General features: G+C 35.5%; 44 protein-coding genes, 2 tRNA genes, 1 riboswitch and 1 other annotated feature (1 of these 48 only partly in view). Of the genes, 26 read left to right on the top strand and 20 right to left on the bottom strand.

All coding sequences use genetic code 11. The features are described from left to right. Positions 1-373: 373 nt before the first annotated feature. Positions 374-611, top strand: a binding site (T-box leader). Between the two features lie 186 nt (positions 612-797). Together H0I41_RS00265 and H0I41_RS00270 are read left to right on the top strand one after the other, a co-directional pair. Then, on the top strand, positions 798-1016 hold the full coding sequence (locus H0I41_RS00265) for a hypothetical protein (protein ID WP_135014517.1): 219 nt from the start codon (positions 798-800) through the stop codon (positions 1014-1016). 174 nt (positions 1017-1190) lie between these two features. Then, positions 1191-1454 (top strand): hypothetical protein, encoded by a 264-nt coding sequence (locus H0I41_RS00270; protein ID WP_135014519.1) that lies wholly within the window; start codon positions 1191-1193, stop codon positions 1452-1454. Positions 1455-1897: 443 nt separating this feature from the next. On the opposite strand, the gene H0I41_RS00275 is transcribed toward H0I41_RS00270, so the two are convergent. After that, positions 1898-2131 carry a DUF3923 family protein gene (locus tag H0I41_RS00275; protein WP_004898384.1) on the bottom strand — a complete coding sequence of 78 codons (234 nt, stop codon included), beginning with the start codon at positions 2129-2131 and terminating at the stop codon, positions 1898-1900. Positions 2132-2262: 131 nt separating this feature from the next. Here H0I41_RS00275 and H0I41_RS00280 point away from each other — a divergent pair, with 131 nt between their 5' ends. Both H0I41_RS00280 and H0I41_RS00285 read left to right on the top strand, forming a co-directional pair. Continuing rightward, positions 2263-3312, top strand: a complete 1050-nt coding sequence (locus H0I41_RS00280) for an AI-2E family transporter (protein ID WP_053106866.1) — start codon at positions 2263-2265, stop codon at positions 3310-3312. Between the two features lie 210 nt (positions 3313-3522). Beyond that, the gene (locus H0I41_RS00285; RefSeq protein ID WP_135014521.1) at positions 3523-4857 is read left to right on the top strand and encodes a dihydrolipoyl dehydrogenase family protein; all 1335 of its coding nucleotides are present in this window, start codon (positions 3523-3525) and stop codon (positions 4855-4857) included. A 43-nt stretch (positions 4858-4900) separates the two neighbouring features. Here the strand turns inward: H0I41_RS00285 and guaB are convergent, their stop codons facing one another. The 3 genes from guaB to H0I41_RS00300 all read right to left on the bottom strand — a co-directional run bounded on the left by guaB (position 4901) and on the right by H0I41_RS00300 (position 7794). Beyond that, on the bottom strand, positions 4901-6055 hold the full coding sequence (gene guaB / locus H0I41_RS00290; protein ID WP_135014522.1) for an IMP dehydrogenase: 1155 nt from the start codon (positions 6053-6055) through the stop codon (positions 4901-4903). A 73-nt stretch (positions 6056-6128) separates the two neighbouring features. Then, a complete protein-coding gene (locus H0I41_RS00295; RefSeq protein WP_011161284.1) occupies positions 6129-6704 on the bottom strand; it encodes an SGNH/GDSL hydrolase family protein in 576 nt (191 codons plus the stop codon). A gap of 76 nt (positions 6705-6780) precedes the next feature. After that, complete coding sequence (locus H0I41_RS00300; protein ID WP_135014523.1) at positions 6781-7794, bottom strand: D-2-hydroxyacid dehydrogenase; 1014 nt, start codon at positions 7792-7794, stop codon at positions 6781-6783. Between the two features lie 257 nt (positions 7795-8051). Here H0I41_RS00300 and H0I41_RS00305 point away from each other — a divergent pair, with 257 nt between their 5' ends. From H0I41_RS00305 to H0I41_RS00350, 10 genes are all read left to right on the top strand, one after another. After that, positions 8052-10664, top strand: a complete 2613-nt coding sequence (locus H0I41_RS00305) for a mucin-binding protein (protein WP_011161286.1) — start codon at positions 8052-8054, stop codon at positions 10662-10664. 616 nt (positions 10665-11280) lie between these two features. Next, a complete protein-coding gene (locus H0I41_RS00310; RefSeq protein ID WP_182094555.1) occupies positions 11281-20175 on the top strand; it encodes a mucin-binding protein in 8895 nt (2964 codons plus the stop codon). Positions 20176-20339: 164 nt separating this feature from the next. Beyond that, positions 20340-23282, top strand: a complete 2943-nt coding sequence (locus tag H0I41_RS00315) for a mucin-binding protein (RefSeq protein WP_135014526.1) — start codon at positions 20340-20342, stop codon at positions 23280-23282. Between the two features lie 122 nt (positions 23283-23404). Continuing rightward, a complete protein-coding gene (locus tag H0I41_RS00320; RefSeq protein WP_474198270.1) occupies positions 23405-24865 on the top strand; it encodes an APC family permease in 1461 nt (486 codons plus the stop codon). A gap of 152 nt (positions 24866-25017) precedes the next feature. Further along, on the top strand, positions 25018-25944 hold the full coding sequence (locus H0I41_RS00325; protein ID WP_135014527.1) for a LysR family transcriptional regulator: 927 nt from the start codon (positions 25018-25020) through the stop codon (positions 25942-25944). 131 nt (positions 25945-26075) lie between these two features. Then, entirely contained in the window at positions 26076-27926 is a 1851-nt protein-coding gene (locus H0I41_RS00330) for a flavocytochrome c (RefSeq protein WP_135014528.1), read from the top strand. Positions 27927-28016: 90 nt separating this feature from the next. Next, positions 28017-29381, top strand: coding sequence for a branched-chain amino acid transport system II carrier protein (brnQ, locus tag H0I41_RS00335; RefSeq protein ID WP_135014529.1), 1365 nt, complete (start codon positions 28017-28019; stop codon positions 29379-29381). A 62-nt stretch (positions 29382-29443) separates the two neighbouring features. Further along, entirely contained in the window at positions 29444-30166 is a 723-nt protein-coding gene (ubiE, locus tag H0I41_RS00340) for a bifunctional demethylmenaquinone methyltransferase/2-methoxy-6-polyprenyl-1,4-benzoquinol methylase UbiE (RefSeq protein WP_053106813.1), read from the top strand. Between the two features lie 32 nt (positions 30167-30198). Further along, positions 30199-31113, top strand: coding sequence for a prolyl aminopeptidase (locus H0I41_RS00345; protein ID WP_011161294.1), 915 nt, complete (start codon positions 30199-30201; stop codon positions 31111-31113). A gap of 118 nt (positions 31114-31231) precedes the next feature. Further along, positions 31232-31843 (top strand): PepSY domain-containing protein, encoded by a 612-nt coding sequence (locus H0I41_RS00350; protein WP_011161295.1) that lies wholly within the window; start codon positions 31232-31234, stop codon positions 31841-31843. Positions 31844-31992: 149 nt separating this feature from the next. Here the strand turns inward: H0I41_RS00350 and bsh are convergent, their stop codons facing one another. From bsh to H0I41_RS00395, 9 genes are all read right to left on the bottom strand, one after another. Further along, positions 31993-32943 carry a choloylglycine hydrolase gene (gene bsh / locus H0I41_RS00355; RefSeq protein WP_135014530.1) on the bottom strand — a complete coding sequence of 317 codons (951 nt, stop codon included), beginning with the start codon at positions 32941-32943 and terminating at the stop codon, positions 31993-31995. A gap of 15 nt (positions 32944-32958) precedes the next feature. Further along, the gene (locus H0I41_RS00360) at positions 32959-34314 is read right to left on the bottom strand and encodes a conjugated bile salt MFS transporter (RefSeq protein ID WP_086874551.1); all 1356 of its coding nucleotides are present in this window, start codon (positions 34312-34314) and stop codon (positions 32959-32961) included. A gap of 23 nt (positions 34315-34337) precedes the next feature. Next, the gene (locus H0I41_RS00365; RefSeq protein WP_086874552.1) at positions 34338-35696 is read right to left on the bottom strand and encodes a conjugated bile salt MFS transporter; all 1359 of its coding nucleotides are present in this window, start codon (positions 35694-35696) and stop codon (positions 34338-34340) included. A 301-nt stretch (positions 35697-35997) separates the two neighbouring features. After that, positions 35998-36858, bottom strand: a complete 861-nt coding sequence (locus H0I41_RS00370; protein ID WP_011161298.1) for a lysophospholipid acyltransferase family protein — start codon at positions 36856-36858, stop codon at positions 35998-36000. Next, positions 36855-37805 (bottom strand): glycosyltransferase family 8 protein, encoded by a 951-nt coding sequence (locus H0I41_RS00375; RefSeq protein WP_004896235.1) that lies wholly within the window; start codon positions 37803-37805, stop codon positions 36855-36857. The genes H0I41_RS00370 and H0I41_RS00375 overlap by 4 nt, the downstream gene beginning before the upstream one ends. A 12-nt stretch (positions 37806-37817) precedes the next feature. Beyond that, the gene (locus H0I41_RS00380; protein ID WP_135014532.1) at positions 37818-38768 is read right to left on the bottom strand and encodes a glycosyltransferase family 8 protein; all 951 of its coding nucleotides are present in this window, start codon (positions 38766-38768) and stop codon (positions 37818-37820) included. Positions 38769-38793: 25 nt separating this feature from the next. Beyond that, a complete protein-coding gene (locus H0I41_RS00385; RefSeq protein WP_004896233.1) occupies positions 38794-39618 on the bottom strand; it encodes a glycosyltransferase family 8 protein in 825 nt (274 codons plus the stop codon). Position 39619: 1 nt separating this feature from the next. Then, positions 39620-40396, bottom strand: coding sequence for a 1-acyl-sn-glycerol-3-phosphate acyltransferase (locus H0I41_RS00390; RefSeq protein ID WP_034525303.1), 777 nt, complete (start codon positions 40394-40396; stop codon positions 39620-39622). A 67-nt stretch (positions 40397-40463) separates the two neighbouring features. Next, positions 40464-40536 (bottom strand) — tRNA-Lys (locus H0I41_RS00395). Positions 40537-40760: 224 nt separating this feature from the next. Between H0I41_RS00395 and H0I41_RS00400 the strand changes: the two genes are divergently transcribed. Beyond that, complete coding sequence (locus H0I41_RS00400) at positions 40761-42038, top strand: ISL3-like element ISLjo2 family transposase (RefSeq protein ID WP_182094552.1); 1278 nt, start codon at positions 40761-40763, stop codon at positions 42036-42038. 105 nt (positions 42039-42143) lie between these two features. Here H0I41_RS00400 and H0I41_RS00405 read toward each other — a convergent pair. Beyond that, positions 42144-42216 (bottom strand) — tRNA-Lys (locus H0I41_RS00405). Between the two features lie 126 nt (positions 42217-42342). Between H0I41_RS00405 and yycF the strand changes: the two genes are divergently transcribed. The 7 genes from yycF to rlmH all read left to right on the top strand — a co-directional run bounded on the left by yycF (position 42343) and on the right by rlmH (position 50173). Beyond that, the gene (gene yycF, locus H0I41_RS00410; protein ID WP_135014108.1) at positions 42343-43050 is read left to right on the top strand and encodes a response regulator YycF; all 708 of its coding nucleotides are present in this window, start codon (positions 42343-42345) and stop codon (positions 43048-43050) included. Positions 43051-43096: 46 nt separating this feature from the next. Beyond that, positions 43097-44947 (top strand): cell wall metabolism sensor histidine kinase WalK, encoded by a 1851-nt coding sequence (gene walK, locus H0I41_RS00415; protein ID WP_011161302.1) that lies wholly within the window; start codon positions 43097-43099, stop codon positions 44945-44947. Further along, positions 44937-46265 carry a two-component system activity regulator YycH gene (gene yycH / locus H0I41_RS00420; protein ID WP_135014107.1) on the top strand — a complete coding sequence of 443 codons (1329 nt, stop codon included), beginning with the start codon at positions 44937-44939 and terminating at the stop codon, positions 46263-46265. The genes walK and yycH overlap by 11 nt, the downstream gene beginning before the upstream one ends. Further along, the gene (locus tag H0I41_RS00425; protein WP_086874555.1) at positions 46255-47076 is read left to right on the top strand and encodes a two-component system regulatory protein YycI; all 822 of its coding nucleotides are present in this window, start codon (positions 46255-46257) and stop codon (positions 47074-47076) included. The genes yycH and H0I41_RS00425 overlap by 11 nt, the downstream gene beginning before the upstream one ends. Before the next feature lie 5 nt (positions 47077-47081). Continuing rightward, positions 47082-47879 carry an MBL fold metallo-hydrolase gene (locus H0I41_RS00430; protein ID WP_086874556.1) on the top strand — a complete coding sequence of 266 codons (798 nt, stop codon included), beginning with the start codon at positions 47082-47084 and terminating at the stop codon, positions 47877-47879. Between the two features lie 83 nt (positions 47880-47962). Next, entirely contained in the window at positions 47963-49183 is a 1221-nt protein-coding gene (locus tag H0I41_RS00435) for a S1C family serine protease (protein WP_053106806.1), read from the top strand. A 510-nt stretch (positions 49184-49693) separates the two neighbouring features. Beyond that, positions 49694-50173 carry a 23S rRNA (pseudouridine(1915)-N(3))-methyltransferase RlmH gene (rlmH, locus tag H0I41_RS00440; RefSeq protein ID WP_004896221.1) on the top strand — a complete coding sequence of 160 codons (480 nt, stop codon included), beginning with the start codon at positions 49694-49696 and terminating at the stop codon, positions 50171-50173. On the opposite strand, the gene H0I41_RS00445 is transcribed toward rlmH, so the two are convergent. Genes H0I41_RS00445 through H0I41_RS00455 form a run of 3 tightly spaced genes read right to left on the bottom strand, consistent with a single transcriptional unit; the run spans position 50174 to position 52723 of the window. Continuing rightward, entirely contained in the window at positions 50174-50827 is a 654-nt protein-coding gene (locus H0I41_RS00445) for an energy-coupling factor transporter transmembrane component T family protein (protein WP_135014106.1), read from the bottom strand. A gap of 11 nt (positions 50828-50838) precedes the next feature. Beyond that, entirely contained in the window at positions 50839-52185 is a 1347-nt protein-coding gene (locus H0I41_RS00450) for an ATP-binding cassette domain-containing protein (protein ID WP_086874558.1), read from the bottom strand. Next, the gene (locus H0I41_RS00455) at positions 52160-52723 is read right to left on the bottom strand and encodes an ECF transporter S component (RefSeq protein ID WP_011161310.1); all 564 of its coding nucleotides are present in this window, start codon (positions 52721-52723) and stop codon (positions 52160-52162) included. Before H0I41_RS00455 ends, H0I41_RS00450 begins: the two co-directional genes overlap by 26 nt. 50 nt (positions 52724-52773) lie before the next feature. Beyond that, a riboswitch (TPP riboswitch) is annotated at positions 52774-52864 on the bottom strand. A gap of 95 nt (positions 52865-52959) precedes the next feature. Here H0I41_RS00455 and H0I41_RS00460 point away from each other — a divergent pair. Continuing rightward, on the top strand, positions 52960-53886 hold the full coding sequence (locus tag H0I41_RS00460) for an AraC family transcriptional regulator (protein WP_086874560.1): 927 nt from the start codon (positions 52960-52962) through the stop codon (positions 53884-53886). A 34-nt stretch (positions 53887-53920) separates the two neighbouring features. On the opposite strand, the gene htpX is transcribed toward H0I41_RS00460, so the two are convergent. The 3 genes from htpX to H0I41_RS00475 form a co-directional block, all read right to left on the bottom strand. Then, positions 53921-54811: a zinc metalloprotease HtpX gene (gene htpX / locus H0I41_RS00465; RefSeq protein WP_135014105.1), complete on the bottom strand. Its 891-nt coding sequence runs from the start codon at positions 54809-54811 to the stop codon at positions 53921-53923. Positions 54812-54819: 8 nt separating this feature from the next. Next, complete coding sequence (locus H0I41_RS00470) at positions 54820-55377, bottom strand: LemA family protein (RefSeq protein ID WP_011161313.1); 558 nt, start codon at positions 55375-55377, stop codon at positions 54820-54822. A gap of 115 nt (positions 55378-55492) precedes the next feature. Then, positions 55493-56599, bottom strand: a complete 1107-nt coding sequence (locus H0I41_RS00475) for an SLC13 family permease (protein WP_086874562.1) — start codon at positions 56597-56599, stop codon at positions 55493-55495. A gap of 175 nt (positions 56600-56774) precedes the next feature. On the opposite strand from H0I41_RS00475, the gene H0I41_RS00480 reads away from it, so the two are divergent. The 3 genes from H0I41_RS00480 to H0I41_RS00490 all read left to right on the top strand — a co-directional run. Continuing rightward, a complete protein-coding gene (locus tag H0I41_RS00480; RefSeq protein WP_011161315.1) occupies positions 56775-57185 on the top strand; it encodes an iron-sulfur cluster biosynthesis family protein in 411 nt (136 codons plus the stop codon). Between the two features lie 78 nt (positions 57186-57263). Next, a complete protein-coding gene (locus H0I41_RS00485; protein WP_003649666.1) occupies positions 57264-57404 on the top strand; it encodes a hypothetical protein in 141 nt (46 codons plus the stop codon). A 175-nt stretch (positions 57405-57579) separates the two neighbouring features. Continuing rightward, positions 57580-57671 carry the 5' end (the start) of a hypothetical protein gene (locus H0I41_RS00490; RefSeq protein WP_086874563.1) on the top strand. It continues 769 nt past the right edge of the window, so only the first 92 of its 861 coding nucleotides appear in the window; its start codon is at positions 57580-57582; its stop codon lies off the right edge, out of view.

Here is a 57671-nt window from a genome sequence, read left to right on the forward strand (position 1 = left end):
AAAAGTGACTTCTGATTGTTTTGCTCACGAAGCATTAACGCTTAATTTCGTGGATCAATCGAGTGACTGAATCAACGAGTCGTGAAGCTTGGTACAATATTAAACCAATAGCAATTAAAGTAAATGCGTCAAGCAAGGCGTACAATTCCTTAAAGAGAACTTGATTAGGCTACGTTGCTAGCGCGCATATATTTGTCAAAAAACGTCTTGTGGGTGGTCGTTGAACCACCTTTTTTATTGCAAAATTTTCAGGTTTCCCGTATCACAATATATTATATTAAAATAATAAAATTTATAATTTAACTAATAAATAATTAAAATTATTGTTGACTTTTAATTTTTATCACTGTAATATTATGTTCAATAAAAAATAACAACAGCTTTGATAAGGAAAGTAAGTTTTACTGAAGTCCTACAGAGAGTTTCTGGTTGGTGCGAAGAAACAACGAAGGTTTAGCTGAAAATCACCTTTGAGCAGAAATTACGAATTGAGTAGTTTCAGGGCACGCCCTTTATAGCGTCGACGTATCGCTCTTTTTGAGCCGCACGTGCAACGAGGCTGGAGCTATGCTCAGCGAACATAGGTGGTACAGCGCATAAGCGCCCTATTAGATCAAAATAATTGGTCTGGTAGGGCGCTTTTTTCTTTAACAAGGCTATTAAGTATAGGAATAATTGGGAGAAAATTATTATGAAAAAGTTTATCAAGAGGTGGAGTATACAGTACAAATGCTTTTTCACCTGATAGATTTGGAAAGTGTATATTAAATAAAATGGACCTAGGAGAATTAAAAAATTTGGCCAAAATAATTTTTAAACCTGCAACTGTGAGATATTTAAAATCTCATGCATGGAAGAAAGCATCAGCAATGATGGTAAATGCAATTGTGCAGTATGCACCTAAGAAAGTTGCTAGTTTGGCTGTTAAAAAGTTTGCAAATCTTACACTGCCTGGAGTTGGTTGGGCATCAGTAGCATGGTGGGGGGCTCAATGTGGTTGGGATGAATTCCATTAAAAAGTTTTTAAAATGGATATTTGGATTATTACTAATTAATTTTGCAGGACTAATACTAATTACACTTTATTCGGCTTATTACAGCTTTGGTACTATGATTTTTGGAGTTCATACCGAAGCCGCCATAAAGGATTTTTGGAATACTGAAATCTTATGAAAATACGAGAAACTATTATGAAAAAAGGTATTGTTACAACTCTTTTTTATAAATATGATGTAACAACAACTTTTGTGTTATTAGCCATATTAAATCTTGGGTCACCGTGGGGAAATATTTCTTTTCGTGTGGTTATGGTTCTAATGAACATTGTTGTTGGAGCTAGTATGGAATATTTAGTTAATAGGTTTTCTTCAACAAGACGCCCATTGTTTAAAGGGATGGTAGCTTTAATTTTACTTTTTATAAATATAATTTGGATTTTAGTTACGGTCATCTAGTCAAATGATGGTGAATTATGAAAAAGCTACTACTAGTTTTTGAAATAGTATTAGGATTAATTCCTTTTCTTCCTATACTTTTAGCTACTATTTTCAAAACGAATATCCATACTTCAATTATAAATGTGACAATGCAGTGGCCACTGTGGGTTAAGCTTCCGCTTTTACTCATTTGTATTTTGTTATATCTGTATTTTTGGCACACAATTTTTAAAGAAATTAAAAAGGTTCTACTATAATTGAAAGATATATGTAATTCTCTAAAGCGTAGCGCTTGGCTATTCCGAGACGACACGGAAGACGGCTTTAGCTGCCTGGAGCGTCGAGGATAGACTTGCCCGAAGCGGATGGGAGTTAGAGAGCAAAACAAAAAGCAGTTTTTGAAGTTAACCCCTGGAGTTGGACATGAATTTGGGCGTCACTACATTGAAGCATCTTCTTTTTTAAATCTTATTATCATGATGCTTCTTTTTATCAAAATTGTGAAGCCAGATACCCCATGCGGCTTGAAATTCGATAATTAGCACGCTAGTAGAGATGAGCACTAAGAGAATTAAGGCATAACTAGCTGTTTCACCTAATTCAGAGGTATCAAAACCATATGTAAAGAGTTTACCGCCTCCATACATAATCAAAATTATCCAATAAATGTTTGCTAGCCACCACAATTTTCTCATTTAGATACCGATTTCATTCACTATATATAGCTATTATAGCATTCTTATAGGTAATTAAAAGTTTACTGCAAAGCTCTTAGGAAAAAGATAAGTGTATAATTAAGTAAAAAATAGAGAGGCAAGTGAACTAAATGGGACAAGCGTGGGATAAATTTAAAGAAAATACAACTGTACATCGTCTTGTGACTCTGTGTTTAATTATTCTCGTTTTATATGCAGCTCGCTCGATGATGAACACCATCTTGCTAACGTTTATTTTTACATATTTAATTGTGCATTTAATTCGGTTTACTCAAAAGAAAATTCCTAGCTTACCCGCGCAGGTAATTGTAGTTCTTGCTTATCTCTTAGTAATTGCGATTATTTACTTTGCGATTACGATCTATGTGCCAATTTTAATTAAGCAAATTATAAAAATGAGTCATTCTCTGATCAAATTCTATCAATCAGATGATATGAACTGGGTATCACGCTACTTAAGTCATTACATTAGCAATAGTGAAATTACAACACAGGCAAAACATGGTGTAACTATTCTAGTTCATGCTTTAACTAATTTTGGAACATTAACTATAGCGTTCTTTATGTCGCTGATCATGAGCTTTTTCTATACGATTGAGCTTAATTCAATGGCTGAATTCTCTCATACTTTTTTGCAGAGTCGTCACTTATCCTGGCTATTTGAAGATGTTGCATATTTTGGCAATAAGTTTGTTAATACTTTTGGTGTTGTCTTAGAAGCGCAATTTTTTATTGCTTTATGTAATACTGCGATGACGATGATCTGTTTAATTATTATGAGAATGCCGCAAATTATAGCTCTAGGATTGATGGTATTTATTCTTAGCTTAATCCCAGTTGCTGGAGTTATTATTTCTTTAATTCCCCTAAGTTTAGTTGCTTATTCAGTTGAGGGTCTGCGGTATGTAATCTATATCTTTATTGTGATTATGATTATTCATGCCATTGAGGCCTATATTTTGAATCCAAAGTTTATGTCAAGTAAAACTGAATTGCCAATCTTTTATACCTTTGTTGTTTTACTAGTCGGGGAACACTTTTTGGGAACCTGGGGCCTAATTGTTGGTGTCCCGATCTTTACCTTCTTACTAGATATCCTCGGGGTAAAATCAGTTAAAAAGAAAAAGCCACAAATTTTGAAAATTGAAGATAAAAAATAAAGCAGCTGTAAAGGCTGCTTTTTGTGTATTGTAAATATGATTGTAGGATATATGAGATTATGAATGGAGTTTGGTTATTCACAATACACTATTAATTACGCAAATAATTGTCTTTTTTGTTTTTTTTATAAAAATCCCGAGTACTTATGATAGCGGTCTCATGTAACTTTTTGATAAACTGAAAATGAAAGAAAGATATGAGGCGACGTTATGAAAAAATATGATTATATAATTTTAGGAACTGGGCCTGCCGCTTATAAATTAGTTAAGCTCTTAGATACACAACATAAGTCTATTTTAACCGTCGAAAGTGGTTTGTTTGGTGGGACTTGCCCGAATGTTGGCTGTGAACCAAAAATATATTTAGATGGAGCAGTTCAAGCAGTTTTATCAAATCAACAATTTGAAAAAGAGGGAATAATTTCTCAAGGCGGAAAATTAAATTGGGCTCAACTAATGAAAGACAAAAAGGCACGATTTGCAAGCTGGCCAAATGAAACAAGAAAAAATATTAGTAAAATCAGTGATGTAATTAGCGGGAGTGCCCATTTTGTTGATCGACAAACAATTGAAGTAAATAGACAATATTTCCAGGGAAATAGAATTATAATTGCTACCGGAAGAAGGCCCCATGAGCTCTCAATTCCAGGAGCGAAGTTCTTACACGATAGTTCTGATGTTTTATCTTTAGGCACATTACCTGAACACACTACTTTTATTGGCGGTGGTTATGTAGCAATGGAATTAGCGACATTTTTAGCTGCTGCTGGTAGTCAAGTAACAATCTTAGTCAGAGGAGATCGGGTGTTACGCCATTTTTATCAAAAATATAGTCGTGAATTAGTAGTTAGAATGAAGCAACGAGGCATTCAATTTGAATTTGAAACGGAGCCAACTCGAATTACTCGATTAAGCGATAAATATGTTGTTGAATTGAATCAAGACGGTCCAATTGTAACTGACTATGTAGTGAATGCGAGTGGACGGATGCCGAATATTGAAAAACTAGATTTATCAGATGCTCAAATTGATTATTCAACTCGAGGTATTGATGTAGACCGCCACCTTCAAACAAACGTTAAGAATATTTATGCAATTGGAGACGTTACAAGCCAAGATGTGCCCAACTTAACACCGGTTGCAGAATTTCAAGCACAATACCTCTTTAATTCTCTTGAAAAGGAGCTTACTCAACCGATTAATTATCCAGCTATTGGAACGGGAGTATTTGCTTTTCCGCAACTAGCTCAAGCCGGAATCAATCCTGATAGTGTTCTTGAAGATGGAGATAATTTTGAAATTAGAGAATATGAACTAAGCCAAAGTAGTTTATATGCTGGTCAAAAAGAGAAGGGCTTGTTAACTGTCGTTTATGATAAAGCCAATTACATTGTTGGTGTTAGTGAAATAAGTATGAGTGCAGTTAATGATATAAATTATTTTGTACCAATTATTGGTCTAAGAATTAATAAAAATGAGTGGCATCGAAATGTGTTGCCAATTTATCCTGCACTGGCCGATAAAATTGAAGGAATTTTGAGATAGAAAAAAGCACCTTGTGGTGCTTTTTTTATTACAAATCTAAATTTTATAAGTCGCTACCGCCATAGTTTGGAGCTTCTTTTGCCATTTGAACATCGTGTGGATGAGATTCACGTAAACCAGCATTAGTAATTTGAACAAATTGACTATTTTCAATTAATTCTTCAATTGTACCTGCACCCACATATCCCATACCGGCACGTAGACCACCATCAATTTGGTAGATGATATTGGAAACATCGCCTTTATAAGGAACTAAGGCTTCAACCCCTTCAGGAACTAATTTATTTGCTTCATTAACTCCACCTTGGAAGTAACGGTCAGATGATCCATGTTGTTGAGACATAGCGCCAACTGAACCCATACCGCGGTAGGATTTGAATTGTTTGCCTTCATTAGTAAAGATTGTTCCTGGAGCTTCAGTAGTTCCTGAGAACATTGAACCGAGCATTACAGCATTTCCACCTGCAGCTAAAGCCTTAACTACATCTCCAGAATATTTAATACCACCATCAGCAATGATTTTCTTGCCATGTTTTTGTGCAACACTAGCAGCGTCATAAATAGCTGTAATTTGTGGAACTCCCACACCAGCAACAATACGTGTAGTACAAATTGAACCAGGTCCAATTCCTACTTTAACAACATCTACTCCGGCATCAAATAGGGCAGCAGTTCCTTCGCCAGTAGCAACATTTCCAGCGATCAATGTAGCATTAGGAAAATGCTCACGAATTTCTTTGATTTTGCGTAAAACGCCAGCGGAATGACCGTGTGCTGTATCAATAACAATTGCGTCAGCACCAGCTTCAAGTAAACTTTCAGCACGTTCAAAAGTATCACTTGTAACGCCAACAGCAGCTGCAGCTAAGAGGCGACCTTGATCATCAACTGCAGGGTGAGGTAAGTTAGGATCTACAGTTTTACCTTTAGCTTTTTTAACTTCTTCAACTTGGACTTCGATTGAAAGGTTTTTATGAATAACCCCTAAGCCACCATTTTCGGCCATGGCAATTGCCATGTTTCCTTCAGTAACGGTATCCATTCCTGCGGAAATGAGTGGAATATGAAGTTGAAGATTGGGCGCTAATTTAGTATCTAGTTTAACTTCATTCGGCAGCACATGACTTTCAGCTGGAATTAAAAGTACATCATCAAAAGTTAATCCTTTTTTGGCAAATTTTGTTTCCCACAAACTCATTGTAAAGTCCTTTCTTTAGAAGCAACGTTTTAATATTAAATTAGCTAAACTTTACTCGAATATCTGGCAGAAGTCAATTAGAAATTTGATTTAATTTTTGAACAATTAATTTTGCGAGTAGTTCATAGCCCTTAACGCCAAAATGGAGTCCATCATTCTTTTTACCATTGAAAATTTCTGGAAAATTTTTACTTGCCTGCATCTTACTTGCTAGAGCAATAAATAAAAATTTATATTCCTTTGTAACGCGTTTGATTATGTTGCTATATTCCTGCACCAAGAGGTTATTTCGCACTTTTTGCTTATTTTCATCAACTGCAGGTGGGGTAACAAAGATAACCTTTCCTGGGTAATAACGCCAAATAATGCTAGAAGCGATTAATTTTAAATTATCCTCAAATTGTTGCAACGGGACTTGCTTGTGTACTGCTAAGTCATTAGTGCCAACTAAAATGATCAGATAATCGCATTTTGGCTGATTGAATACTAAATTGGGTAAAGAGAGGGCAAGACCACCAGAATTGATTCCCGAGATAGCTGTATTGTAAATCTGATACGAATTTAGTTTTTGCAATTGAAAGTTAATTTCTGGAATAGAATGATTTTCAGAGCGTGCAATAATACTGTCGCCGGTAAGAAGTAATTTCATTAATAAAAAATCCTTTAGGGTAGAAAAAAGACCTTGAGAAAATCTCAAGATCTTTTTGATTATCATAATTTGATTTTTAGAACTTGTTCTTGTCCAAAGCAACTGGAGAATCTGGTTTTTCACCGTTGATCATCTTTAAGTTGTTGTCAAATGCTTTAGTTACCATGTTACGTACAGCATGAGTAGTATAGAAAGCAGTATGTGGAGTTACCAATACATTTGGACGATCGATTAAGTCAGCTAAACGAGCATCTGGGAATTCTTTACCTTCCCAATCTTCGTTAAATACACCAACTTCACCTTCGTAAGTGTCCATTACGAAACCAAAGATCTTACCAGAATCTAAGCCGCGGATAACAGCGTCAGTGTCAACAAGTGGACCACGTGAGCAGTTTACGATTACAACGCCATCTTTCATCTTAGCGATTGATTCATCATTAATCATGTGAACGTTTGCTGGAACATCTGGAACGTGAAGTGAAATTACATCAGCTTGCTTGTATAAGTCATCAAGTGAGTCAACGTAGTAACCCTTCTTTTCAAGTTCTGGGTTCTTGAAGATATCGTAAGCAATAACTTTTGCGCCAAAGCCTTCCATAATCTTCATAAATACTTGACCGATGTGACCAGTACCTACAACACCAACAAGTTGGTCACGAACTTCACGACCAATAGTAGGTGCCCAGCGTAAGTCGCGCTTAGCCATCTTTTCATCCATACGCTTATCTTGACGTAGTACGCGAGCAGCTTGAATTGCAGCATGTTCAGCAATTGCGTCAGGAGAGTATACAGGAACGTTAGTGATTTCAAAGCCTAATTCTTTAGCCTTGTCCATGTCGATGTTGTCAACACCAACGTTACGTAATGACATCTTAGTTACGCCAGCATCAGCTAAAGCTTGAAGAGTTTCAGGAGTGTAGTCTAATTGTTGGTAAACAACAACACCGTCAGCACCCTTAGCTAATTTAGCAGTTTCAGGGGTTAAAAGCTTGTCAGTGTATTCAACTTCAATATCCTTGTGTGCATCTTTCCATTCGTTTAAGAAAGGTTCTTCATCTTTACGAATAGCGTAAGCAAAAATCTTTGTCATAAATTAAACCTCCGTCAAAATTAATAGTATGACCGTCTTTTATTATACACTTGAGTTTGTTAATAAAAACACAAAATCTAATTTTTTTGAAACTTCTTTTAAAGATGTTTCATGTGAAACTATTAATGTTATAAAAAATTAATTTTCTTTTGATTATGAATATAGGGTGCCTTATGATAATGATTAGGGAAAAATAACGATAAGTAAGCTACTAATATGTTATTAAAATTTGATCAAGATAGATGAGGGAATAAGTAATGTCAGTTGTTGTTAAATATGTTGACCTAGATGATAATTTGGTTGAACTTGCAAATTCAGGAGAGCTAGAGGGAAGAGTAGGAGAAAAAGTAGATTATAGTACAAAAGACGAAGTAACAAAATTACTAGCTGCTGGTTATGTGCTGATTAATAATCCTTTTGATCAAAACGGTGAAATAAATTTTTTTAAAAAAGATTCTCAAGAATTTACGATCACTTTTAAACATGGAAAAGAAGAAATAACAGCCAAAAATTTAAAATATGGATGTAAATTAGAGGATGTTCAAATGAAAGGTGAACAAAGAGTTCACTATATTGGACTTGAAAAAAATATTCCTGATAAAGTTACTGAGATTGCTTTTAATCGAAAGATTATTTTTGACAAAGTTACTAAGCAAAAATTATTAACTAATACTTGGCAACCAGAAAAATATTTCTTTCCTTTAGTTGCAAGTCCCAGTGTTATGAACTATACACCTGATAAGGCAGTAATTGGCGGAGAAACTGGAACTAGTCAAAAGCCAAAACATGAATATGTGGTCACTTATCTACCTAATAAGAAAAATGCAAGAAGACAGAAAGCCGAAATAAAATTTATTGATGTTGATAATAACAACCAAGAATTAGCTACTTCTGGAGAACTAAAAGGAAAGCCTGGAAAAGAAATTTCTTATAATACGGCGGATGTTTTGAAGGATTTAACCGCTAAGGGATATGAAGTTGTTACTAATGATTTTGATGCTGAAGAGCAGAAGCCTGTTTTTGGAAATAGTAAAGATTATGTTCAAATCTTTTTTGTGGCTTTAAAACACAAAAAACAAGTTGTTAGCTCCGAACATCCATTTTCAGGAATTGATGCAAATCTTTATGAAAAAGAAGTTCATCGGACAATTAGTTTCTCAGGAATAGATGATAGGAAGCTAGATGATGTAGTTCAAACAGCCATCTTGAAACGCAGCTTAACAATTGATCTAGTAACTAAAAAAGTTATTTCAGGCGAATATACAAGCCAATGGCAGAGTAGTGAAACTTATCCTTCAGTACCTGTGCCTGTAGTGTCAGGATATCATACTCAAATTAGTGAAGTAGTAGCTTCACCGGTAGAAAAACATGATTTAACTGAAGAAGTTAAGTACCACAAAAATGGATACTTGATTCCTGTGGATGTAAATCATAATGAGTTTTCGAAAATAAATAAAAAGCAATTAATTACTAATTCGATTGATCCAACTAAAGTGGTTCTTCCAGAATTAGATTTAGAAAATATTGTCTTAAAACAAATCAAAGAAGTAAAAATTGAAGATCCAAGTCATAATTATCAAGTTCCATATTTACTAGTGCATAAATATATTGCAGTCGATGAAAAGCATCCGCACGAGGTAATCAATCCAGCGTACTACCGTCGAATTGTCACTGCTCGTGTTCATTATCAAGGAGCGGGTAAACAGACTCCTCCAGATGCAGAACAAACGGTGCGTTGGACAAGAACAATTACTTATGATGAAGTAAGTAAAGAACTTATTGAAAATGGAATGTATACGACAAAATGGGTAGCTGATAGAGATATTTTTGAAGCAACTCCTACGCCTGTAATTAAAGGATTTGCTGCAAATATTGGTTTAATAGGTGAACACCCAGTTACAGAAACTGACTTAATGGCGACCATTACTTATACTCCACTTGGAAAAATGATTCCTGTTGATGAGCATGGAAATGAAATCAAAAATGCTATGCATCCAACTTATGTTAATGATCCATATGATCCCGTACGTGTGCTTTTTACTGAAGAAGTACCGGAAGTGCCGGGATATGCACCAGTTCACGATACAATTTCTGTTAATGATCCTTTTACAGATATTAAAGTGTCGTATACTTTAAAGCCTCGCTATATTCCGGTAAATAGTGACCATCCTTATCGACCGATTAAGCCTACATTGTACAGCGTGCCCGTCAAGGAAACAATTAAATATCAAGGTGCTGGTGACCAAACACCAGTTACTCGTTTGCAAGCTGCATGCTGGACGCGCACTCTGACTGTAGATGAAAATACTGGTGAACTAGTCGAAGACGGAAAATACACAACTGCTTGGTCAATTGATAAAAAGATCTATACGGCAGTACCAACGCCAATTATTGATGGCTATCATGCTGATAAAAAGATAATTGAAGAAAAAGAAGTAAAAAAAGCTGATGTCGATTTGCAAGTGACGTATAAGCAAAATGGGAGAATTATTCCAGTAAATTCTAAAGGAAATCCTATAAAGAATGTTGTCCAACCACTATATGTAACCGAGGCGGATGATGCAACTAAAGTAAAAAGGATACAAGGAGTACCTAGAATTATGAATTATATTCCTGAAAAAGAACTTATTACTATAGAGGATCCTGAAAAGAATACGCGGGTTATATATTATACATTCAGTGAAATACGGGAATTAAGCGAAAAGAAGCTAAATAAAGAAAAGCAAGCAAACTTAAAAAATGATAGTTTAGAGAAAAGAGAAGAGAAGAAGAAAGTTGAAAAAATAGAAGAAAGAAATTTTAAAAAAGATGAAAAGAAAATAAGTAAAAGAGAGACAGGCATAAAAGATATGTTTTCTTGGTTTAAGTAGTTATATAACAAACTAGGCTTATAATTCGGTTAGATGAGTCTAGTTAAAACAATAAATTAATTTAAAAAACCAAATGATGTTAAAGAATAATTTTTTTCTTTGATATTGTTTGGTTTTTGTTTTGCATTTGAAAGCTCTTGACAAAATAAAAAATGGGGGGGGTAAACTAGGCTTGTATCTACTAGTTAGGTTGAAACAAGTTATTTAATTTAGTTAAAAAATGGAAGAGGAGGTTGTTAAGGTATCAACTTCGACTTTATAGAAGGTATTAGTAGTAACATATAACCCTTTGCTAAGCAGCTTGTTAAGTAACGACAAAAAAATTAAAAAAAACAATCTCAAAGACTATAAAATAACAAAATTCATTTTTAATAATTTTAGTGTATAAAATAATATACAAATTTTTGAATATTATCATATAATAAACACATTATTTTATTATATATAAAAACAATGAAATACAGTAAAAATCAGCAATTAAGCAAGAAAAATACTGATTAAATAACTTCTAGACCTATTCTTGTAATGAAAAATATTTGTTATAATAACACTAAAGATCCTATAGTATTACTAAAATATATTAATTATATAACAGTTAAATGGAGGAAAATAAGGAATGCTATCTAAGAATAACTACCAAGAACGCTTAAGAAAAATGGATGACAAACAAGAACGTTTTTCAATCCGTAAATTTTCTGTCGGTGCAGCTTCTGTTTTAGTCGGAACAGCTGTATTAACTATGCAAAATGTTCAAACAGCACGCGCCGATACTACTTCAAATACTACAACTAAGACAACAGATTTATCTTCAGAAGCTGAAGAACAAAACAAGCAAAATGCTTATGATAAAACTCTTAATGAGGCACAACCTACAACTAAGCCTGCAGATGCTCCTGTGGAGAGTCAAGATAGTAAGGTGGCCTCTTTTAGTGTGCCTAAAAATGAAGGAACATTTGTAGAAAAAACACTAACGCCTAATATTACTGAAGAGACAGAGGCAATGCAGGATAAGGCTGAGTTAGCTCAAGTAAATAGTGAGGATAAGTCAGCTGAAAACAATAAAACTAATGTAAAGGAAGAAAGTCAGACTGTTGAAGAGAATCAAATGGATAAGCGATCAGCTGAAGCGAATATATCGGATACAGAAAACACATTAGTAAGTAACACAACTTTAAATGTCCCTAAGACAACTCCAGCTACTACACGCTTTTCAGCAACAGCACTAAGTGAGAGCAAATTTCAAGTCAATGCTCCACGCGTGGGCCAAGATACTCCTGATACACAAGTTAAGAAAAATAATTATAAACTTGTAACCAATGCTACTGCACTTCAACAAGCAATTAATACTGGTGTTGCAGGTGTTAATATTGATAGAAGTATTGATGCTTCTAATGTTGATTTGGCTATTAGAAATACTTTTACAATTGTTGGTCTTAACGATGCAGCAGCACTTAATTTAGGTCAAAAATCTCTTAATAATTCCGGTAATTTAACTCTCCAAGATATTAAGATTAATGGATCAATCTCTGGTAGCGGTACGGTAAATATTAAGGGAAATGTTACTTCTAATGTAAATAGTACTAATTCTTCTGTTCCAACTCAGGATCAATATAATGCTCAAAATTATACTGGTAGTAGAACTAACTTTAAGAACTCTAACATTGCTGCTAGGAACGTAAATATTGAAAATGGTGCTTCCTTAACTATTAACAGTTCTGAAATTAATGATGGAATTAACTTAGCTGATGGCGGTACTGTTAAAGTTGGCGATAATGCTACTTTAAATGTTAACCTGACTAATACATCAACTACTGCTACCCGTTACCATGTTGCTGGTGTGTTTGCCAAGAATGGTGGTAACTTTATTAGTGGTTACAAGTCAAATGTTAATTTTAATACAGGATTAGGCCAAGCTATTGCGATCGGAGCAACCCGACCAACAAGTACTGACGCCGATAGATACGGTGGTTATGGTACACGCTCAAGAAATGATGGTCCAACATTAGTTCAATTAGGTGACTCATCGACTTTTAACTTTACTGGACGTGACGGTATTATCTTAGGTAATAATGCTAACTTTATTTCTGGAGAGAATTCAAATGTTCATTTTGAAAACAAGGGACGAGGAGTTGCTTTAGATTTAGCTAATAACTCAAATATCGAAATTTCTAAACATTCCATTACTTCTTTCCATTCTGTTGGCAAGACAGGAACGTCTGGTAGCTTTGATGGCTATAACTATATTGGTGTTAACGAAGGTGGTAATATTACTGTTGACGAATATGCTACCTTCCGTGTAATTCTTGAAGGTCGTGGCGATAATCCATGGGATGACGTAATTTCCTTAGATTCTAGAAATGCTAACACAAATGCTGCTTTCACTTCTAAGACAGGAGCAATTGTTGACATTCGTGATGATAATACTAACTTTTACGCAGAACTTATTTCATTCCCACTAGGGAGTGCAAACTCACGCATTGATATTCAAGATCCCCTAATGCTTAACCTGCAACGCTACTCTAATGGTGGAGCAACGACTGGTTGGATGGCTACTGGTGGTGACAAAATCAACACAACTTCGGCACAATATACTGCTAACTTAATTTATATGAGTGGTAATAAGGGAGTATTTAGTGTTAGTGGTGGGGATTACGATCCATCTAATCCTAATAGTTCCGGCTTTGTTGTTTACCAACAAATTAAGTCAGATGGCTCAAAACAAATCTGGCTCAATGTAAATAGCGTTGATATTCCAATGAATGGATTCCAAACTAAAGATATTTGGAATAATCAAGCAAACCCAGACGTATCAATTGCAGGTAATGGTTTAACTGCAGGTATTAAAGCGAACCAAGTTCATAACTTTGATGGGTCTCCACTAACTGGTCCGAATGCACCATACTATGGAATTTCAACCCAACGTGCTAGTCATCAAATTTGGATTCCTCATAGAACATCATTGGAAGTTACTGGTGAACACAAGAGTACTATTAAGTACGTTGATGAAAATGGAAAAGAAATTTTTCCAGAAAATACTCAATCATTAGATATGAAACGTAGTCTGATACTTGATATTACACAAGATAAGATTCAAGATATTCAGAATTATGCTTTAAGTCATACTGCAGATGAAACTTTAGAGTACATTAAAAACAGTCAAGCAGTAGTTCAAGATTCAGGTTGGGATTTCACTGATGCTAATGGTAAAGCTGTTATTGATCCATATAGTACAATTGACTCACCTAAATTGGCTGGCTATGCTGCAACGATCCAATCAACAAATGTTTCAACTTTAAAGGTTGGAGCAGATGCTTCTGCAGTAACTGCTAAATTTATGGTTGAACCATCTCAAGATATGGTTCAAAATGGCGAATTATCAACTGCTTACAAGCAAAATGGCACTACTGGAATTCCTGCAGATTATGTAACAGTAGTCGTTTATAATAAACAAGCAACTTATCAGGCAGGTAAAACTGATAGTAAGAGTGTTGTTCGTGATATTAACTACTTAGATGGTAAGACAGGCAAAAAGATTCCAGCTAACCTAATTAAAGATAATCCAGTTTCTCAAACTGTTACTATGCACCGTACTGAAATTCTTGATAATTCAGGCAAGGTAATAGGTTATGGGACTATTAGTGAAGATGGTAAGTCGTACACACTTAACAACGATTGGATTATTGATGGTAACTGGGAAGCTGTAAAATCACCAGACTTAACCACTAATGGTTACAAGACACCACGTTTTGAAAATGGTGATATAGCCAAAGTAGTTCCAGCAGAAACTGTAAATGAAAATACCCCTGATACTACTGTAAATGTTTACTACGACCACAATGAAATCCCAGTTGGTCCAGATACTCCAGATAAGCATGGGGTAGATTTAAACGAATTAACTAAAGATGTTAACGAAACTGTTCACTACGTATACAGTGATGGAACTAAGGCAGCTCCTGATGTTGTTCAAACTTCTAAGTGGACTAGAACTTTAACTATTGATGCAGTAACTAATGAAGTAATTTCCGATGGTCAATATACCACTGATTGGGCAATTCCTAAGGGTGAAAAGACTGTTTACGATCAAGTAGATACTCCAGTAATCAAAGGCTATCACGCAGATAAGCGTCAAATCAATGCTACAGTGGTTACTCAAAATAATATTGAAGAGACTGTTACTTACCAACCAAATGGTAAGATCATTCCAGTTGATCCAAATGGAGATCCAATTCCAAATGTACCAACCCCAACTTACCCAACAGATCCAACAGACCCAACTAAGGTAGTACCGGATGAACCAGTACCAGAAATTCCAGGATTGATTCCAAGTGTTCCAACAGTAACACCAGAAAATCCAGGTAAGGATACGCCAGTACCATATACCCCAGAAGTTCCAGCTAAGGATCAAGTAGCAGTTGTTAACTACATTGATGCAGATGACAACAACGCAATCATCACTAGCTCAGGCAACTTAACTGGTAAAGCTGGCGAAAAGATTGACTACAGTACTGCTTCAACGATTGAAGAACTAGAAAACAAGGGTTACGTACTTGTAAGTGATGGCTTCCCAGCAGGAGCAACGTTTGATAATGATGACAATACAACTCAAATCTACACAGTTGTATTGAAGCACGGTACAGTTCCAGTAACACCAGAAAACCCAGGCAAACCAGGTGAACCAATTAATCCTAACGATCCAGATGGTCCTAAGTGGCCAGAAGGCACTGGTGAAAATGGTGTAAAGAGAACAGGAACTCAAACTATTCACTACGAAGGAGCAGGCGACAAGACTCCTAGTGATGATGTACAAACATTCGACTTCACTAAGAAGATGCTGGTAGATAAGGTAACTGGTAAGATCATTGATGGAGGCGAATGGAATGTAACTAGTCACACATTTGGCTACAAGGATACTCCAGTAATTGAAGGCTACCACGCAGATAAGCGTAATGCCGGAGGATCTGTGGTAACACCAGATGACTTGAACAAGACTATCACAGTAAGTTACCAACCAAATGGTAAGATCATTCCAGTTGATCCAAATGGAGATCCAATTCCAAATGTACCAACCCCAACTTACCCAACAGATCCAACAGACCCAACTAAGGTAGTACCGGATGAACCAGTACCAGAAATTCCAGGATTGATTCCAAGTGTTCCAACAGTAACACCAGAAAATCCAGGTAAGGATACGCCAGTACCATATACCCCAGAAGTTCCAGCTAAGGATCAAGTAGCAGTTGTTAACTACATTGATGCAGATGACAACAACGCAATCATCACTAGCTCAGGCAACTTAACTGGTAAAGCTGGCGAAAAGATTGACTACAGTACTGCTTCAACGATTGAAGAACTAGAAAACAAGGGTTACGTACTTGTAAGTGATGGCTTCCCAGCAGGAGCAACGTTTGATAATGATGACAATACAACTCAAATCTACACAGTTGTATTGAAGCACGGTACAGTTCCAGTAACACCAGAAAACCCAGGCAAACCAGGTGAACCAATTAATCCTAACGATCCAGATGGTCCTAAGTGGCCAGAAGGCACTGGTGAAAATGGTGTAAAGAGAACAGGAACTCAAACTATTCACTACGAAGGAGCAGGCGACAAGACTCCTAGTGATGATGTACAAACATTCGACTTCACTAAGAAGATGCTGGTAGATAAGGTAACTGGTAAGATCATTGATGGAGGCGAATGGAATGTAACTAGTCACACATTTGGCTACAAGGATACTCCAGTAATTGAAGGCTACCACGCAGATAAGCGTAATGCCGGAGGATCTGTGGTAACACCAGATGACTTGAACAAGACTATCACAGTAAGTTACCAACCAAATGGTAAGATCATTCCAGTTGATCCAAATGGAGATCCAATTCCAAATGTACCAACCCCAACTTACCCAACAGATCCAACAGACCCAACTAAGGTAGTACCGGATGAACCAGTACCAGAAATTCCAGGATTGATTCCAAGTGTTCCAACAGTAACACCAGAAAATCCAGGTAAGGATACGCCAGTACCATATACCCCAGAAGTTCCAGCTAAGGATCAAGTAGCAGTTGTTAACTACATTGATGCAGATGACAACAACGCAATCATCACTAGCTCAGGCAACTTAACTGGTAAAGCTGGCGAAAAGATTGACTACAGTACTGCTTCAACGATTGAAGAACTAGAAAACAAGGGTTACGTACTTGTAAGTGATGGCTTCCCAGCAGGAGCAACGTTTGATAATGATGACAATACAACTCAAATCTACACAGTTGTATTGAAGCACGGTACAGTTCCAGTAACACCAGAAAACCCAGGCAAACCAGGTGAACCAATTAATCCTAACGATCCAGATGGTCCTAAGTGGCCAGAAGGCACTGGTGAAAATGGTGTAAAGAGAACAGGAACTCAAACTATTCACTACGAAGGAGCAGGCGACAAGACTCCTAGTGATGATGTACAAACATTCGACTTCACTAAGAAGATGCTGGTAGATAAGGTAACTGGTAAGATCATTGATGGAGGCGAATGGAATGTAACTAGTCACACATTTGGCTACAAGGATACTCCAGTAATTGAAGGCTACCACGCAGATAAGCGTAATGCCGGAGGATCTGTGGTAACACCAGATGACTTGAACAAGACTATCACAGTAAGTTACCAACCAAATGGTAAGATCATTCCAGTTGATCCAAATGGAGATCCAATTCCAAATGTACCAACCCCAACTTACCCAACAGATCCAACAGACCCAACTAAGGTAGTACCGGATGAACCAGTACCAGAAATTCCAGGATTGATTCCAAGTGTTCCAACAGTAACACCAGAAAATCCAGGTAAGGATACGCCAGTACCATATACCCCAGAAGTTCCAGCTAAGGATCAAGTAGCAGTTGTTAACTACATTGATGCAGATGACAACAACGCAATCATCACTAGCTCAGGCAACTTAACTGGTAAAGCTGGCGAAAAGATTGACTACAGTACTGCTTCAACGATTGAAGAACTAGAAAACAAGGGTTACGTACTTGTAAGTGATGGCTTCCCAGCAGGAGCAACGTTTGATAATGATGACAATACAACTCAAATCTACACAGTTGTATTGAAGCACGGTACAGTTCCAGTAACACCAGAAAACCCAGGCAAACCAGGTGAACCAATTAATCCTAACGATCCAGATGGTCCTAAGTGGCCAGAAGGCACTGGTGAAAATGGTGTAAAGAGAACAGGAACTCAAACTATTCACTACGAAGGAGCAGGCGACAAGACTCCTAGTGATGATGTACAAACATTCGACTTCACTAAGAAGATGCTGGTAGATAAGGTAACTGGTAAGATCATTGATGGAGGCGAATGGAATGTAACTAGTCACACATTTGGCTACAAGGATACTCCAGTAATTGAAGGCTACCACGCAGATAAGCGTAATGCCGGAGGATCTGTGGTAACACCAGATGACTTGAACAAGACTATCACAGTAAGTTACCAACCAAATGGTAAGATCATTCCAGTTGATCCAAATGGAGATCCAATTCCAAATGTACCAACCCCAACTTACCCAACAGATCCAACAGACCCAACTAAGGTAGTACCGGATGAACCAGTACCAGAAATTCCAGGATTGATTCCAAGTGTTCCAACAGTAACACCAGAAAATCCAGGTAAGGATACGCCAGTACCATATACCCCAGAAGTTCCAGCTAAGGATCAAGTAGCAGTTGTTAACTACATTGATGCAGATGACAACAACGCAATCATCACTAGCTCAGGCAACTTAACTGGTAAAGCTGGCGAAAAGATTGACTACAGTACTGCTTCAACGATTGAAGAACTAGAAAACAAGGGTTACGTACTTGTAAGTGATGGCTTCCCAGCAGGAGCAACGTTTGATAATGATGACAATACAACTCAAATCTACACAGTTGTATTGAAGCACGGTACAGTTCCAGTAACACCAGAAAACCCAGGCAAACCAGGTGAACCAATTAATCCTAACGATCCAGATGGTCCTAAGTGGCCAGAAGGCACTGGTGAAAATGGTGTAAAGAGAACAGGAACTCAAACTATTCACTACGAAGGAGCAGGCGACAAGACTCCTAGTGATGATGTACAAACATTCGACTTCACTAAGAAGATGCTGGTAGATAAGGTAACTGGTAAGATCATTGATGGAGGCGAATGGAATGTAACTAGTCACACATTTGGCTACAAGGATACTCCAGTAATTGAAGGCTACCACGCAGATAAGCGTAATGCCGGAGGATCTGTGGTAACACCAGATGACTTGAACAAGACTATCACAGTAAGTTACCAACCAAATGGTAAGATCATTCCAGTTGATCCAAATGGAGATCCAATTCCAAATGTACCAACCCCAACTTACCCAACAGATCCAACAGACCCAACTAAGGTAGTACCGGATGAACCAGTACCAGAAATTCCAGGATTGATTCCAAGTGTTCCAACAGTAACACCAGAAAATCCAGGTAAGGATACATCAGTACCATATAACCCAGTTAAGGATCCAGATAAGGTAACTACAGTAGAAGGTAAACAAATTATTCACTTTGTAGATGGCGATAATAACAAGCCACTTAAGGATCCAAATATTCAAACTTATGAATTCAAGATTACTAATGGTGTGCCAAACGAATCCAGTCATACCTTTACTCTAGTTAATGTACCGGTGATTCCAGGATATGTTGCAGAAATTAAGTCTGCTGGTGGAAAGACGGTAACTCCAGATAAGCCTCTTGCAGAAGTAACAGTTGTTTACCATAAGATCGGTAAGATCGTTCCAGTTGATCCAAATGGAAATCCAATTCCAAATGTACCAACTCCAAGCTACACTAACGATCCGACAGATCCAACTAAGGTAGTACCAAATGAACCGGTGCCAGCTATTCCTGGAAAGACACCAGATAAGACGACAGTAACTCCAGTTGATCCAACTAAGGATACACCTGTTGTTTACAAGGATGATAAAGTACCACCTGCTCCAAATACACAAAAAGCTGTAGTTAACTTTATTGATGTTAATACTGGAAAAATTATCAGTACTTCTGGTATTTTAAGTGGTCGCCCAGGAGAAGATATTAATAAGTTATTCTCGTCTGCTGAAGTAATTAAGCAATTAGAGGCTGCAGGTTACGAAGTTGTTTATAATGCATTTGACGGCGATGGTGTGACTAAGTACTTTGACAATGATGGCAATACGGTACAACAATTTACTATTGCTTTGAAACTGAAAGAAAAAGCTAAGACGCCAGATCCCGTTCTTCCTGATCCAGAAGTTCCTGTAGAAAAGGAAACTCGATCTGAACAACCAGTTAAGCAAAATGTTGCTGTTCCTACTCCAGAAAAACCTGTAGAAAAGAAGACTACTGACAATAAGGAAGTCTTACCGCAAACAGGTGCTGATAGTAATGAAGCGGCTACTATTTTAGGTGCCGTAGCAACAGCAATTGGCATGACAAGCTTGATTGGCGCAAAGAGACGCAAGAAAGATGATAAATAATTTTTTAAATTAAATATCTTTTTTCAAAATTAGCTAGTAAAAAGGCGTTGAGACTTGATTCTCAGCGCCTTTTTTTAATACATTCTATTTATAATAGTGGATCCATATAAGAAAAGACATACAATATATAAAGTAATTCACGTTAACAAGGGGGCATGAAATATATGGATAATTTAAGTGAGAAAGTTGCATCAGTAGCTGTAAAATATACGGATTTAGATAATAATCTGGCTGAACTTTTTACTTCTGAAAACTTGACAGGAAATATTGGCGATAAAATTAATTACAGCACAGCAGATGAAATAAAAAATTTAACTAATCAAGGATATGTATTAGTTAATGATCCCTTTGATAGTAAAGGAAAAGAACCGGTATTTAGTGAAGATCAAGACAGTTACATGGTTACCTTTAAGCATGGGAGAGAGCAAGTTACAGTTGATAATCTAAAATATGGCTGCAAGCTTGAAGATCTTCAAGTAAAAGGTACTCAAACTGTTCATTATGTTGGCGCGGGTAGTCGAACTCCTAGGGATGAAGTATCAACAATTACTTTTAATCGGATTTTAGTCTATGATCGTGTGACTGGCAAAAAGATTGGTAGTAAGGGCTGGGAAAAAGTTGAGCAGTCTTTTCCAGTAGTTGCGGCACCAAGTATTTTAGGTTATGTTCCCGATCAAGTTTTAGTTGGTGGAAAAACAGTTACTGCTGATGAACCAAATCGTGAATACACTATTACCTATCAAGTTAATGAACATATTTCAAACAAAGAACAGAAGGCAGAAGTTAAATATCTTGATATTGATAGCAATAATGAAGAAATTGTTGAATCTAAAATTTTAACTGGGGCTCCAAATACAAAAATTGACTATAGTACAATTGATCAATTGAAAGAGTTAGACACAAAGGGCTATGAAGTAGTAAGTAATGGCTTTGATGCTAATGGTGATATTCAATTCTTTGATACAAGTGACGACTATGTTCAAACCTTTATTGTCACCTTAAGACATAAGCAAGTACTGGTTAACGAAGAAAATCCACTTGATGGTATTGATGAGTCAGAATATCACAAGATAAGTAAACGAGTTATAGCTTATAGTGGTGCTGATGATCAGACACCAGAAGAAGTGGTACAGCAAGTAAACTGGAGTAGAGATCTTACAGTTGATGCTGCAACTAAGCGAATTATTTCTGATGGAAAATACACAACTGAATGGAAGCCAGAGCAAAAAACATATTCAGCAATTTCTGTACCAGCAGTAAGCGGATATCATACTTATATAAAAGAAATGCCTGAGGAAAAGGTAAGACTTGCTAACGTAACTGAAAAAATTAGATATGTAAAAAATGGCTATGTCATTCCTATTGATGAGAGCGGACAAAAGATTGATATTCTACCTAAATTACGTTTTGTTTCAGATAAAAATGATCCCACTCTAGTATCTTTGCCTAAAAATAATCTAAAAGATGAGGAATACGAGCCAGAATCTGTTGATTTTGCAAAAATTGATCCAGCAAAAGACATAGAAGTTAAGTATGTTTTAAGGCATAAATATGTGGCCGTAAATAAAGATAATTCTCATTTTGATGTTAATCCTGGTGCATATCGCCGGACTGCTACAGCTTTAGTTCGTTATGACGGAGCTGGTGTTAAGAATCCTAATGATGCGATCCAAACAGTTCAATGGAATAGAGATATCACTTATGATGAGGTAACAAAAGAAATCTTAGAAGATGGAAAATATACTACTGAGTGGAAAGCAGATAAAGAGTACTTTGAAGCAGTAGATACACCAGTAATATCCGGTTTTACGGCTGATATTGGGGTTGTTGCTAAGCATGATGTAACGCAAAGCGATCTTTTTGCGACAGTAACTTACAAAAAGAATGGTGCGATTATTCCCGTTGATGAAGAGGGACAGGAAATTTCTGAAGCTAAACCAGTTCCATTTCTTAATGATTTAACTGACCCAACTAGAGTCTTGGCAACGGAAGAAGTGCCTGAAATAGAAGGATATCGCCGTACTCAAGAGACTGTTTTAATTAAAGATCCAGTAGCAGATATTAAAGTTAAATACATTCTAAAGCCACGTTATGTTCAAGTTAATAGCGAGCATCCCTATCGAACAGTTAAGCCGCATCATTACAGTATTCCGGTTAAAGAGACGATTCATTATGTCGGAGCTAGCGACAAAACACCAGTAGATCGAATTCAAGGCGCACGCTGGAATAGATCTTTAACTGTAAATGATAATAATGGAAAGGTGATTAAGGATGGTAAATATACTACTGCTTGGACTGTTGATAAAAAAGAATATAGCGCAGTTGTAACGCCGGTAGTTGACGGATATCATGCAGATCAATATCAAGTTAAAGAACATAAGGTAGAGCGTGAAAATATTGATGTGGTAGTAAAATATCACCAAAATGGTCAGATTATCCCAGTAAACTCTAAAGGTGAAAAAATTAACCATGCAGATCACCCAGTGTATATAACCGACACAACTGATGCAACGAAAGTTTTAATGGAACAACCGGCTCCAAGAATCTTAGACTATATGCCTAAAAATTCATCAGTTGTTGTCAAAGATCCAAGTCGTGATACAAAGGTTATCTATTATACCTTTGATGAAATAAAAGAATTAGTCTCAGATAAAAAGTTAAAGACTAAGATTGAATCTGTTGATGGAAAGTCAACCTTGTCAAATGTAGTCTCACTTCCAGGTAATGACAATAAGAGAAAAGCAATCGTTACTTTTGTTGATTTAAGTAACAATGCGGTTCAAATTGCATCTTCTAATGTTTTAAGCGGAAATGTGGGCGACAAGATAACTGATTTATACAGTACAGCTAAACAAATTAAAGAACTTGAACAGGCTGGTTACGAAGTGGTCTACAATGGCTTTGATCCAAAAGGCGCAACTAAATACTTTGAAAAAGACCAAAAAACAGTTGCTACATTTACAGTAGCAGTAGAAAAAACTAAAAAAGTAGACGCTAAAGAAGAAAATAAAGCGGAGATAACTTCTAAGAAGGAAGCTACACAGGCAGATGGACAAAATGAGCAAGATCATAAAGTTTTAAAGCACATTTTTCCATGGATGAAGTAGAAGATAAAAGAGCTAGATTTGATTATGCAAATCTAGCTTTTTTTATTTTTAAAGTTTTTAGACCAATTTTGATGAAGAAGTGTATAATTAATTTTCGAAAAAACTTTTTCGGAGGAAAAATTGTGTCTGATAAAAGCGAGTCTTTGACCAAATTAGAAGAAGACGAAAAGTATAATCGGTTAACAGCATTGAAGTTATTCGCCATGACTTCATCAATGGTTATCTCAGTTAATGAGTTGGCTCCATTTGGAAAAACTGGTCCAACAGCAGTTTTTTATTTGCTATTAGCAGGCTTAATATGGTTTGTACCAATTACGCAAATGGCAGGAGAAATGGCTTCAGTTGACGGCTGGGATAAGGGTGGAATTTTTACTTGGGTAAAAGGGTCCTTAGGAGATCGAGCTGGCTGGACGGCTATGTTTTATCAATGGATTCACATTACTGTTGGGATGAACACAATGATGTACGTAATTATTGGTGCATTATCTATTACCTTTGATACTCCTTGGTTTAACACTACACCAAGTATTAGATTTCTATTGATGATGATAATTATCTGGTCAATTACTCTTGTCGAAATGGTAGGAGTTAAGAAAATAGGACATATTGCAGAGTGGTTATTTGGACTTGGGATAGCTTTACCAGTAATTTTGCTAATTATTACCTTCTTTGTATATCTCTTTCAAGGACGTCCCCTATATATGCATTTAAGCTGGAATAATATCTTTCCACATCATTTAACTGGGGCTACCTTAGTAGCTTTTGTGCCATTTGTGTTGGCATTTTGTGGTGGGGAAGCATCTGCTCCGCATGCAAAATATTTGGAAAATCCTAAAAAGTATTCCACTGTTATGCTCGCTTTAGCTGTGACTGCTATTTCTTTTGACTTACTTGGTAGTACCGCAATTGGAATGACAATTCCGAAAGATCAAATTCAAAATTCAACTGGTTTTGTCTATGCCTTTGGAAAAATTTTAGATTCAATTGGCTTACCCGGGGATGTTATTAAGAAGTTTATCGGTGTATTACTGGCAGCTGGTATTATTGGAGAACTTGGAAATTGGCTCGCTGGTCCTAGTCAAGGGATGTTTGAAGCTGCTAAAGAAGGCTATATGCCTAAGTTCTTCGCTAAATCTACTGATCGTGACGTACCGATGCGGTTGATTGTTTTACAAACTTTGATTGTAACTGCATCTGCAATTTTAATTACTTTCACTAGTGGTAAGAACTCTGATTTTGCTTTTAATGTTTCTTTAGCTGCTACGACTGCTCAGTACTTGATGGTCTACATTTTAATGTTGATCTCTTACATCGTTTTAAAGGTAAAACATGGAAATCTAAAGCGCAGTTATTATATGACAAGGAGCAAAGGCTTAGGGGTAATAATTGCAATTATTGCCCTGGTAATAACTGTAGTAGCATTCTTTATTTCCTTTATCCCAGCACAAGGAACACCGACTGAATTAAAGGGCGTTTATGTTTGGACAATGATTGGTCTGTGCCTTATCGTTACAATTTTGCCACTGGTAATTTATCATTATCATCACCGATTTAAACAGACTAAATATAAGCAAAAAAATTAATAAATTAAACATTTTTACTTGTAAAATATAACTAATAATATTACATTTAAATTGTATTCAAGTTAATGTGTAAAGCAAAAGAGCTATGGTAAATTTGAGGTATCCATAGCTCTTTTGTTTATAATATAAAAACTATATTAAGGAAATAAATAATGAATAACCCAGAAGAAATACAGCATTTTATTGATGTATTACTCAAAGAAGATAGTTTTGTGAAAGCAGCAAAAAAGCTCTACATTTCTCAACCCTATCTCACCCAGTTAATAAAAAGAATAGAAGACCGTTTAGGAACGCCAATTATTGATCGGGATAAAAAGCCCTATGCATTGACTCAAGCAGGCTTACTGTATTATCAATATTTAGAAAATATTTCTTATAACAAACAACAATTAAATAAAAAATTAGCCCAATATACACAACCTAATAAAGAAATCATCAGAATTGGAATTTTAGAGAGTCTAGGCACTTATTTACTACCAGAAATACTGCCAGATTTTTTAAAGAAAAATCCTCGAGTAGAAATACAGCTTTTTGAAAACTTCCCAAGAGAAAGTGAAAGAAATTTACTGAGTGGAAATATTGACTGTTATATCGGTCAAACCCCAGAAGCAATTGATTCAAGCTTAGATATTGTAAGTAATGGTGGTGAAAGATACTATGTAGTAATTTCACCTTCATCTCCGTATTACCAGGAAGGAAAATTTATCCTTAAACCAGATGACTTAAACCTAAAAGACTTATTACAAGAACCTTTTGTTTTAAGTGTTCCTGGTTCGGCTATTCGGCACCAAGTTAATGGAGTTTTCCAGCGATTTCATTTAGAACCACGAGTTGTTTTAGAATCTAAAAACATTATTACTGCAACTAGTCTAGCAATTCATGGGATGGGATTAACTATCTCCACTGCTAGTATCATTAAAAGAATTGGTGAAACGCCAATTAACCTTTTTCCCTTAAGCTATGACTTAATTAACGTTACTTTCTTTATTGCAACAAAAGCTGAAAAAACAAAATCGCAAGCTTTAAAAAATTTAGTTGAAGAATTTAAAAAGAAAAATTTACAGCCCATTATTGGATAAGGTAAATGAGACTTCACACTATGTCAGCTATAACAAATTTGTTATTAGTAATTTGTAAAAAAGATATTTAAGCCTGTAGATTTAATAACTTATAATTTAGGTGAAAATATTTAAGAAAGGGTAGAAAAATTATGAAATCAGGAAAATACAACGTAAAAGCTCAAGGACATGGTGCGAGTTTCATGCCTATGGAAGTTACTCTTTCCGAAAATAAGATTGAAGATATTAAGGTTGACGCTAAAGGTGAAACTAAGGGAGTAGCTGACGAAGTATTTAGACGTTTGCCTGAAGAAATTGTTGAAAATCAGACTTTAAATGTTGATACAGTTAGTGGTGCTACTATCTCTAGTCATGGTGTTATTGATGGAGTAGCATTGGCAATTAGTGAAGCTGGCGGAGATCCAGATGAGTGGAAAAACCGAGCTAAACCAAAGGAACAAAGAGCTAAAGATGAGACTTATACAACTGATGTTGTAGTTGTTGGAGCTGGTGGTGCAGGTTTAGCTGCCGCTGCTAGAAGTATTCAACATGATAAAGATGTCATTGTACTTGAAAAGTTCCCACAAATTGGAGGAAACACTAGTCGTGCTGGTGGCCCAATGAATGCTGCAGAACCAGATTGGCAAAATAAATTTAAAGCTTTAGCCGGTGAAAAAGAAACCTTAGAAGAACTAGCAGCAACTCCACTTGAAGAGATTGATCCAGAGTATCAAGAAGACTTTAAAAAATTACAAAAGCAAATAAAAGAATATGTAGCTTCTGGTGCGGATTATCTATTTGATTCAAAATTACTTCATGAAATTCAAACCTATTTAGGTGGTAAGAGAACCGACTTAAATGGAAATGAAATTCATGGTAACTATGCTTTAGTCAAAGAATTAATCGATAATGCCTTGGACTCAGTGCATTGGTTAAGTGACTTAGGAGTAAAATTCGATCGCAGTCAAGTAACAATGCCAGTAGGTGCCTTATGGAGAAGAGGGCACAAGCCAGTTGAACCAATGGGTTATGCCTTTATTCATGTTTTAGGTGATTGGGTAAAGGATCATGGTGGAAGAATTCTGGCCGATACTCGAGCTGAGCACTTGATTATTGAAGATGGTCAAGTTAAAGGCGTTATTGCTAAAAGACCAGATGGCAGTACAATCACTGTTCATGCTAAGGCTGTAATTTTAACTGCTGGTGGATTTGGGGCAAATACACCAATGGTTCAAAAATACAATACTTACTGGAAGCATATTGATGATAATATTGCTACTACTAATTCTCCTGCAATTACTGGGGACGGAATTAATCTTGGTAAAGAAGCAGGTGCAGACTTAGTTGGAATGGGCTTTATTCAGATGATGCCAGTTTCTGATCTAAAGACTGGTGAGCTATTTACTGGTCTACAAACTCCACCAGAAAACTATATTATGGTTAATCAAAAGGGAAAACGTTTCGTAAATGAATTTGCAGAACGTGATGTCTTAACCAAGGCGGCTATTGATAATGGCGGCTTGTTCTATTTAATTGCTGATGACAAGATTAAAGATACGGCTTATAACACAACTCAAGAATCAATTGATGCACAGGTTAAAGCTGGTACCTTGTTTAGAGCTGATAGCTTAGAAGATTTAGCTAAGCAAGTTGGAATGGATCCTGCTACTTTAGTTGAGACCATTGAGAAATATAATTCTTATGTTGAAGCAGGAAAAGATCCAGATTTTGAAAAATCAGCCTTTAATCTAAAATGCGAAGTTGCTCCATTTTATGCAACACCGAGAAAGCCAGCCATCCACCATACTATGGGTGGCTTGAAGATTGATACAGGTGCTCATGTCTTAGATAAAGATGGTAAGCAAATTCCTGGTCTATATGCTGCTGGAGAAGTAGCCGGCGGAATTCACGCAGGTAACCGTTTAGGTGGAAATTCGCTTGCTGATATCTTTACTTTTGGTAGAATTGCCGCAAATAGCGCAAATGATGAATTAGAAAAATAGTATTAATCCATTAAAACGTTGTAAATACTAGAGTTTACAGCGTTTTTTTGCTAAAATACTAAAAATAATTGATTTTTTGGAGGAATATAATTGAAAGAAGCGCAGGAAAAGAAGCTGACGACAAAACAATATTTAATTGTAGCATCAATGATTTTTGCACTATTCTTTGGTGCAGGAAACTTAATTTTCCCACTTCATTTAGGCCAGCTTGCTGGTAAAAATTGGGGACCAGCAGCAATTGGTTTTTCAATTACTGGGGTAGTTTTACCCCTACTTTCACTCCTAGCGGTTGCTATTACTCGTAGTAATGGTGTTTATCAAATAGGTTTACCGGTAGGAAAAGTCTTCGCTCTTTTGTTTATGACTTTGATCCAGTTAACCATGGGCCCCTTATTTGCGGCACCAAGAAATGCGACTGTAGCATATACGGTAGGGGTAGCCCCACTTCTTCCTAAGCAATTTCAAGGCGGCGGATTAATTATTTTTACCGCTATCTTTTTTGCAATTGTTTTTGTTATTGCATATAACGAAAGTGACATCCTATCTTCTTTAGGTAAAATTTTAAATCCTATTTTTCTAGTTTTACTATTTCTAGTTTTTGTTATTGCCTTTGCCCGTCCGTTAGGTAATTTAGGAACTGTTCTCGTTAGTAAAGATTATGCTCAAGGGACAATAGTAAAAGGATTTTTAGAAGGATATAACACGATGGACGCTTTAGCTGGTCTTGCTTTTGGCGTAACCGTGGTAACAGCTATTAAAGAATTAATTGGTAACAATGAAAGTGAAACAGCAAAAATTACAGCAAAGTCTGGCTTAATAGCCGTTATTGCTATCGGGGTAATTTATACTTTGTTGATTATGGTCGGAGCAATGTCATTAGGACATTTTGGAATAACTAGTGATGGCGGAGTTCTGTTATCCCATATCGTTAGATACTATGCTGGTATCTTTGGTCAGGCTTTATTGGCTGTTTTAGTATTTTTAGCTTGTTTAACGACAGCGGTTGGGGTTTTAGCTGCTTTTGCACTAGATTTTTCCGCTCATTATACAAAATTTAGTTATAAGGGATGGTTAACCATCGCTTGTATCGGATCATTTGCAACTGCAAATCTAGGACTAGATAAAATTATTCACTGGTCGCTTCCTGTCTTAATGTTCTTATATCCTTTAGCAATTGTTTTGATTATCTTGTCTTTATTCTCACCATTTTTCAAAAAAGATAGAGTAATCTATCGCATAACAATGGCATTAACTTTAATACCAGCAGTCCTTGATTTAATTACAAACTTGCCAGCACCAATTGCTGGAACGCCATTCTACAATGCAGTTAGTCGTATTCGACTTCAGTATTTGCCATTTGCTAATGTTGGTCTAGCCTGGGTTGTACCGACTATCTTAGGGTTAGTTATTGGAATTTTAGTTCACATTTGGCGTCGTAAATCTAATCGAATTTAAGAAAAGCTATGGTTCATTTGAATCATAGCTTTTTTGTTGGGATAATAAATTTGGTGATAAAAATGAGTTTAACTAATAAGGTACCTGAAAAAGACGTTCATGATTTATTTACACGAGTTGCTCCGCATTATGATCAGATGAATAATCTAATTAGCTTAGGAACACAAAATGGCTGGCGGAAAAAGTTCTTTAAAGAATTAAGAGTAGCGTCTGGAGATTTTGCATTAGACCTATGTTGCGGGACGGGTGACTTAACAATTGCCCTTGCAAAACAAGTGGGTCCTTCTGGCAATGTAATTGGACTAGATTTTAATCAAAAAATGCTCGACTTAGCTGACAAAAAGATCAGAGTACAAAATTTACAAAAAGAAATTCAATTAAAGCAAGGGGATGCAATGCATTTGCCTTATCCGGACCAAAGCTTTGATATTGTAACAATTGGTTTTGGTTTGCGTAATGTGCCGGATGCAGATCAAGTTTTGAAAGAAATTTATCGGGTTTTAAAGCCAGATGGAAAAGTTGGAATTCTAGAGACTTCACAGCCAACTAATCCAATTATTAAGTTAGGGTGGGAGAGTTACTTCAAACTATTTCCTAATTTTGCTAAATTATTGGGTGCTAATGTTGACGATTATAAGTACTTATCACATACGACGGCTAAATTTATTTCAGCTACGCGTTTAAAGGAAATGCTTGAGCAAGATGGTTTTAAAAATGTAATAATAACCAAATTAAATTTAGGTGCTGGTGCAATTCATATCGGAATTAAAAAGAAAATGAGATAAAATATAAAATAAAAACTAAAAAGGAGAATTTTATGAGAACTGGTACTAAAATTATTACTTTAGACAACGGTTATCACTTGTGGACTAATACTCAAGGCGAAGGTGATATTCATCTATTAGCACTTCACGGTGGTCCTGGTGGAAATCATGAATATTGGGAAGATGCTGCAGAACAGTTAAAGAAACAGGGACTTAATGTTCAAGTAACTATGTATGATCAACTAGGGTCACTTTATTCTGATCAACCAGATTACTCAGATCCAGAAATTGCTAAGAAGTATTTAACTTATGAATACTTCTTAGATGAAGTTGATGAAGTGCGTGAAAAGCTTGGCTTAGATAATTTCTACTTAATTGGCCAAAGCTGGGGCGGCCTCTTAGTGCAAGAATATGCGGTTAAATATGGTCAGCATTTAAAGGGCGCCATTATTTCTTCAATGGTTGATGAAATTGATGAGTATGTTGATTCTGTAAATAGAAGAAGACAAGAAGTTCTTCCTCAAACAGAAATTGATTTCATGCATGAATGCGAAAAGAATAATGACTATGATAATCAACGCTACCAAGATGATGTACAAATTTTAAATATTAATTTTGTTGATAGAAAGCAACCTTCAAAGCTTTATCACTTAAAAGATCTTGGTGGAAGTGCTGTTTACAATGTCTTTCAAGGTGATAATGAATTTGTTATTACTGGTAAGCTTAAAGATTGGCACTTTAGAGACCAACTTAAGAATATTAAAGTACCAACTTTAATTACTTTTGGTGAAAATGAAACTATGCCAATTTCTACTGCTAAAATTATGCAAAAAGAAATTCCAAATTCACGCCTAGTTACTACTCCTGATGGGGGTCACCACCACATGGTTGATAATCCAGATGTTTACTACAAACACTTGGCTGACTTTATTCGTGAAGTTGAAGATGGTAGGTTTAAAGGTGAATAGAAAAGTCGATGCTGAGCATCGGCTTTTTTATTTACTAGGCAAATAAATCGCTTTCATTGAAATAATACTATATAATTTAAAGCAAATATAGTTTTGTTTTATTTTATTCAAGGAGAAAATGATGAGCAAAAATAATAAAATTACCCGATTATTAGCTGCTACAGCTGTAATTGGCATTATCGGAACTTCAGCTGCTGCGTGCAGTAATAACGATTCATCAAATCAAAGTAAACAATCTAGTGTAAAAAAGGAAACTAAAGATAAGAAAAGTAATACAGAAAATGCACTAAAAAAGAGTCAAATCAAGCTTAGCCAAACTGAAGCTTTGAACAAATTTGATGAAAAATACAGTGATAAAGAGATTAAAGAAATAAACCTAAAGTTAGACGGTAACCGATACGTTTATGAGATCGATGGATTTGATAAGAGTAAAGAATACGAAATGACAATCAATGCTAGAACTGGTAAGGAAATTAAATCTAGTTCTGAAAAGCTTGATCTAGATGAACACCTACAAAAAGGTTTAGATTTAGATAAAACAATTTCGCGTAAAGAAGCTAGTGAAATAGCAGAAAAAGAAGTAAAAAATAGTGTTGCCAAGGAATGGGACTTAAAAATGGAAGATGGTAAGGCTATTTGGGAGGTAACAGTAGAGTCCGGTAGCACAAAACATGAAGTTGAAATTGATGCTAGCTCTAAAAAAGTAATTAGGTCAGAAGAAGAAAATTAATTAATAAAAAGGATATCGAGCGGTTGACGGTATTGCGATATCAGGCTATAATAATAGTCCTTTCTAAAATTAAACACTTGTATACGACAAAAGCCACCTGTTTCAGGTGGCTTTTTTTGTTGGGAATATAGGATATAAATTTAAAGAAACTAGTAAGTCACAAGACTGGTTGAATTCATCGTGTGATCATCTAGTTTATAGGTCTTTAATTCAAAATCATCTTCAAAATTACAGTAGTAAGTCTTGCTTTTCGAAGAGTAGCATGCAGTATAAACAGTATATTCGTCCTTGCCTTGATCGTTGACTACACTGCCTTTGATCATGGCAACAGACTTTAAGATGTTAAAGAATTTAGCGACGTTTGCTTTTTCACCTTTAGCAGTTGGATAGTTTACGTTTAAGTAAGCAGCTTTAACAAAACGATCGGCTGGAATACTGTCACCGGGCAGACCTAAGCTACCAGTTCCTACGCCCCAAGGAGCAACTTTTTGCCCGTTCCAGCTTTGGGCTGTAGCGTCATGTGGGTTTAAACCGGTGTAGTTACCAAGGTTAGTAAGGTGCCAGTTAAAGTCAGGGCTATTAGTTAAAACGCCAACTTTGTCATCAAAGACTTTCATTCCATATTGTTTTGAAACCTCAACAATAATGGCTTCGTCACTATCACTAATGATCCAGTGAAGAGGGGCAACCGCAAATGATGTGTTAATAGCTTCATTCACTAAGTTAACATTCTTTAAAGCTTCCTTTACTTCACTAACATGAGTAAAGTTTTGAGTAACCCAGAGCATAATTTCGTAAGAAGCTAAGTTGATTTTACCGTCAATAGGACCATCACTAAATTTAGCAAAATGTGGGAAGTTTAAACCTGCAATACCTAATCCATCTTCGTTATAGCAGTCAAAGTATGATGGATAGCCATCAACCACAATTCCCATTCCAATAACAGCCTTTTTAGTAGTGGTGTTATCTAAGAACTTATATGGAAGAGGATAATTACGCGGCGTAATAATAACGCCTTCGCCATAATCCTGTCCAACATCTAGATTACGGCCAAAGTATAAATTTCCTTGATCATCTGTGAATCTTAAACCAGTACACATTTCCAAAAAACCTCCTTATTTAGCATTAGCTTTTGCTGCTTGCTCTGCAATATATTTCTTTTGATATCTCTTAATTTGGATAACGGCAAATACTAAAATAATAAAACCAATTGCAACAAAGGCAATCATAAAGTACCAAGCGACTGTAAAGCTTGCAGCTCCTTTAATAATCCCAAAGAGTGGAGCACCAATGGCATAGCCGATTGCATAAGCTAAACCAACGTATCCAAGCATGACACCTTGATCTCTTGAACCAAAGAGGTCTTTTGCCATGAAGGCTGGGCCTGACATGTAACTAAATACAGCTAAGCCGCAAAAGATAGCATAGCCAATACCAGCAGCTTTACTAATAGATGAACCATATGGCTGGAAGCTAATAAAGATCATCATTAGAATAGATAAAATATACATACAACCAGCATAGGCCATTGATTTTGCTGTACCAAATTTGTCAAATAAGAAACCACCAGAAATATTTCCGATTAAACAACCAACACCGTACATTGATCCAACTAAACCAACATCCGTTAAAGAAAGTTTAGTATCAAGGAAGGCGGCATAGTCTTCATTTAAGGAAGCTAAGCCTAAACCAATGATTAAGAAGCCAAGGCTGAAAATCCAGAACCATTTCATTTGTAACACTTGTTTACTAGTCCAGCCTTTAAACTCTTTAGCTTTGGCTAAAGCCTCTTCTTTCTTGCTTTCAGCTAGTTCTTCATCAGAAACGACAATTTCGTCTTTCTTAGGGGTTCTAATGAAGCAGGCGATAATTACACCAATTACTAATAAAGCGACGGCAAAGATAAAGAATGGTGCCATAGAGGTTAAATGACCGGTCTTAGTATTACCTGTCATGTAGTGCTTTAAAATTGCTTGAGTTGCTGGCTGTAAAAAGATATTACCAATCGAACCACCGCAGAAGGCAATTCCTAAGGCAGCCCCACGTCCCTTTGCTGGGAACCAGTGGTTAATAACCCATGGAACACCTTGGCCGGAGTAAAAGGTTGAACCAACCATACAAATGATAGCGGCAATATAGAAGCCAGGTAGCTTTGTACTAATTCCAAAAATTACGTAGGCAATAGCAGAAAGACCAATACCAATTAAATACATTAGTCGGAAGTTAACTTTTTCTAACGCCTTACCAATAAATGGAGAAGCAACTGAAGCAAAAACCGCACCAAACGTAAAAATTAATGTGTACGATGCTAAGGTAAAGTGGAAGGTATTAACTAAAGGGTGAATAAACAAAGGCTGAATATTTTGAGCAATTCCATAAGGAATAGCTTGGGTTAACATACACAGGAAAACCATGAAGTACTTATAGCCCTTACTTACTACCTTATCTTTAGTAGCGGCATCAGTAGACATGTAATTACCTTCTTTCTAACTAATTATTTATCTAAAATAATATTTGGCTTGTTCACAACAATATTTTTTTGAATTTGTTTAATTTTAATAGCTGCAAAAATTAATAATATAAAACCAATTGCAACAAAGAAGATGGTGGACCACCAAGCAGTTGTAAAGCTAGTAGCACCTTTGATAACGCCAAATAGGGGAGCTCCAATAGCAAAACCAATTGCATAGGCTAAGCTAATATAACCTAAGTTAACTCCTTGTGCTTTGGCACCAAATAAACTCTTGGCCATGAAGGCAGGTCCGGACATATAACTAAAGACAGATAAGCCGCTCGTAACAGCCCAGCCCATACCAGCATATAAGTTGATGCGGGCGCCATAGGGATGGGTACTAATGAGGATCATCATTAAAATGGCGATAATTAACATGATACCGGCATAAGCCATTGATTTAGCCGTACCGAATTTATCAAATAGATAACCGCCAGAAATGTTACCAATAATACCAGCAATCCCGAAGACTGAGCCAATCATGCCGACTTCGGTTAAAGATAATTTAGTATCTAAAAAAGCTGCATAATCTTCATTTAAAGAAGCTAGTCCTAAACCAATAATTAAAAAGCCGATACTAAAGATCCAGAACCACTTCATGTGAAGAACTTGCTTGCCGCTCCAACCCTGAAATTCATGAGCATGCTTTTGAGCAGCTTCATGCCGATTCTTTTTAATTTCTTCGGCAGAAGCTACGTCTTCATCCTTCTTTGGCACTCTAATAAAAGCGGCAATTATTAGACCAACGACTAAAAGAGCAACGGCAAAAATATAGAATGGAGCCATGGAAGTTAAATGACCAGTCTTAGTATTACCAGTCATAAAGTGCTTCAAAATTGCCTGGGTAATAGGCTGTAAGAAAATATCCCCAATTGATCCCCCACAAAAGGCTAATCCAAGAGCAACACCGCGGCCCTTAAATGGAAACCAGTGATTGATAATCCAAGGAACACCTTGACCAGAATAAAAGGTTGAACCAACCATACAAATAATTCCGGCTAAATAGAAACCAGGTAGTTTCGTACTAATTCCAAAAATTACATATGCTCCGGCTGAAAGGCAAATACCAATCAAATACAAAATTTTAAAATTAACTTTCTGTAAAGCTTTACCAACCATTGGTGAAACTAGAGACCCTACGACAGCCCCAAAAGTAAAAATTAAGGTATAAGAAGCCAATGTAAAGTGAAAAGTATTAACCAGAGGGTGAACAAATAAAGGTTGGATTAATTGAGCAATTCCGTAAGGGATAGCTTGAGTTAACATACAGAGAAATACCATAAAGTATTTATAGCCTTTACTGACCACCTTGTGCCCATCGCTTGGTAGATCGTTTGACATCGTATCTCTCTTCTTTCTGATAAAATACTATTAGCTTTATAAGTTATATATTATTAAACACGTGAGCTTTGACTATAGCCACTTATATTGTCGTCTACTTAAGTAAGTAAATCAAAAATAATGACTTATTATGTTATTTAATGTATGTAATAAAAACCTGTCTAACTTTCCTAGAATAAAATGAATTACAAAAGGAAAAAGATTGATTATCTTTGCTATTAAGCATCGATATATCAATCTTTTTTAGTTCGAACAGATAGACTTAGCGGTAGGTAGAAATTTTTACATTAGGAAAGAATTATTAATCTTTTACATAACCCGCAATGTCATCGTAGTCAAAATCATAGTTTAATTTCTTACCGTAGGCTTTTTCATAAGCCCTTTTCTTTTGCATATAATCAATGTCCCGCATTCTTTTAGCGTTTTGATCAACTGTAAGGCGATCAACTGGGTAGATTGTCGGTAAGACGTGAAGAATATAGCGTGTCTTGTGGAATTCTCTACTATTTTTTTCCATTTCTGGAAGATCTTGAATTTCTACAAAGCAGGAGATAATCGGTACCTTAGCCTTAGCTGCGTAGTAATAAGCACCTTTTTGAAGGGGGCGAGGTTTACGGTAGTCATACCACATTTCTTGTTCAGGGTAGATTAAGACCCATCCCTTTTTATCAAAGACTTTCTGCAAGTGCTTTGGAAATTCTCGCCCCAAGTATTGGTAGCTTTGAACAATTGGAATAGCATTAATGTTATTCATTAAAAAGCCGAAGAAACCTGGCAATTTTAGGTTGGAGTCTTCAATTACAACATAGAGCTTTTTATGGCAGCGATTAGCTAATTTTTTAATTGGCAGGCTATCAGTTTGCTTAAAGTGATTAGTCGTTACAATTGCACCATGTTGCGGTCCTTTAGCTCTTTGTTTGTCTTTGATTTGGGTATGAGCCATTAAGACTAAAGTATCAAGATTGATAATAGTTTGGGCGATAATATTTTTAAATTTATGGCTCAGCTTTTTTTGTTGTTTCCAATAATCGTTAACTAGTTTGATTCTTTCATCTTTAGTAAGAATCGGATCGCCCAATTCAACTTTAGCGTGCATTTTACCTTTTTTAACGGCTGCTTTGATATTTTCGATAACTTGTGCACGATTTTCGCCGATAATCATAGTTTAATCCTTTCGCCTTTCGCTTTTACGTGAGCCCAATTATTGGGATCAACGACGGTGCTATCTTCTTTTTCAAGCATATGATCTAACTTAGCTCGATCTTCGGTACGTTCTTCATCAGTATAATTATCTAATTCAGCATGTAATTCTTCATAGAAGGGTGTTTCTTTAGCGTACTTCCAGAAGTAATCTTGATATTGAACATTATCAAAGTGCCATGGCTTAAAGAATAAGTTATAGTGAATTAAACCTGGATTAGGAAGGGGTTCTGTATTTTCATTAGGCATTGCATCCCAGCGAGGATCAAGATGCAAGATTCGGCCATCGCCAATTTCATTCAAATAGTCTTGATCTGGAGCAATACAGTCAAAATGATACTTCTCAAGCAAGTCCATAAAATGAGGAATAAAGCCTTCATCTCTAAAGGCCTTAGAATTTAAGACGAGCATTCCAGAGTTAATATACTTTTTAGGATCAAGGTCTAGGACATCTTTGATATATTTCACCATTTTATCTACATATTGAATAGAAGAATCAGTACATGCGCCAAATAAATTATTGCCTAATTCTGTATTGTATAGCTTAGCAATGTCATCAGTGACTACTGTATCGCTGTCGATGTAGATTGCCTTATCGTATTGCGGGAAAAGATCAGGAATGAAGAGGCGGTAAAAGATAGACATGGTGAAAAAGTCAGCTCGAAGATAATTTTCTTTTCTATCTTGGATCGGCTTTACTAATTTCTCATCAATGTGGAAGAATTCAACGTGTACATGGTCATTACCCAAAGCTGCCAATTGATCTTGGTGTTCTTTAGATAGATCTTGGTTTAGAAAGATAACTGTGTAGTCATTTTCTGGATTAGAATTCTTAACTAATGAATTTAAAGATACTGCAGCGTATTTAGTAAAGTCATCGCTAATACTATAAAAAACTGGAATAGTCATTTTAGTGCCTCTTTATATTTTTACGGACGTAGTCTTTTTAACTTTTGCCCAAGTTACATCTTCATTTTTAATTTCATCGACTTTTTTAATCATCCAATCAAGATCAGCGCGGGCTTTTTTACGATCTTCATCAGTAAAGCTGTCCAATTGTTCTTTTAGCTCATCATAGTATGGGGATTTTTTAGCAACATCCCAGAAATATTGACCATATTGAACATCTGCAAAGTGCCATGGCTTAAAGAAAAGGTTGTAGTGAACGATTTTTGGATCTTTGATTTCATCCATATGTTCATTAGGCATTGCATCCCACTCAAGCGGTAAGTGATAGATCTTATCTTCACAAATTTCATTCATATAAGCTTGGTCAGGATCAATATTGTCAAAATGATATTTTTCAATTAATGAATAGAATTTATCAACGAATTTTTTATCTCTAAATTCTTTCATATTGAATAAAATCACACCATTATTGGTGTATTTTTCTGGTGGGAAGATGCCTTGGCATTCCTTAATATAAACTTGTAGCGGTTTAATAAATCTAATTGACATATCAGGGACACTCGCAAACATGTTATCGCCAATTTCAGTATTGTAGAGTTCAGCAATATCAGTGCAGATAATTGTGTCGGCATCTAAGTAAACGGCCTTATCATATTGCGGGAAAAGATTAGGGATAAAGAGACGGTAGAAAATAGACATGGTAAAGAATTGTGCTCGTAAATAATTTTCTTCACTATTGTGAATTGGAGCTACCATTTCATCATCGATATGGAAAATATTAACATGAACATTTTCAGTTGAAAGATCTTCGAGACTCTTTTTATGTTCATCACTAATACTTTGGACTAAAAGAGTGATTGTATAGTCCTTCTTTGGATCAACATGATCAATTAAAGACTGAATCGAAACAGCTGCGTAAGGTGTGTAATTATCACTAATTGTGTAAAAAACTGGAATAGTCATTCTCAAACTCCATCTATATAATAATTTAGCGCTGCTTTAAAAGCGGCTTAAGTTCTGTGTACTGCTTAAGTAAATCATCATATTCATGTAATTTCAAGACGCTATGAACACGTTCTACATCCCAAGGTTTAACTGTTAAAGTGTGGAAGTAGGGTTTAAAGCGAAAGCTAGTAGTAAAATGTTGGATTTTTGTATCAGAATGGAGCCGGTACTGTTCGTTGTAGCAGCGAGGAGCAATTCTTTTTTCGGTCGCAAGTTTATTTAAGGCAGATTGGTCGGGAAGGAGCATTTTTTTATCGCTCATTTTTTCTCGAACTTTTGCAAATAATCTTGTCTTTTTAATTTCATTCATATTTAAAAGCAAAACTCCGGAGTTAAGGTAGTCAAAAGTTTTGTGGCTGTGAAGATTATGGAAGAAAAAGCGACCCCAGAAATCTAAAACACCAACTAATTCCACATTAGTTAAGTCTTGGTTATAAAAATCACTAATATCCTTACGTACAATAATATCGTCATCTAAGTACAAGATGCGATCAGGGATTTGTGGAATTTGGTCCGCAAATAATCTGAGCATGGCATAAGGTGTGAAGCGAGTTTCCATGTTAGCGCGAGGAGGTTCTTTTTTGAACAACTCAGTACAGTCAATTAATTCAGCAGTGTTGTTTGGATCTTTTTCTTTAATGATTTTTTTGATTAAGTTAAAAGCTTGCTCATCAAAAGCTTCATATCCTTCTGCCTGCATAGTTAAGATATAGAGGTGCAGGGGAGCGGAGGTATTTTTTAATAAAGATAGAGTTGCAATTAAAATACCATCTTCGGCGTGAGAGTCGCCGCAAAACATAATATTCATTTTAGTCTCCAATTTCTCGTTTTTGATAGTGATAATATTGATAGTCGCTATTCTTAGATCGCTTTTTTAATTGCTCGAATACTTGATCATGGAGCTTTTTTTGTTGCTCTTTTTTGGTCAAGGTAGAGTCCGGGAAGAAGGGACCATCAATATAAACAGTAATTTTGGGATGCTTGCCAAATTTGCGTTTTTGATAAGTTGTCGTCATTACAAAACTTGCCTTATTTGCCTGAACTGGAAAATTAAAGCTAGTTTCTGGAAAGGACCGAATGCTGGTATAGTAAGGCCAGACATGAGCTTCTGGATAGATTACAATATGAGCATTTTCTTTAGTTAAGGTTTTAACAGCTTTAAGTAATTTAATAGCTTGTTTAATATTTTTGCCGACTGGTAGACCTCCATAGGGCAGGAGCGTTTTCCCAATAACTGGAATTCCCCAATTTGCTTGATTAGCAATGGCATAGTAATTTTTCCAGCCAAATAAGGTTAGGGGCATGAAGACGTCATTAACCATTTGGGTATGATTTCCGTAAATAAAATATCCTTCATTTTTATATTTAGATAACTTATCCTTACCTATTACTTTGACATGCATTATGCCATAAGTAAAAAGATAAGCAAAACCAGCAGCTAAAAAACGCATCAGATAATTAAGTGGAGTGTGTTTAATGATTTGGTAATTGTCTGGCAAGGTAAAGTCTTGTCTTTTACTTTCAACAACGTCATCGGTTGTGGAATTGTAGTAGATAGTATGATGTTTAGATGGTTTAGTATTCATGATATTAATTATAGAAAAAATTTAGAAACAAAAAAAGACATCGCAATTGCGATGTCTTTTAAAAATATGGGTGGTCAGGGGATCGAACCCTGGACCCACGGATTAAGAGTCCGTTGCTCTGCCAGCTGAGCTAACCACCCATTGGATAACCAACAGATACTATTATGCCAAAAAAAAATAAAAATGCAAGAACTTTTTTTGAGAAAATTGATATAAATTAAATTGGCTGTATAATTTTTCCTCTTGATGAATATCTATGATATTCTATCGACAGGATTTTTTTACGTAAAAAAAGAGGCCATAGTCCTCTCTTACTTAAAATCCTTCTTCGACCAATTCAATTAAGTGTATGGAGATTTAAACTATGTCCTCTTTAAATGATTATATTAAATTTACTCTTGATATTGAAGATAAAAACATTATTTTTTCTGATTATTCAAATGAAAATATTAACGGTAAGATTTACAAAATATATTTAGCTGAGCTGATCCAGCCTACTTGTCCTTATTGTCGTTCTACTAATCTTAAGCATAACGGTCATTACGTCTCTAACGTTCGTTTCATTACTGCTGATGCTAGTAAGCCCGTTACTATCAGATTAAGAAAACAACGTGTTCTCTGCAATTACTGTTTAAAAAGATCTATGGCTCAATCTAATCTGGTTAATAAAGGCTGCTATATCTCTAACACTTCTAAGCGAAAAATACTTTCTGCTCTTACTGAAGATCGTTCAATGACCAGCATTGCTAGAGAACATAATGTATCTGTCAACACGGTTCAAAGAGTATTAGAAGTCTGCTCTTCTAAGTTCTATGATGCCTTTGATCATCTCCCTGAACACTTAGCTTTTGATGAATTTAAGGGCGTAGGCAAAAAGCTTCACTTTATTTGTCTAGATGGTGATACTCACAAAGTTGTTCAAATTCTTAGAACTCGTTTCAAACCTGATATTCTACGCTATTTTTACAAGTTCACTCCTAAAGCTCGTGCAATGGTTAAAACAGTAACTATGGATCTTAATTGTTATTATCCTTTAGTTGCTAGAGAATTATTTCCAAATGCTCAGATAGTTATTGACCGTTTTCATATGGTTCAAATGCTTACTAGATCGTTTAATATTTTCAGAGTTCAAATCATGAAGCAATTTAATAAAAGAAGCCGTGAATATAAGCTTTTAAAGTCCCCTTGGAAGCTTTATCTCATGAAATATGACAAACTTAATAAGACTACTCCTTATTACGACTGGCATTTTAAGGACTGTCTAACACAGGAACATGTTGTCTTAGATGGTTTAGATTGTGACCAAACCTTAGAAAATACTTATTGGGTTATGCAGGACTTTATGACTGCTATTCAGGATAACGATGAAAAGAAAGTTATCCATCTACTTCATTCAAAACAAAATGTTGGTAAACAAATGCATCAAACTCTATTAACTTTTAAACGTAATTATTCTGGTGTCCTAAACGGTATTACCTCAACTTATTCTAATGGTTGTCTTGAAGGAGTTAACCGTAAGATTAAACAAATTGAACGTACTGCTTATGGCTATAGAAATTTCAAACATTTATTAATTAGAATTAGACTCGAAGAAAATATTATAAAAGAAAAGGAATCAAACAGCTATTTCTTAGCTGCTTAATTCCTTCTTAAAATTATCCATCAACAGGATTTGCAAAAGAGCCATTAAATTGAAGAAAATTAGAAACAAAAAAAGACATCGCAAATGCGATGCCTTTCAAAAATATGGGTGGTCAGGGGATCGAACCCTGGACCCACGGATTAAGAGTCCGTTGCTCTGCCAGCTGAGCTAACCACCCATTGGATAACCAACAAATAGTATTATGCCAGTAAAGTAAAGAAAGTGCAAGCTTTTTTTTGCATAAGTTTAAAAAAAGTGGGGAAAACAGTATAATATAGTTATTAATACTGAGGAGGCATCATTTATGCCAAAGAAGATTTTAGTCGTTGACGATGAAAAACCAATTTCTGACATTATTAAATTTAATCTGGCTAAGGAAGGCTTTGATGTCGACACTGCATACGACGGCGAAGAAGCTGTTAAAAAAGTTGAGGAATATAATCCCGATTTAATGATTCTTGACTTGATGTTACCAAAAAAAGACGGCTTAGAGGTTGCACGTGAAGTGCGCCAAACTCATGATATGCCAATTATTATGGTAACGGCTAAAGACACTGAGATTGATAAGGTGTTAGGTCTTGAAATGGGAGCAGATGATTATGTTACTAAGCCTTTTTCTAACCGAGAATTAGTTGCTAGAGTAAAGGCAAACTTGCGTAGACGTGACTTGACTCAAAAAGCTACTGAAGATGATGAAGACAAAAATATTACCATTGGCAATCTTGTGATTATGCCTGAAGCTTATATGGTTGAAAAAAATGGTGAAAAAATTGAATTAACGCATCGTGAATTTGAATTACTTCATTATTTAGCACAGCATATGGGACAAGTAATGACTAGAGAGCATTTATTACAAACCGTTTGGGGCTATGATTATTTTGGAGATGTTAGAACTGTGGATGTAACTGTGCGACGCTTACGGGAAAAGATCGAAGACAATCCAAGTTCACCAACGATTTTAGTTACCAGACGTGGAGTAGGATATTACGTTAAAAACCCATCAGATGAATAAGGATCAAAGTCACTAGTGATAGTGGCTTTTTTTGCAATTAGGACCAATGAAGAAAATAAAAAGTGTACTAAATTCTATTAATTTTAAAATCGCAATCATTTTTATGTTGCTACTACTAGCAACGATTGAAGTCGTTGGAGCTTCTTTTACTAGACAACTTGAACAAAACTCAATTCAAAATTTTGAGTCTTCAATTCAAGTCCCAAACATTATTACTAACCAAATTGCCAGTCAATTGAGTAGGGCAAACAGTAAGAGTGCTAATCAGCAGCTAAGCCAGATTATTTCAAACTATAATCTCGGCGATATTAGTCAATTAATGGTAGTAGATAATAAGGGCGTGATCCGAGCTGTTTCAAATGTTAATGATCAGAATCGAATTGGCCAGCGGACTAGTAATGCGGATATAAAAAGCGTGCTTTCAAATGGAAAACAAGTTTCTAAGGTAATCAATGACAATGGAAACTATATGGTGCAAATTTCACCATTAACATCTGCTAATGGAACTAATACGCCTGTGGGAGCTATTTATGTAAGAGCAAGTTTACAGGGTGTATTCAATAATTTACGGCAAGTTTCTATTTACTTTTTGATTGCCTCATTAATTGCGGCTGTTTTAGGTGCAGTAGTTGCCTTGGTAATTTCCCGGGCCATAACTCGGCCGATTGAAGAAATGCGTAAGCAAGCTTTGCGGGTCGCAAATGGAGATTATTCGGGACACGTCCGGGTTTATGCGCAAGATGAGTTAGGGCAATTAGCTGAAGCATTTAACACTTTGTCGGTACGAATTGAGAGAACTCAAGAGATTTCTGATAGTGAGCGAAGACGGTTAGATAATGTTTTGACCCATATGACAGATGGGGTTATTGCGACTGATCGTCACGGAAATATTACTATCATTAATGAAACTGCCTTAGACTTTTTAGGCAAAACTGAAAAAGATGTTATTGGAAAACCGATTACTAATTTGCTTGGCTTAAAAGATGTTACAATTCAAGATCTCTTAAGTACGCAACAAGAATTAGTTGTGCGCGTAAATGACAATACAAGAGATGAAATGATTTTACATGCTAACTTTTCTTTAATTCAGCGTGTAACTGGCTTTGTTTCAGGTCTAGTTTGTGTTTTGCATGATATTACGCAACAGCAAAAAAATGAACGGGAACAACAGCAATTTGTGTCTAACGTTTCACATGAACTTAGAACCCCATTAACAAGCTTAAGGGCATATGTTGAAGCCTTAAATGATGGGGCATGGAAGGATCCAAATATTGCACCTCAGTTTTTACATGTTATCCAAGATGAAACTGAGCGAATGATTAGGATGATTAATGATCTCCTTAGCTTATCAAGAATGGATCGTGGTGTAGCCAAAATGGACTTAGAGTGGGTTAACTTAAATGATTTTGTTAACCACGTTCTAAACCGTTTTGATATGATGCTGAAATCTGATACAGATAAAACGCATAAAAAGAAGTATTCAATCAAGCGTGAATTTCCTCATCAAGCTTTATGGGTAGAAATTGATACTGATAAGATGATGCAAGTAATCGATAATATTATGAACAATGCGATTAAGTATTCACCTGATGGGGGCGTTATAACAGTTCGCCTTCTTCAAGCTCAAAAGCATGTCATCTTAAGTATTTCTGACCAAGGATTGGGAATTCCAAGAAAAGACTTAAATAAGATTTTCGATAGATTTTATCGTGTTGACAAGGCTCGTTCTCGTAAGCAAGGTGGAACTGGACTAGGATTAGCTATTTCTAAAGAAATAGTAGAAGCACACCATGGCCGGATTTGGGCAGATAGTGCTGAAGGTTCCGGATCAACTTTCTACATTTCTTTGCCATATGAAGCAATTAGTGAGGAAGGAGAAAACTGGGATGAGGTTTAAAGATAAAGTTTCTAGAGTGGCACTGCGTGTTAGCTTAATTGCAATGGTTGTCTTATCAATAATTTTATCGGCTGTCATTTGGGGATCAGATGCTCGATTTTCTAGAATTGAAGAAACATCTAATCAAACGCAAACTAAGGATCTAGGTCAACGTTCTTTAAGAGACATCTATCTACCAACGCAAACTTTTTATTTTAAAAATAAAAAGATGTATCAAGTCTATGATACAAAGAACAATTTACCTTTGGAGTTTTCTAAATTAACTCAGTCTTTAAGACCTCTCTTGCCAATCCGAATCTGGTCTAGTCAAACTAAGTATGAAAAAATGTTGAGAAATCCAAACTATATTCAGCTAACATACCCAGATCAGATAACGATCTCATTATTTTTAACTAATGTAAGAAAAAATGATAGTCGGGAATTTAATCGCATTTTTGTCTCAACGACTTCTAGCGACTACATCTATCTAGGTAATGATGAGAACCATACACTCTATTGCATTCGTTTAAACGATGTCTCATTTAAGACCCTAATTGAGCATATTAGAAACGCTCAAACTCAAATGCCAGTCACTCTTGAAAAGGTGCATGATGACTATTTACCTTTCTATGAAAAAAATCTAAGCTTACCAGTATATAGCTACTTAACTAATGAGGAATCTGATTCATATTTTGTTTATCGTTTGTTAGGATCAAATAATCCTACCCAGCATAGTAATGGCGATACGATTACATACTCTAATGGAGTATATGAGCGTTTAATTGCTGCTAAACATACTCATAATTATGAATATATTGATTATCAACAAGATCAAATTCCTAAGACAATTAGTCGTAAATTAAATGATAGTTTATATTTCGTACGAAAGATTGGTTTATCAGAACCAGATTTAAGATTCTTTGATGCGGATGATAATACAGTTATTTATCAAAATTATGTCGAAGAATATCCAATCTTTTTACCAGGAAAATATAAGATGCGAGCACAGGTGAAATTTGCATCTAATGGGATGACGATTAACTTCAACAGTTTAGACTTACAGATTCCAATCCCAACTAATGGGGAAAAGAAAACTTTAATTCCAACTACTGTAGCCATGGATGAGTTATACCAAAAGGGATATTACCGAAAAGATATCGAAAGAATTATTATTGGCTATACGGCTAAATCTTCTAACAGTAAAAATAAGAAACTAGTAGATTTAGAGCCTGCTTACTATGTAAAGATTAACAAGCAGTGGAAGACCTTAGATGAGTGGCTTAATACAAATAATCAGTTAGACAATGCAGGAAAGGAGGGACTAGTAGATGGACTTTAAAAGAATTGAATGGATATTTTTAATTGTATTTATCGGAATTAATATCTTTTTGGGAATTGAATTATGGCAAACGCCAACTCTCTTATCTGCTGGTTCTACTCCGACTCAGACTGATATTAAGAGCGAAACAAGTGCTGATCAGATTACTATTCCAAAGGTTAACGATAAACAAGAAGATGGATATTATTTGGCTGCCAAGACTGATAATTCTTGGATCAAAAAAGCTACTCAGCAGGTAAAGGGACAAGTAGAAAATAATTCAAGTGAAAATCTTATTTCTGTTCATTTAGATAAGCCAATTACTTTATCTAAAAATAAAAAAGAAGCCCTGAGACAAGTGATGCGTTTTAAGGATGACAGCCAAAATGTATATCAAGGTAAAAATTATACTTACCTTTCAGAATTATCTGAGGGGGACGATTATATTTTTAACCAAAAGACTAAATATGGAGAATTCTTTGCTGCAACAGCTCGGCTTCATATTATTGTAAAAGATAATCAAATTATTTCTTATTCACAAAGTTATGTTGATTACTTAAATCCTGTTCGTGAACGCCAAAATACAATTAGTTCAAAAGCAGCCGTAGACTCTTTATATACATACAGTGAATTACCAAATAATTCTAAAGTTATCTTGTTGAAGCAAGTTTATACTAAATTATTAACAGTTAAAGGAAATACCATTTATATTCCAACTTGGTTAGCAGCAATTGAAAATAATACTTCTAAGACAGTTACCTTGAAGCGGGTAAACGCATTTACAGGAACAATTATTCAAAATAATGTTACGACTGATGATTTTAAGGAGTGAAAAATGTGAAAGTATCAGTTTTATCAAGCGGATCAACAGGTAATTCTACTTTAATAGAAACTGAGCAACACAAAATTTTGATGGATGCAGGTTTATCTGGAAAAAAGACCAAGGACTTACTAGCTCAAGTCGGAGTTGATATTAAAGATATTGATATGATTTTCATTAGTCATGACCATACCGATCATTCAGGGGGCTTAGGAGTCTTAATGAGACGGTATCCACAAATTTCAGCTTATGCAAATTCAGGTACCTGGAATTATTTAATTGAAAGTAAGAAAATCGGTAACTTGCCTGTTGAACAGATCAATACTTTTGAATCTGGGGTAACGAAAACTTTTGGTGACTTAGATGTGACTAGTTTTGCTACTAGTCATGATGCAGCTGAACCCCAATATTATGTTTTTAGCAGTGGCGGTAAAAGATTTGCTTGTTTAACGGATACGGGATATGTTTCAAGCAATGTTAAAGGCAAAATTAAGGATGCAGATGGCTATTTAATGGAATTTAATTATGATGATATGATGCTTAGAAATGGACCGTATTCTTGGTCTTTAAAGCATCGAATTATGTCAGATGTGGGACATCTTTCAAATGATCAGGCAGCTGATACGCTACTTGATGTTGTTTCTCCAAAAACTAAAAACATCTTTTTGGCCCACCGTAGTCAACATAATAATACTCAGTATTTAGCTCATGAGACTGCACATGATTTATTGGTTGCAGGGGATGCAAATCTGCCCGCAGATGTTAAAATTATTGATACCAATCCACTAGAAGCCGGATCACTCACAGAAATATAATTTTTAGCAAATAATTTGACTTGAATTCATAAAAAATTCAAAATTTGTGATTAGGCTAGAGTGAATAGAAAAGGAGAATTTTTATGGCAGAAAATAATACTAAGAACTCTAATAAGCATAATGCTCTAATTAAAACTGGTATTGTAGGAGTGGTTGCAGGATTACTCGGTGGTGGAGTAGCTTATGCAGGTTTGTCTCAAATTAACGGACAGAATGCTCCACAAACAACTGTTGCGCCAACAGCTAAGGTTGAGAAGTCTAACAGTAAGAACAGCAGTCAGATGACTAATGCCTTTAATACGGTAAAGAATTCTGTTGTTTCTGTTGTAAACTTGAAGAGACAAAGTTCTTCTTCAACTAGTGATCCATTTGGTATTTTTGGGTCGGATAGTTCCAGCTCTTCAAAGAAGAATTCTAAATCAGATTTAGAAACTTACAGTGAAGGTTCTGGAGTTATTTACATGAAATCTAATGGTAAAGGCTACATTGTAACCAATAATCACGTGGTTTCTGGAAGTGATGAAATCCAAGTTATTTTAAGTGATGGTAAAAAGGTAACGGCTAAAAAAGTCGGAACTGATGCAGAAACAGACTTGGCTGTCTTAACTATTGATGGTAAATATGTTACTCAAACTGCCCAATTTGGTTCATCTAAGAACTTAGAGCCAGGTCAACAAGTAATTGCTGTTGGTTCTCCACTTGGGAGCGAATATGCAACTAGTGTAACTCAAGGTATTATTTCTGCTAAGAATAGAACAATAGATGTAACTAATTCATCTGGCCAAGTAACTAATCAGGCAACCGTTATTCAGACTGATGCAGCTATTAACCCCGGTAATTCAGGTGGTCCATTAGTTAATATGTCTGGCCAAGTAATTGGTATTAACTCAATGAAATTGTCTTCTTCTAGTGATGGGACTGCCGTTGAAGGAATGGGCTTTGCAATTCCTAGTGATGAAGTTGTTTCAATTATTAATCAATTGGTTAAGAATGGTAAAATTACGCGTCCTAAATTAGGCGTAAGAATTGTATCTGTTGATGAATTAACAGAATATGGCCGCAAGAAACTTGGTTTGCCTGACAGTGTTAAATCTGGTGTCTATGTCGCTAGTGTGACCAAGAATGGTAGTGCAGAGAAGGCTGGTATCAAGGCTCGTGATGTAATTACGAAGATTGATGGCAAAGATGTGGATAGCGTTGTTTCACTACATACAGCTCTTTATGCACATAAGATTGGCGATACAGTAACCCTTCAAGTGGTTAGAGATGGAAAATCACAAGATATCAAAGTTACCTTAAGTTAATTGAATATTATTAAATAGAGATAAAAAAGCTATGATTATACGATTTGTAAGCGGTAATCATAGCTTTTTCTTAATATTTAAAGTGTGAAACCTAATAAAGTTCGTATTTTAAAATTGTCAAGATCTTAGAATTATCGAATAGATTGTGGGAAAATGTGGAAAACTCTGTGGATTGTGCATAAGTTGGCAATAATAAAAATAAAAATGTGGAAAACTTGTGAATTGTGTGTAAATTAAGTCATGATTTTATAAAAGTTGAACGGCTGTTCAAGCCTAGTCTGTAAGGGATAGAGCGAAAAGTTTGGAAAATTAATCAAATTTATAAAAATGTGGAATAAATTTTGTAAAAAAGTTATCCACTTTTTTATAAACCACAATTTGTTGAGAGGTAATTGAGTAAACCACTAAATATAGTTTTTAGTAATCCACAGCCAGGGGAAAACTCATGTGGACGCTATGTCAATTAGGGGATAAAATAAAAAGCTAGATGTGTGAAAGGGATAAATTAGCATGAATATAAAAATTGTCTGTGTAGGGAAATTAAAGGAAAAGTATTTTAAAGACGGAATTGCAGAATATGTAAAGAGAATGAGTCGTTTTGCAAAAGTAAAAATAGTTCAAGTTCCAGATGAAAAAGCCCCCGAAAAACTAAGTCCTGCTGAAATGGAACAGGTCAAAGAAATCGAGGGAAAAAGAATTTTAGATAAGATAAAAGATAAAGAATATGTTTATGTAACTGCAATTAAGGGGAAAGAGCGAACTAGTGAGGCTTTTGCGAAAGAGTTATCTAATTTAACTACTTATGGGCATTCTGACATTACCTTTGTTATTGGAGGAAGTCTCGGTACAAGTGACGCAGTAAATAAGCGAGCAGATGACTTAATCAGTTTTGGTAAATTTACAATGCCTCATCAATTAATGCGCTTGGTTTTAATTGAACAAATTTACCGTGCATTTATGATTAATAGCGGCAGTCCATACCATAAATAATTATTTGAGAAGAAACAAGATTGGTTGAAGTAGTACTATGATGCTACTAAAAATAAGCCAGTCTTTTTTTGTTAAGGCGATCGGAACAATTACACTTCTTTCTTTGTCTTCACGATAGCCATGTGAAATCATTCCATCAGCTAAACTATTAGACCAAGAAATTGCGGCTAAAATTGCTTTAAAATATAAGGCCGGTGAGTAGAAAGATAAATGGTAGTGTCTCATATCCCCAACTAGGCGGATTCGATTCACTTCGGCATGAATTTTGGGAATAACATTAAAGGCAGCTAGAGTTCCATAAGCAAACTTACTAGGTAATTTAAAATTTTGTTCTAGTGAACGAGCTAGAGCAAGAAAAGAAGTCGTTTCAGTGAAAGCAGCTCCTAAAAAGACATAGGCGTAAATTCTCGTAAATAAGACACAAGCTTGATAAAGACTGCGACTAGGAGTGAAGTAGTAAATTGTAATAAAAACTACGGAAGCCGCAAATAAAGGAATGATAAATAATAAAAATAGCTTCTTAAGATTAATGTGCTTAAACAGAAGATAGATAAGACAAGCCCCGATAATAATGAGGTTTGCTCCTAAATTAGGCACAAGTGATATTTCCAGAGAAATAATTAAGATTAAAAATAATTTTAGTTCGGGATTCATTTTATTTACCCCTATTTAGCGTAGAAAAGTTGTTGGTCTTTTAAAACAAGATGATAGTCACATAGATTTTGAATCTGATCGAGCTGGTGACTAATTACGATTAAGCTATGGTTTTCATCTAAGAAGTAGTTCTTTAGTAAAAAAATGACTTCTGAGACGCTTTTTTGATCTAAACTACTAAATGGTTCATCTAGTAATAAAACGTCCGGATAGGCCATTAACATGACGAGAATTTGAAGCTTCCTTTTTTGACCACCAGAGAGAGAATAAACGACTTGTTCATCCATATTTTCTAAATTAAGTTTAGTTAGGATAGACTGAAGTTTAGACTCATTTAGAGAAGGATTTTGATTGTATTTTAAGCTAAAATCTAATTCTTCTTTTACCGTAACATTTAAGAATTGGTCGTCTGGATTTTGAAAAATTTGTCCTACTTTTGACAAATAAGGGCGGCGACGCCATTTTTTAACCTCTTTATCTTTAAAGAGTAGTTCTCCCTGATAAGTAATAACCTTGCTTAAGGCCTTAAATAAAGAAGTTTTACCACTACCATTCTCTCCAGTTAAGAGGGTTGCTTTCCCAGAATAGATTTTTAAATTAGTTGAAGAAAGTAACTCTTTTTCTGGAAATGATAGTGAAAAAGAATTAAAAGAATATACTGATTCTTGCTTTGTATGAGGAAGAGAAAAATTGGTTACTACTTCTTCTTGAGAAGGTAGAGGAGTAGTTTGAATTCTTTGATTTTTGATAGCAAAAATTTTGGGATCGATTTTTTCATAATTAGCAAAGTTATGATCACTAATCAAAATCGTTTTACCTTCTTGATGGAGTGAATCTAAGCAGTTAAGCAGAAAATTTCGATTATGAGAGTCGCAATTAGCAAATGGCTCATCTAATAAGAAGAGGTCACTTTGCATTGCAATTAAGACGGCTAAGGCTACACGCTGCTTTTCACCGCCTGAGAGATGAAGGAAGGGACGGTCTAACAAATGCGAAATATTTGTTTTATGGCTAACCTCATCGATAATCTTTTGAGCAGTAACTCGATCAATTAGTTTATTTTCTAAAGCAAAAATTAACTCTTCTCTTGGTGTTGCCATGGTGAATTGACGATTAGGGTCTTGAAAGACCATACCCCAATTAGTAAATGGCTGATTTAAAGAGCCAGTAGTAATTTTGCTGTTAGAAGTAGGTTCAAGACCAGCAACTAATTTTAAAAGGGTAGATTTTCCGCTGCCACTTGGACCCGTTAATAAGATAAAGTCGCCTTGGTTAATAGTAAAATCTAAATTCTTAAAAATTAATTTGTCTTGGTATTGAAAAGAGAGTTGGTTAATTTTGATTTGTTTGGATGACATGAGCTTTTTCTAAAAGATTTACGATTAATTTTACTAATACACAGGTAAATAAGAGCATGGAGATCCAGCGAACTACAAAGTAGAGAATCATATTAAAGGTTGAAAAATAGCTATAGCCATTTTTTATGAAATCGTACAAATAAGTGATAATGGTTGTGGTCGTAGCAGATAAGAAAAGCGTAAACCAATCATATCGACGGTAGCTAGTAAAGGTAAAACCTAATTCACTACCTAGACCTTGAACGGCACCAGAAATTAAATTAACAGCTCCCCACTGTTCCCCAGCAATCAATTCAACGCAGGAGCCTAAGAATTCTCCTAAGAAAGCAGAGCCAGGGATGCGAACAAGAAAGCCTGCTAATGGTCCTGCCATACACCAAATTCCCATCATAATGTCATTAGCTAACATCCCATAGCCGATTGGAGTAAGGAGAGCTGTTAGGGCGTTATAGAGGCCGTCACTAGCTAAATAAATAAAACCAAAAATAATAGCAATTAAGGCAATTAAGATGATATCTCTTACATGTAATTTTTTCATTTTTTCCTCCAAAAATAAAAAGCCACCTCAAAGAGGTGACTTAAATAAAAGTCTAAAAATAGTCATTTTCCCTACGCTGATATTAATCAAACAGGTTCAATGGGTATATTCTCAGCCCGATAGGCACCCCAGATGTATTTACAGTTTAAGCTTACGCTTAATAAGACTAAAAGACAATTAAAAATAATAAAAAGGTTATAATTAAAACAGAATAGAATCAAAGGGGACTGATTGAGATGGCAACAGCGACATTAAAAAATTATTTATTAAGTTTAATGCAAAATAATCAAGCTAGTGAAGTAGAGCTTCGAACACAGAATTTTTTGTCCTACCATCTTTATTTAGAGGGGATGCATTATGACTTTATTGAATATCAGTCCGGAAGTAGTCAATTAATATATTGCCTTGCAGGTAAATGTGAAGTACAGGTAGGGAAGCAGTCTTTTTCTTTAACAAGTGGAAACATCTTATTAATTGAAAAAGATAGCGCGTATGCGATCAAGCTTAGTGACAAGAATACAGTAATTATAAAATTTAAGCTGACCAGCAATTTTTCATGGGAAGAGCAAATAGAAAACGTAACAATTGATACTCCCACTGAGGAGAAACTAAGTACCCTATTTTTAAAGAATTTATCTCAGGATAAAGCCTTTTTGTTCACGACTACCTCAGTGATGTGGAGTAGCCAAAATATCAGAGAGATAGTGCAAGATGATCTTAATCATGCGGCATTTAATAGCACAATTGGATTAGAGTTACTTAAAGTAGTGATTTTGCGCAATTTACGTGAGCAGAACTTTAAATTGAGTGAAAGAAGAGAAAATAGCTTTAAGGATGAGACACTAGATCAGTATATCGACCAACACTATAATGACATTACTCTAGCAGAAGCGGCTAAATATTTTGGTTTTAATCGAAATTACTTCTCTACAATGGTAAAAGAAAAAACTGGTAAGAGTTTTGTGGAACATGTTGACGATCGGAGAATGAGAGAGGCTAGAAGATTACTCGCTAAGCCAAATGTATCGTTAAAAGAAATAATCGAAACTATTGGTTATTCAAGTAAGTCATTTTTCTATAAAAAATTTAAGCATTATTATGGAATGACACCAGCAGAAATGAGAAAGAGATTATTTAGAGAAGCGCATATTAATTTGAAATAGGTATGTAAAAAGGGATGCAATTGCATCCCTTTTATTACATATTTTTTAATCTCTTAATTCGATCCGCAGTAGATGGGTGAGTATCAAAGAGTGAGCTTAACCCACGATTATGAAGTGGATTTTCAATGTAGAGCCCAGCACTTGATGGATCTGGATCTTTCATTGGCTCACTGTTAGAAATCTTCTCTAAAGCTGAAATTAGGCCTTGTGGATTCCTAGTAAGTTCTACTGAGCCCGCATCAGCCAGATATTCTCGATTACGAGACAGAGCCATTTGGGCAAGTCCTGCAGCAAGTGGTCCTAAAATTAGGGTAAAAACAATTGCTACTACCTTAAAAATTGCTTCTAAAGGACTTGAGTCTCGGTCATCGCGGTCTGAATTGCCGCCCCACCACCAAATGCGAGAGGCGAAGTTAGAAATAAAAGAAATTACTGCTGCTAGTGCAACTCCAATAGTTGAAACTAAGATATCATAATTTCTAATATGAGAAATTTCATGACCTAAAACGCCCTCTAACTCACTTCTATTTAATCGTTCTCGTAAGCCAGTTGTAACGGCAACATAACTATGCTTAGGATCTCGTCCAGTCGCAAAAGCATTCGGGCTTGGATCATTGATAATAAAAACTCTTGGCATCGGAATTTGTCCAGCCAGAGCCATATCTTCAACAATGTGCCAAAGTTCTGGATCGTCTTCTTCATGAATCTCTCGGCCGTGATTCATGCTCATCACTAGGTTTCCAGGATTTTGAAGAACAATAAAAAGATAAATTAAACTACCAATAAGAGCAATGGCGATTCCGGAAAAAGGTTCGCCATTAATTAAGTATCCTAACCCACCACCAACAAGAGCTAGAATAATAACGAATATAACAAGCAAAAATGCTGTTTTACGCTTATTGCGTGCTATTTGTTGATAGAGCATTAATTAACCTAAAATTTGACTTGAGGAACGGCCTTTTCTTCAGTTGGTGTTTGAAGATAGTCCATTTTCTTAAAGCCATGCATCTTAGCTACTAAGTTAGATGGGAAAGTTAGTAACTTCTCATTAAACATAGCAACTGTTGAGTTATAAAGTTGACGTGAGTAGGCAATCTTATTTTCAGTATTAGTAAGTTCTTCTTGAAGTGCTAAGAAGTTTTGGTTTGCTTTTAAGTCAGGATAATTTTCAGCTAAAGCAAAAATACTCTTCAACGAATCAGTAATTTGATTAGAAAGTTTATTAGCTTCTTCGTGATCAGAAGCTGGAAGATTTACTAATTGGTTTCTTAATGAAACTACTTTTTCTAAAGTGCCACTTTCGTGCTTAGCATAACCCTTAACTGTTTCAACTAAGTTAGGGATTAAGTCATTACGACGCTTTAATTGAACATCAATTTGACTCCAGGCTTCATCAGCATGAACCTTAGCCTTTTGTAAGCCGTTATAGATGCCAATATAAATAGCTACCAATAAAATTAAAATAATGATAATAATCCAGGTTAAACCCATAAACTGAATCCTTTCTCTATATCATAAATATTAAGCTAAAAAGGTTAGGAATATTGTACCAAATAACAGAAAATTAAGACATAAAAAAAGCACAGTTTTGTGCTTTTTTAGATATCTAAATAACAAAGTCTAGGACGATCCATCCAAGGATTGTCAAAATAATTAAACCGCCAAATTCGAGGACTGAAAATATCCAGAAGAATTTGCGCTTTGATACTGTTCCGTTTTCAACGAAACTTTTGAAAACAAGCATGTTAGCCATTGATCCAACAAGTGAACCAAATCCTCCAATATTTGAACCTAAGAATAGTGCTTCAGCATAATTGGTAAATTTACCAATTAAGATGGTTGAAGGAACATTAGAAATAAATTGACTTGAAATAATTGAAGTTAAGAAGACAGAATGTTCAGAGAACATAGTCTTGGAAATAAGCGTAACGATAAATGGTATCTGCTGGATATCACTAATAAAAATAAAGAAGCATGTGAAAGTTAAGAGCAAAGCATAATCTACATGTAACATAATTGAAGGATTAATAATAAGAGCCAAAATTACAGCAACAATTGCTGGAACATATGCTGGAACAATATTAAAAACACCAAAGAAGAAGAAAATTGAAACAGCAATAGTCAAAACCATTGGTCTGACACTAATCCTAATATCCTCTAAAGGAACTGTAGGAATAGGTTTATCTTTAACAAAAAAGATGAATAATAAAACGATAATTAAACTGACCAGCAATAATGGAAGTGACCAGCTAAAAAATTTAAGTGGTGAAACGTTATAGCGATTAACTACAAAAATATTGTGAGGATTACCCCATGGAGTAAAAGCGGCTCCAATATTTGCTCCCATCCCGATTAAAGTAACAGGTAGAATTTCAGGTAAATTGTGACGTTTAGCAATTGTTAAATATAATGGTATAAGAGTTAAAACGGTTATATCATTAGTTAAAAACATTGCAGATACAATTGATAAGATTGTAAAAATTGCAGTTAGTCTTCTTGTACTTCTAGCGCTAGCTGTGAGCTTATAAGCTAATACATCCAAAACGTGTAAGTAAGAAAAAATTTGGATAATAGTCAGCATCGCTAAAATTGAGTATAGTGTGTGGAAGTTAATATCTTCAATCCTTGGGCGGGCGAAGAATAAGCTTATGATCGTTATGACAACCGTAATTTGTAAAATACGGTCTTTAGCAATATTTTTGATGACGGTCATTAATGTCCCCTCTTAAAATTAAATCAACACTACTATTTTGAACTCTTTAGCGTAAGTTCGCAACGCTTTTTTCAGATTATACTTTCCTATTAATATCATTTTGAGCATTTTATTAGGGAAAGAAGAGAGAAAACTGCTATATTTAAGTTAGTAGATAACATAGGAGGAATAGACTATGCTTGATTCAAAAAATATTGAACTAAAAATAAAAGATGGTGCTAGAGAAGTTTTAGAAAAGAAGATTAAACCGGGACAAGTTGTCTTGTTAGCCTTAAATGATGGCTCAAACGGCTACTCTAAATTAGGCGGAACTTGTACGATTGGTGCTAATTTTCAGCTTGTTTTATTAGATCATAAGGATCCTGCCTTTCCTATTAAAGTTAAAAATAATATGGATTTAGATATGTATGCATCTGATAAAGAATTAGCATTTTTAGATGATGGATTAGTTCTTAACGCGCGTAATGCTGTCTTATCCCTATCTTCAAATGAAGGGATTATTGATGGCGGAGTCACAATTTCTGAATTTAAGGGTGAAAAATTATCTGCAGATGAGATGAAAAAATTAGGTGGAAAAATCTGCTAGGTATTGAAGTGACGTGCTTCTTCGTGGTATGATAATAAAAGATTTTCGAAAATTTTATTTGAGAGGAAGTATAGATCTATGCGTAAAGGTGAAAACTACAACACTGGTGTTACACCAAACTTAAGACCTAAGAACAAGAAGAATTCTAAGGCTCGTGTTAAGAGAGCTGCTGAAGTAGTTGCTTTCTTAAACAAAGCTGCTAAAGACGAAAACAAGTAATTAAATTTACTACTCAATAAAAGGAGAGACGCTGTTTAGCGTCTCTCCTTTTTTGTATCGAAAGTTATATAAATCGAAATTAATATAATAACATTTTGTTGTATTTGAAATTATATTACTATATAAATTGTCTTATAGAAGACAAAGTAATAAAGCATAGGATATAAGTTTTAAAATGAATAACATTTCGATAAAAGGGCTAGAATTAAAAGCAATTTTTGCCCTTATTTTGCCGTCTCTTTTTTTAGGAGTAGCAGATAATTTTTC

This window comes from Lactobacillus johnsonii, assembly GCF_014058685.1.
Taxonomy (GTDB): domain Bacteria; phylum Bacillota; class Bacilli; order Lactobacillales; family Lactobacillaceae; genus Lactobacillus.

What these genes read in the sequence shown, in the direction of transcription:
- H0I41_RS00270 (WP_135014519.1), top strand. Translation starts at nt 1,191, where the DNA reads ATGAAAAAAGGTATTGTTACAACTCTTTTTTATAAATATGATGTAACA.
- H0I41_RS00275 (WP_004898384.1), bottom strand. Translation starts at nt 2,131, where the DNA reads ATGAGAAAATTGTGGTGGCTAGCAAACATTTATTGGATAATTTTGATT.
- H0I41_RS00280 (WP_053106866.1), top strand. Translation starts at nt 2,263, where the DNA reads ATGGGACAAGCGTGGGATAAATTTAAAGAAAATACAACTGTACATCGT.
- H0I41_RS00285 (WP_135014521.1), top strand. Translation starts at nt 3,523, where the DNA reads ATGAAAAAATATGATTATATAATTTTAGGAACTGGGCCTGCCGCTTAT.
- guaB (WP_135014522.1), bottom strand. Translation starts at nt 6,055, where the DNA reads ATGAGTTTGTGGGAAACAAAATTTGCCAAAAAAGGATTAACTTTTGAT.
- H0I41_RS00295 (WP_011161284.1), bottom strand. Translation starts at nt 6,704, where the DNA reads ATGAAATTACTTCTTACCGGCGACAGTATTATTGCACGCTCTGAAAAT.
- H0I41_RS00300 (WP_135014523.1), bottom strand. Translation starts at nt 7,794, where the DNA reads ATGACAAAGATTTTTGCTTACGCTATTCGTAAAGATGAAGAACCTTTC.
- H0I41_RS00305 (WP_011161286.1), top strand. Translation starts at nt 8,052, where the DNA reads ATGTCAGTTGTTGTTAAATATGTTGACCTAGATGATAATTTGGTTGAA.
- H0I41_RS00310 (WP_182094555.1), top strand. Translation starts at nt 11,281, where the DNA reads ATGCTATCTAAGAATAACTACCAAGAACGCTTAAGAAAAATGGATGAC.
- H0I41_RS00315 (WP_135014526.1), top strand. Translation starts at nt 20,340, where the DNA reads ATGGATAATTTAAGTGAGAAAGTTGCATCAGTAGCTGTAAAATATACG.
- H0I41_RS00325 (WP_135014527.1), top strand. Translation starts at nt 25,018, where the DNA reads ATGAATAACCCAGAAGAAATACAGCATTTTATTGATGTATTACTCAAA.
- H0I41_RS00330 (WP_135014528.1), top strand. Translation starts at nt 26,076, where the DNA reads ATGAAATCAGGAAAATACAACGTAAAAGCTCAAGGACATGGTGCGAGT.
- ubiE (WP_053106813.1), top strand. Translation starts at nt 29,444, where the DNA reads ATGAGTTTAACTAATAAGGTACCTGAAAAAGACGTTCATGATTTATTT.
- H0I41_RS00345 (WP_011161294.1), top strand. Translation starts at nt 30,199, where the DNA reads ATGAGAACTGGTACTAAAATTATTACTTTAGACAACGGTTATCACTTG.
- H0I41_RS00350 (WP_011161295.1), top strand. Translation starts at nt 31,232, where the DNA reads ATGATGAGCAAAAATAATAAAATTACCCGATTATTAGCTGCTACAGCT.
- bsh (WP_135014530.1), bottom strand. Translation starts at nt 32,943, where the DNA reads ATGTGTACTGGTTTAAGATTCACAGATGATCAAGGAAATTTATACTTT.
- H0I41_RS00360 (WP_086874551.1), bottom strand. Translation starts at nt 34,314, where the DNA reads ATGTCTACTGATGCCGCTACTAAAGATAAGGTAGTAAGTAAGGGCTAT.
- H0I41_RS00365 (WP_086874552.1), bottom strand. Translation starts at nt 35,696, where the DNA reads ATGTCAAACGATCTACCAAGCGATGGGCACAAGGTGGTCAGTAAAGGC.
- H0I41_RS00370 (WP_011161298.1), bottom strand. Translation starts at nt 36,858, where the DNA reads ATGATTATCGGCGAAAATCGTGCACAAGTTATCGAAAATATCAAAGCA.
- H0I41_RS00375 (WP_004896235.1), bottom strand. Translation starts at nt 37,805, where the DNA reads ATGACTATTCCAGTTTTTTATAGTATTAGCGATGACTTTACTAAATAC.
- H0I41_RS00380 (WP_135014532.1), bottom strand. Translation starts at nt 38,768, where the DNA reads ATGACTATTCCAGTTTTTTACACAATTAGTGATAATTACACACCTTAC.
- H0I41_RS00385 (WP_004896233.1), bottom strand. Translation starts at nt 39,618, where the DNA reads ATGAATATTATGTTTTGCGGCGACTCTCACGCCGAAGATGGTATTTTA.
- H0I41_RS00390 (WP_034525303.1), bottom strand. Translation starts at nt 40,396, where the DNA reads ATGAATACTAAACCATCTAAACATCATACTATCTACTACAATTCCACA.
- H0I41_RS00400 (WP_182094552.1), top strand. Translation starts at nt 40,761, where the DNA reads ATGTCCTCTTTAAATGATTATATTAAATTTACTCTTGATATTGAAGAT.
- yycF (WP_135014108.1), top strand. Translation starts at nt 42,343, where the DNA reads ATGCCAAAGAAGATTTTAGTCGTTGACGATGAAAAACCAATTTCTGAC.
- walK (WP_011161302.1), top strand. Translation starts at nt 43,097, where the DNA reads ATGAAGAAAATAAAAAGTGTACTAAATTCTATTAATTTTAAAATCGCA.
- yycH (WP_135014107.1), top strand. Translation starts at nt 44,937, where the DNA reads ATGAGGTTTAAAGATAAAGTTTCTAGAGTGGCACTGCGTGTTAGCTTA.
- H0I41_RS00425 (WP_086874555.1), top strand. Translation starts at nt 46,255, where the DNA reads ATGGACTTTAAAAGAATTGAATGGATATTTTTAATTGTATTTATCGGA.
- H0I41_RS00435 (WP_053106806.1), top strand. Translation starts at nt 47,963, where the DNA reads ATGGCAGAAAATAATACTAAGAACTCTAATAAGCATAATGCTCTAATT.
- rlmH (WP_004896221.1), top strand. Translation starts at nt 49,694, where the DNA reads ATGAATATAAAAATTGTCTGTGTAGGGAAATTAAAGGAAAAGTATTTT.
- H0I41_RS00445 (WP_135014106.1), bottom strand. Translation starts at nt 50,827, where the DNA reads ATGAATCCCGAACTAAAATTATTTTTAATCTTAATTATTTCTCTGGAA.
- H0I41_RS00450 (WP_086874558.1), bottom strand. Translation starts at nt 52,185, where the DNA reads ATGTCATCCAAACAAATCAAAATTAACCAACTCTCTTTTCAATACCAA.
- H0I41_RS00455 (WP_011161310.1), bottom strand. Translation starts at nt 52,723, where the DNA reads ATGAAAAAATTACATGTAAGAGATATCATCTTAATTGCCTTAATTGCT.
- H0I41_RS00460 (WP_086874560.1), top strand. Translation starts at nt 52,960, where the DNA reads ATGGCAACAGCGACATTAAAAAATTATTTATTAAGTTTAATGCAAAAT.
- htpX (WP_135014105.1), bottom strand. Translation starts at nt 54,811, where the DNA reads ATGCTCTATCAACAAATAGCACGCAATAAGCGTAAAACAGCATTTTTG.
- H0I41_RS00470 (WP_011161313.1), bottom strand. Translation starts at nt 55,377, where the DNA reads ATGGGTTTAACCTGGATTATTATCATTATTTTAATTTTATTGGTAGCT.
- H0I41_RS00475 (WP_086874562.1), bottom strand. Translation starts at nt 56,599, where the DNA reads ATGACCGTCATCAAAAATATTGCTAAAGACCGTATTTTACAAATTACG.
- H0I41_RS00480 (WP_011161315.1), top strand. Translation starts at nt 56,775, where the DNA reads ATGCTTGATTCAAAAAATATTGAACTAAAAATAAAAGATGGTGCTAGA.
- H0I41_RS00485 (WP_003649666.1), top strand. Translation starts at nt 57,264, where the DNA reads ATGCGTAAAGGTGAAAACTACAACACTGGTGTTACACCAAACTTAAGA.